Consider the following 42,798-nt stretch of genomic DNA (forward strand, 5'->3'; position numbering starts at 1 on the left):
GTGCCGGGCGCCGCCAGCCGGGCCGCCCCGTCGGTCAGCGCCCCGGCCACCGCCAGGTCGAGCAGGTCGGCGGCGGTGGCCAGCGGCGGCTGCGCCGCGGCGGCGGGGAAGCGGACGGTGCCGTCGACCGTGGGCCGGCGGTGCCCGGCGCGCAGCGCGGGCAGGTCGGCGAGGAGACGGGCCAGTCCGTCCAGGCCGTGGGTCTCGGCGGTGACGACGATGTCCCGGGTGGCGGCCACCGTGCCGAAGGGCAGGGCGGTGGTGAGCAGGACCCGGCCGGTCAGCAGCCGCAGTTCGCGCACGGAGACGGACAGGGGGTGGTCGGTCATGCTCGCTCCTCGCAGGGGGTGGCGGCGGCCGGGCGGGCGGGCAGTTCCCAGTCGGGGCCGGTGGCGTCGGGCAGGGTGTGCCGGGTGGGGGCGCCGTGGAACAGCAGCCCGAGGACGTTGCGGCCGGCCGAGTCGGCGGTCTTGTCCAGGCCGTGCACGGCCGAGTTCAGGAACCGCACGATGTGCACGGGCAGGAAGGCGTCGTCGGCGATGTTCATGTGCGGGCTGTGCAGCGCCGTGCCGGCCAGCCCCTGCACCCGGGTGACGGTGTCCCGGTGCTCGGGGTGGCGGACCCGGAAGGCGCCGACGCTCTCGCGCGGGTCGGCCGCGCGCAGGTCGCGGGCCAGCGCCTGCACCGCCCGGGGGACGTTGAGCTGCCAGTCCAGGCCCTCGGTCACCTCCTCCTTCGGGCCGCGGCGCGGCTCCTCTGCGGCGCGGGACTTGTACCAGACGTGGCGCAGCGCGCCGGGCGCGGTGAGGTCGGTGGCGAGCGCCCAGCCGTAGGCGTCCTCCAGGTGTTCCAGCAGGGCGGCCACGGATGCCTCGGGGCGTGCGGTGAGCGTCTCGTCCACCCGCTGCCGGTCGACCAGCGGGTCGGTCAGGTCGGGCACGCTGTCGATCAGTACGCCGGCCAGCGCCTCGACGGCCGCCTCGTCCAGCTCGGCGTGCCACGCGGTCCACAGCCGGGGCAGCGCGTCGGGCGCCGCCGGGTCGGGCAGGGTGTCCAGCATCTCCACCGCGCGCCGCAGGGAGACGGCGAGGCCGGAGGGTGAGCCGAAGACGCCGTAGCCGGTGGGGTCCTGCTCGTGGAAGCGGACGGTCCGCTCGGTCCGGTCCCGTATCGCGGCCAGGTGGGCGGTGCCCCGCCGGGCGTACAGCGCCTGGGTGAGGGCCTGTTCGCGCAGGGCGAGCCAGCGGTCGACCAGCCGGGGGTGGTTGTTGGTGAAGAACACCAGGCCGAGTGCGGAGGCGTTGCCGAGGCCCAGGCCGCGGCGCAGTTCCGGGTCGAGGCGCACGGCGCCCCGGTCGCGGTGGCGGGCGAGGTGTTCGGCGAGGTCGGCGGCGAACTCCCGCATCAGGTAGGCGGCGAGCATCTGGGCGTGCAGGGGGGCGGCGAGCGGATGGTGGCCGGGCAGCGCGGCGAAGGAGCGGGTGCCGAAGGTGCCGTTGCCGTCCAGGCCGGTGTTGCGCATCAGGTAGCCGACGTCCCACAGGCGGCGCGCGTCGGGCTGCCGGCCGGCCGCGAGGGCCTGAACGACGTGCTCGAACAGCCGCAGGCTGCGGTTGGAGCGGCACCACACCAGGGTGTGCGCGGTGGCCCGGCCGGCGTACAGCTTGGGCAGCTCCCGCCGGGTGTGCGCCAGGTCGGCCTCGTCGGCCACCCCGTCGAACAGGGCGCCGGTCATGTCCCAGTCGGTGCCGACGATCCGGCTGGTACGGCCCGCCAGTTTGGGCGCGAAGGAGAACGCCACGAAGTCGAACGGGCCGGACGGGGTGTGCACGCGGTAGCGGACCCGGCCGCGGGAGCCGGCGTCGACGTCGAACTCCAGGCACTCGACGCGCCAGCGCTGACCGGTCATCCGGTGCACCAGGGCGCGGCTCGCGCTGAGCCGGGTGGGCGGCAGCAGCGCGAGGCGCTCCGGACGCAGCAGCCGGACCGGGGGACGGGTGCGGGTCTCGGTGGGCGGGGCGAGCGGGGGCGCGGGTGTCGTCATGGGTCGGTGGGGGCCTTTCTGGGGCTTTCCAGTGGTACGGGGGAAGGGGCGGCGGGGCCGCTCAGGCACGCAGGCCGAAGGCGGTGCCGTCCAGCCGGAGCAACGGCTCGATGCGGTGGGTCAGCGGCCGCAGGACGGCCAGCGCGCCGGCGGAGGTGATGCGGTCGCGCGGCCCGTGCACGCTGAGCGCGGCGACGGCCCGGCCGTCCTCCCGGCACAGCGGCACCGCGAGGGCGGCGACCCCGTCCTCGGCGTCGTCGGTCGAGGTCGCCCAGCCGGTGGACCGGATGAGCGCGAGGTCGTCGGCCGGCGGCAGCGGTACGCCGTCCCGGGTCAGCCCGGCGACGGTCTCCTCGTCGGCCAGCGCGCACAGCAGCCGGCCGGTGGCGCTGCTGCGCAGTTCGAGGCGGTCGCCCAGGAGCAGGGTGGCGTGCAGCGCCCGGCCGGGCTCGGCGCGCTGCACCACGCGGGCGGTGTCGGCGTCCAGGACGGCGACGCTCACCACCTCGCCGCAGGCCCGGGCGGCCTCGGCGAGCAGCGGGGCGGTGCGTTCGCCGACGCCGGCCTGGCGCAGCGCGGTGTGCCCGAGGTGTGCCGGGCGCAGCGTCAACCGGTAGGAGCCGTCCGGGAGTTGTTCCATCCAGCCACCGGCCTCCAGCGTCACCAGGTGCCGGTGCACCTCGCCGCGCGAGGCACCGACCGCGCGGGCCAGCGAGGAGACCCGGACCGGTTCGTCGAGACCGGCGAGGAAGTCCAGGAGCGCCAGTGCCTTCAGCACGGTGCTCAGCGGGCGGGTCGAGCGGGGCGAGGAGGAGTCCTCACCACCGCTTGTCACTATATGCATGACACTGTCCTTCTCTGAGAGACGCCGGAACTGTAGGTGTCCGTTCCGGGCGCCACAAGAGACCTGTTGTTAATTTCTGGTCTCGTGCGGGGACAGCTGACCGGCTCGTACCGTTCACGGCGGTCCGTGATCGAGTAGGACGTCCGGGTGCGGCGAAGGGGGCGGAGCGTGTTCGCGTGGCTGTTTCTCTGGCTGGTGCTGCTGGGCTGGCTGACCGCCGGGGTGGTGGGGCACGTACGGTGGCGGCGCCTGCGCCGTCCCGCGCGGCACCGCCGCTGGTGGGTGGCGGGGGCGGGTCTGGTCGTCCTGGGGTACGCCCACGCCCTGGCCTACGGCCTCGCGCTGACCCGGCCGGCGGAGATCTGCGGGCAGCGCACCCTGGACGACGACTTTCCGCTCCGGCACGCCCGTGCCGACGTGTTCCCGCCCGATCTGTCCTGCTACTGGTCGGACTCGCTGGGGTACGGGCCGAGCCATCCCACGGCCGCCGGCACATGGGTGATGTGGTGGGGCGCGGCGCTCCTGGTGGCCGGGACGGTGGCCCGGGTGACCGCCCTGCCGTCCCGGGCGCCGCGCTGGGCCAGGGCCGGGCTGGTGCTGACGCCCGCGGTGGCCGCCGTCCTGTGGCTCACCCAGGTGGCGCCGCTGATGCGGATGTCCGCCGTCGATCCCGGCAACGAGTGCTTCCGGTGGCAGGTGGCGCACCTGCACTCGGCGCCGTCCGGTGAGGTCGTGGCGACCGACCGGGGTCTGCTGCCGGTGGCCGTGGACTGCGTCTTCACCGACGGCACGGCGAGTCTCATCCCCCTCACCTCCGTCGGCCTGTGGTCGTGCTGCGCCGCGTTCCTCGGCTGCTGCGCGGCGCTGCGGCCGCTGAGGTCCCCGGTGGCCCCGGGCCGGTGAACCGGGCCCGGGGCCGCGGTGACGCCGATGCCATGCCGTCGAGGGACAGCCGCTGCCCGGCACACACCCTCCCGCCCGGTCCTCCCGGTGCCGCCCCGCCCCGAGCCCCCGGCCAGGACCAGGGCACCGCGACCAGAACGGCACGCCGGTCACACCCGCAGGGGCGTCTTCCCCGCGTCCGGCACCGGGACGTGCTCCAGTGTGGTCAGGCTGGGGTGGCCGGCGAGTTCGGCGTCGGTCAGGAAGCGGGCCAGGACATCGCTGAAGTCCTTGGGCCGCTCCAGGTGGACCACGTGTCCGCTGCCCTTCATGGTGGTGAACACCGCGCCGGGGATGCTCTCGGCGACCGCGCGGGCCCGCTGCGGCGGACACAGCCGGTCGTGCTCCCCGCTCACGCACAGCGCCCGCACCCCGCGGATGCCCTCCGGGTGGTCGAAGGGGTGGCGCAGCAGGCGGTCGTTGGCGGCGGCGTAGCGCTCCACGTCGTGCGGGTCGGCGGCCTCCAGGACCCGGCGCAGCACCTCGGCCGCGCTGTGCGGATGCGCGTCCAGGCACTCCGGGCGCCGGCACACCAGCAGGTCGACCGCGCGCCGCGCGAACTCGGCCATGTCGCCGGTGCGCAGCAGCCGGCTCATCGCCTCCACCGTGGCCCGCGCGTCCCCCGGCAGCGACGGGGTGGCGCCGACCAGCGCCAGCCGGGCCACCCGGTCGGCGTTGCGGTGCGCGTAGCGGTAGGCGATGGCGGTGCCGTAGGACACGGCGATGATGTTGACGCGTTCCAGGGCGAGTTCGTCCAGCAGGTGGCCCAGCGCGTCGCCCATGAAGTCGAAGCCGTACTCGGCGGGCAGGTCGTCCGCCGTGCCCAGTCCGGGCAGTTCCACGTTCACCAGGGTCGCGGCCCGCGCCCACGGCCGCTCGGAGCGGCGGTTGGAATGCATGGTCTGGTACGCGCCGCCCAGCACCACGACCGGTTCCGTCCGGGCGGCCGGCTGTTCCACGACCCGGCAGCCGAAACGGAACCCTTCGAAGACGCTCTGATGGATGAACTCCACAACTACTCCCGCACCTGGTCGTCACGCTTTACCGGCGGTCAACGAGCCGGGCCCGTCCCGGTCACTGCGCGGGAACAGCGGTGCGAACACCTGCGCGGTACGTCCGGCGGGGAGCGGCTCGCGGTCAGCCGCCGTGCACGGTGAGCCGGTAGCCCTCGGGGCCGGTGAAGGTGAACATCGGGCCGAACGGGCTGTCCTGGAGCGGGCCGACGTCCGCCGTGTCCGCCGCCACCAGCCGCTCGCGCAGCGCGCCCGCGTCCGGGGTGCGCAGCCACAGCGCGACGCCCAGGCCGGGGCGGGCGTCGCCGGTGAGGTCGACGCCCGGCAGCGGCTCGCGGACGGCGAACGGGACCGGGCTGGTGGTGAACACGACCGCGCCGGGCGGGGAGGCGGGGGCCCGGCGCAGCCCGAGGCGCTCCTCGAAGAACGCGGCCGCGGCGGGCACGTCGCGCACCTGGAGGGCGATGAAGTCGGGACCTTCGACGGAGACGGACATGATTTCCCCTTGTTGATGTCAGGACTTTGACATCAGTGACTTTAGGCAGCCCGCCGCCCTATGTCAAAATGCTGACATGGAAGAGCGCGTACCCGTCCCCCCGCCCCATCCGGCCCAGGACGTGACCGAACACGTGGGCTACCGCCTCAAGCGCGCCGCCGCCGCCCTGCGCGGCGCCATGGACCGGGCGCTGCGCGAGCACGACCTCACCGTGCCGCAGTACTCCTGCCTGGAACTCCTCGACGAGCAGCCGGGCCTGTCCAACGCCGCGCTGGCCCGCGGCACCTTCGTCACCCGGCAGTCGGCCAACGTCGTGCTGCGCGGCCTGGAGGACGCCGGTCTCATCGTCCGGGCCGCCCACGCCGAACACGGCCGGGCCCTGCCCGTCCACCTCACCCCGGCCGGGCGACAGCGCCTGCACGCCGCCCGCGGCGCCGTCTACGCCATCGAGACCCGCATGATCGAAGCCGTCCCCGCGGAGCGCCTCCCGGCCCTCCTCGCCGACCTCGACACCATGGCGGCGGCGCTCGACGCCTGAGCCGGGTCCGAGGTGCGCCCGGGGCGGACCACCCGGATGCTGGGGGAGTGTCGGCCGCGGTGCTCCCGCCGTGGTCCCCCACCGCCACCGGAACGGACGGGAACGGCTCATGGACAAGGCGCGTCTGGTCGAAGCGGCCTGTGCGGGCACCGCCGGACACGGCGGCGAACGGCCGCTGGCGCCGGAGGAGGTCGGCCGGGTGTTCGACGCCGTCTTCGGCACCGTGGAACGGCCCGGCGCCATCGCCCGAGCCCTGCGCGGCGGCGAGACGGTGTCCCTGGGCAGCTTCGGCGGCTTCCACAGCGAGGACGGCACCGCGGCCTTCCGGCCGGGCACCGCCCTCACCGAGTATCTGCGGGACCGGGTGCGCTGACCCGGCGTGGGCCGGCCGATCCGGCCGTACGCTACGGCCGGTCGGCGTATCCGCCGCCGGCCCCCCGTGCCCGGTCGGCCGGCCGGCGCGTCCCGGTCCCGGCCTCCCACAGGCACCAGGTGGACCACAGCAGCAGCACCAGGAAGGCGGCGAGCAGGGCCAGCAGCAGGACCGTCTGGCGCGCCGACCCGTCGCCGGTGACCATGCCGAGGAGCAGGCAGAAGGACCAGGCGGCCACCCCGCCCGTGTACACGGCCCTGAGCTGTCGCAGCTGCGTCACCGAACCCATCGTCACCCTTTTGGCCGTCCCGTCACCCGTCGCCCACCCGGTACCCCCTGCCGCGCGTTCTACAACGTGCGCTCCAGCCGGTCCGTCATCAGTTTGACGAAGCGGGCGGGCTCCTTGGGCTGGCCGCCCTCGGCGAGCACCGCGAGGCCGTGCAGCAGTTCGGCGGTCTCCACCAGCGCCGTACGGTCCGTACGCTCGGTGTACGCCTCGTTCAGGCCCTTGACGAGCACGTGGTCCGGGTTGAGCTCCAGGATGCGCTTGGTCTCGGGCACCTCCTGGCCCATCGCCCGGTACATCTGCTCCAGCGCCGGGGTCATCTCGTTCGCGTCGGAGACCACGCAGGCCGGGGAGACGGTGAGCCGGGACGACAGGCGAACGTCCTTGACCTCGTCGCCGAGCTGCTCCTTCAGCCAGCCGAGCAGGTCCGCGTAGTCGGCGCTCTGCTGCTCGCGCTCCTGCTCGGACTTGCCGTCCGTGTCCGCGCCCAGGTCGATGTCGCCCTTGGCGACGGACTTCAGCGGCTTGCCCTCGTACTCCCCGACCGCGTCGGCCCACACCTCGTCGACCGGGTCGGTGAGCAGCAGCACCTCGATGCCGCGGTCCCGGAACGCCTCCATGTGCGGGGAGTTCTCGATGCTCTGCCGGGACTCGCCGGTCAGGTAGTAGACCGCGTCCTGGCCGTCCTTCATCCGCTCCACGTACGACTTGAGCGTGACCGGCTCCTCGGCGGAGGCGGTGCTGGCGAAGGAGGCGACGGCGAGGATGGCGTCCCGGTTGTCGGAGTCGGTGACCAGCCCCTCCTTCAGCACCGGCCCGAACTCCCGCCAGAACCTGGCGTACTCGTCCGGCGAGCCGGTCATCAGCTCCTTCACCGAGGAGAGGACCTTCTTGGTCAGCCGGCGCTGCATCAGCTGGATGTGCCGGTCCTGCTGGAGGATCTCGCGGGAGACGTTGAGCGACAGGTCCGCCGCGTCCACCACACCCTTGACAAAGCGCAGGTAGGGCGGCAGCAGCGCCTCGCAGTCGTCCATGATGAAGACGCGCTTGACGTAGAGCTGCACTCCGCGCCGGTAGTTCTGGGTGAACAGGTCGTGCGGGGCGTGGGAGGGGAGGAACAGCAGCGCCTGGTACTCGAAGGTGCCCTCGGCCTGGAGCCGGATGGTCTTCAGCGGTTCGCGCCAGTCGTGGCTGATGTGCTTGTAGAGCTCGTGGTACTCGTCCTCGGACACCTCGTCCCGCGAGCGGGCCCACAGCGCCTTCATCGAGTTCAGCGTCTCCGGCTCGGGCACCGAGCCGTCCTCGCCGGCCTCCGGCACCATCCGCACCGGCCAGGTGATGAAGTCCGAGTAGCGCTTGACGATCTCGCGGATCTTCCAGGCGGAGGTGTAGTCGTGCAGCGCGTCCTCGGAGTCGGCCGGCTTGAGGTGCAGGGTGACCGAGGTGCCCTGCGGCGCGTCGTCGACCGTGTCCAGGGTGTACGTGCCCTCGCCGCGCGAGGACCAGCGGGTGCCCTTGTCCTCGCCGGCCCGCCGGGTCACCAGGGTCATCTCGTCGGCCACCATGAACCCGGAGTAGAAGCCCACCCCGAACCGGCCGATCAGCCCGTCCGCGCTGGTCTCCTCCTTCGCCTCGCGCAGCTCCTGGAGGAACTTGGCGGTGCCCGAGTTGGCGATCGTGCCGATCAGCTCGCCGACCTCGTCGTACGACATCCCGATGCCGTTGTCCCGCACCGTGAGGGTGCGGGCCGCCTTGTCGGTCTCGATCTCGATGTGCAGGTCGGACACGTCGGCGCCGAGTGCATCGTCGCGCAGCGCCTCCAGGCGGAGTTTGTCCAGCGCGTCGGAGGCGTTGGAGACGATCTCGCGCAGGAAGACGTCTTTGTTCGAGTAGACCGAGTGGATCATCAGCTGCAACAGCTGACGGGCTTCTACCTGGAACTCAAACGTTGCGGCCGGCATGGTTGCTGTGCACCTCACAGGTCACTGCTGTCGAAGACTGACGGAGACACTGTAAAACAGCCGGTCATGCCGTACGCACGATTGTCCTCAGGCGGCCATCGGCCGCGGCACCGCGCGTACCGGGGCGGCCGGGGTGCGCGCCGGCGCGGCCGGCAGCCGGGTGGGCCGTGCCGGGGCGCCGGCCGGGCGGACCCGGTACGTCGTCTTGCCGGGGTCCACCAGTGGTCCGTCCAGCGCGATCCGGGCGCCGGCGTACAGCTCCTCGCAGACCGCGGTCGGCAGGGCGACGTAGCAGCCGCCCCGCTTGGTGCGGGAGTCGTACGGCTGCCAGTAGCCGTAGCGGCGGCGGCCGCCGGTGTGCACGGTGACGAAGACCGGGGTGCGCGGGTCGGCGATGACGCGGAGCACCCCGGCGCTGTCCGCCTCGAACGGCACGGCGGGGTAGGGGGCGTCGGGCCGGTAGCTGGGGGTGGCGACCCGCAGGGTGCCCTGGTGCCTGACCGGGAAGCGGCCCGCCGCCCGGCCGCCGCGCACCGGCGCACCGGTATGGTCCGTCGCCGCGCGCGGGGCGGGCTGCGTGACGGTCGGGGCCTGGGCGTGGACGGAAGACATCAGCGGGCGCCTTTCACGGGCAGGAACGCAAGATCACCTGCCCAATCCAATCAGATGTTGATCTCATTTACCCAACTTTCCGTCCGCCGTGTCGCGTTGATCGCGCCGCGGGCCCCGTACCGCTCCCTCGGTGCTCTCGCGCAGCACCAGCCGGTGGGCCACGACCAGGTCCCGGGGCGAGCGGACGCCGGCCGCCGGGGCGTCCTGCGGGGCCGGGTCCGCGGCCTCGTCCATCCGGTCCCGCAGCAGTTCGACGGCGATCCTGGCGACCGCCGCCTTGTCCGGGGAGACGGTGCTCAGTGTCGGCGTGCTGAACCGTCCGCCCTCCACGTCGTCGAAGCCGATCACGGCCACGTCCTCGGGCACCCGCAGCCCGTACTCGTACAGGGTGCGCAACGCGCCCAGCGCCAACTGGTCGTTGAGGCAGAGCAGCGCGTCGGGGCGGGCGCCCGCGTCCAGCGCCCGGGCCACCGCCGCGGCGCCGTCCGGCATCCGGAAGGACGGCACGGGCAGCAGCGCGGCCGGGTCGAACGGGAGGCCCGCCGCGGTGAGGGCGGCGCGGTAGCCGCGGGTGCGGGCCTCGGCGGTGCCCAGGCCCGCGTCGTCCCGGCCGCCGACCGCCCAGATCGCCCGGCGGCCGAGGCCGATGAGGTGCTCGGTCGCCTGCCGGGCGGCCGCCACGTTGTCGATGGCGACGTGGTCCGCGCCCTCCTCCAGCAGTTCGCCGAGCAGCACGGTCGGCGGCGCGCCCGCGCGGTCCCGCAGATCGTCGGCGGTCAGCGCGAGCGGGCTGAGGATGACCCCGTCCACGAAGGTGGAGCCGAATCCGGCCAGCGCCGCCAGTTCGTGGTCGCGGTCCGCGCCGCTCTGGTGGATCAGCACGGTCAGCGAGCGCCGCTCGGCCTCGCGGATGACGTGCCGGGCCAGTTCGGCGAAGTAGGGCACGTCGAGTTCGGGGACGACCAGGGCGATGATGCCGGTGCGGCCCTTGCGCAGATGGCGGCCGGCCAGGTTCACCTTGTAGCCGAGGTGGTCGATGGCCTCCTGGACCACCCGCCGGGTCCGGTCCGAGACATGGACGTAGTCGTTGATCACGTTGGACACCGTCTTCTCGGACACCCCCGCGTGCCGGGCCACGTCCTTGATCCTGGGCCGTACCACCGCGAACCTCCCGTCCCCTCGTGAGCCCCGAGTGTAGATCGCGGCAGGCCGGCGACCGGCGGGCGGTCGCCCGTCCGCTTCTGCGCTCCGGAACGGCTCCCTGGATACCATCCGCCGCAGACTCTTTACAGCCAATGTACATCGATGTAAAAACTAGCCACCGCACCGCGTCAGCCGGTGCGCGCCCCGCCTGCCGGTCCCGGCGGGAGCCACGCGTCCCGTGGTCCCCGCCGGCCGGTACGCGTGTCCGGCCGTCGAAAGGTCAATGATGACTGCGCGATCCCCTGTCCCCGCACCGCCTCCGGCGTCCTTGGCCCCGGCCCACGGCCTGACCCGTCGCCGTCTGCTGGGCGCCGGCCTGGCCGGGGCGGGCACGCTGCTCGCGGCGGGCTCGCTGTCCGGCTGCGCCTCCCCCGCCGCGGCCTCCGGCGCCTTGGCGCTGAGCGTCTGGGACCTGTTCCAGGGCGGTGACGGCCTGCTGATGGACGACATGATCAAGGCCGTGTCCGAGGCGTCCCGGGGCTTCGACGTGGACCGGACGATCCTGGACTGGGGGCCGTCCTACTACACCAAGCTGGCCATGTCGGCCGCCGGCGGCCGGGCCTGTGACGTGGCGGTGCTGCACCTGTCCCGGCTGGCCGGATACGCCCCCGGCGGTCTGCTCGACCCCTTCGACCTGGACGTGCTGGCCGAGTTCGGGGTCACCGAGCGGGACTTCACACCGGCGGTGTGGGCCCGGACCAAGCACGCCGGCACCGTGTACGCGGTACCGCTGGACGTGCACCCCTTCATCGTCTTCTACGACAAGGAGGCCGCGGACAAGGCCGGACTGCTGGACTCCTCGGGCGAACTCGCCCCGATGGGTTCCCCCGAGGCGATGCTGGACGCGGGCAAGGCGCTGGCCGCGGCGACCGGCCAGGCCGGCATCGTGTTCGGGCACGTCAACGACACCGCGCAGAACTGGCGGCTGTTCGCCGCCCTGTACGCCCAGACCGGCGCCGCCTTCACGCTCCCGGACGGCGGCCCGCCGAAGATCGACGTCGACGCCGCGGTCCGGGTCGTGTCGTTCCTCCAGCAGTTGTTCGACGGGCAGACGAACCCCAACGACCTGGACTACTACGCCGGTCTGACCATGTTCACCGGCCGGCGCGGCGGCCTGGCCATGCTCGGCGAGTGGGAGCTGCCGACGCTGAAGCAGGCCGGATTCCCGCTCGGCGCCGCGCCCTTCCCGCAGGTGTTCGACCAGCCGGCCGTCTACACCGACAGCCACAGCTTCGTCCTGCCGCACCAGGACGACCCGGACCCGGCCCGGCGGCGCGAGGCGCACCGGTACGTCGCGGCGATCATCAAGCAGAGCCTGACCTGGGCGAGCGCCGGTCACATCCCCGCGTACCAGCCCGTGCTGGCCGAGCCGGAGTACGCCGCCCTGAAGCCGCAGTCCTCCTACGCGGACGCCGGGAAGGTCGCGGTGCTCGATCCGCCGAACTGGTTCACCGGGGCCGCCTCCAACTTCCAGATCCGGATGTGCCAGCCGCTCCAGTCGGCGCTGCTGGGTGAGCTCACCGCCGAGAAGGCGGTGCGGCAGATGGTCAGCGCGGCGGACGCGCTGCTGAAGCAGCCCGACCCGGTGGCCTGACCGAGCAGAAGGAGTGATCTCCGTGACCACCACCGCACCCCCTGGCACCGACCCACGCACCGGCCTGGACCCCCATGACCCGGCGGGCCCGCGCCGCACCGGCCGCCGGCGCGGCCTCGGCCCGGCCGGCTCCGGCCTGCTCTTCGTCCTGCCGTTCCTGCTGCTGTTCGCGCTCTTCCTGGTCTGGCCGCTGGTCCAGGGCCTGTGGATGAGTTTCACCGACTCCTCGCTGGCGCTGCGCGACACGTCCTTCGTCGGCTTCGACAACTACGCCGAGGCGTTCGGCGACCCGGACATGTGGAGCAGCCTCGGCAACACCGTCTTCTTCACCGTCGTCTCCAGTGTGCCGCTGGTGCTGATCGCGCTGGCGATGGCCCTGCTGGTGCACAGCGGGATCGCCGGCCAGTGGGTGTGGCGGCTGGCGTTCTTCGCCCCCTACCTACTGCCGGTGACCGTGGTGACGCTGATCTGGAGCTGGCTGTACCAGCCGGATCTGGGCTTCGCCAACCAACTGCTGGACACCCTCGGCCTGGAACCGGTCGGCTGGCTGTCCGACGAGTCGGTCGCGATGTGGGCGATCGCCGCCCTCACCGTGTGGTGGACGGTCGGCTTCAACTTCCTGCTCTACCTGTCCGCCCTCCAGTCCCTGCCGACGACCTTCGACGAGGCGGCGGCGCTGGACGGCGCCGGGGCGTGGCGCCGGCTGTGGTCCATCACCCTGCCGCAACTGCGGCGCACCACCGCACTGGTGGCCATGCTCCAGGTGCTGGCCTCGCTGAAGGTGTTCGACCAGATCTACATCATGACCAAGGGCGGGCCCAACGGGTCGACCCGGCCCGTCCTGGAGTACGTGTACGACGTCGGCTTCACCGGCTACCGGCTCGGTTACGCCTCGGCGGTCTCGTACCTCTTCTTCGCGATGGTCGTCGTCGTCTCGCTCGTGCAGCTCCGCCTCTTCCGCCAGGAGGACTGACCGTGTCCGCTACCGCAACGCCCCTTCGTCCGCGGCGCCCCCGGGAGGCGGCCGGTGCGCCGCTGCTGCTCGGCCACGGCCGGCTGCCCCGCGTCCTGGCCTCGACCGCGCTGGTCGTCCTGGCGGCCATCTGGCTGCTGCCGTTCGTCTGGGCGATCGCCACCTCCGTGCAGAGCGAACAGGACGTCTCCCAGCCCGGCCTGTCCCCGTTCAAGGGCGCCTTCACGCTGGACGCGTACCGGCAGATCCTGGAGCGCGGGAACGTGCCGGTGTGGGCGTTCAACAGCTTCCTGATCGCCGGCCTGGTCACCGTCATCACGGTGGCCCTCTCCACGCTCGCCGCCTACGGCTTCTCCCGCGGCCGGTTCCGCGGGCGCCGGGCGCTGCTCGCCGTGACGGTGGCCGCCATCATGATCCCGCCGCAGCTGCTGATCGTGCCGCTGTTCCAGCAGATGCTGCTGTTCAACTTGGTGGACACCTACGCGGCGGTCATCCTGCCGCAGGTGGTGGCGCCCATGATGGTGTTCATCCTCAAGCGGTTCTTCGACGGCATCCCCCGGGAGCTGGAGGAGGCGGCCCGGATCGACGGCGCTTCCGAGTTCCGGGTCTTCTGGTCCGTGGTGCTGCCGCTGTCCCGGCCGATCGTGGCCGCCGTGGCGATCTTCGTCTTCATCGGCGCCTGGAACAACTTCATGTGGCCGTTCATCGTGACCAACGACTCGGACCTGATGACCCTCCCGGTCGGGCTGGCCACCGTGCGCGACTCGCACGGCGTCCAGTACGTGCCGGGCATGGCCTCCGCGCTGCTGGCCGCGCTGCCGCTGATCGTGGTGTTCCTGTTCTTCCAGCGCCGCATCGTCAACTCCGTGGCCACCACCGGCCTCGGCGGTTCCTGACTCCCCTTTCTCCCCCTGCTTTCCCCCTGCTTTCCCCCTGCTTTCTCCTCTGCTTTCTCCTCTGCCCCCTCGATTCACTGGAGCATGTGTGCCCACCCCCTCCGTACCGCGCCCGGAGTACCCGCGACCGCAGTTCACGCGCCGCGACTGGCTCAATCTGAACGGCGCCTGGCAGTTCGAGACCGACCGGGGGGACAGCGGCCTGGAACGCGGTCTGCTCGGGCGGGAGCTGCGGGACGAGATCCTGGTGCCCTTCCCGCCCGAGTCCGAGCTGTCGGGCATCGGTGACACCGACTTCCTGCACGCCGTCTGGTACCGGCGGGCGCTGACCCTGCCGGCGGACTGGGCCGGACGCCGGGTGCTGCTGCACTTCGGCGCGGTGGACCACGACACCACGGTGTGGGCGAACGGCACCGAGGTCGCCCGGCACCGCGGCGGCTTCACGCCGTTCACCGCCGACCTCGGCGACCTCGCCGGCGCGGGCGAGGAGGTCGTGATCACCGTCCGGGCCCGCGACCCCAGGTCCGGGCCACAGGCCCGCGGCAAGCAGGCCGTGCAGTACGCCAACCACGACTGCAACTACACCCGGGTGACCGGCATCTGGCAGACCGTGTGGCTGGAGCCGGTCCCCGAGACGCATCTGCGCCGCCCCCGGATCACCCCCGACCTCGCGGGCAGCGCCTTCCATCTGGAGCTGCCGCTGTCCGGCAACCGGCCCGGCCACCGGGTGCGGGCCGTGCTGAGCGACGGCGACGGCGAGGTGAGCCGCGCCGAGGCCCGCGCCGACCTGGATCTCGCGCCGCGGCTGCACCTGCCGGTGCCGGCGGACCGGCGCCGCGCGTGGGGCCCGGCCGACCCGCACCTGTACGGGCTGCGGCTCGAACTCCTCGACGCCGACGGGGAGGTCGTCGACAGCGCGGAGAGCTACGCCGGTCTGCGCGCCGTCGGGCTGCGCGGCAAGGCCGTCCTGCTCAACGGCCGCCCGGTCTTCCAGCGCCTCGTCCTCGACCAGGGCTGGTATCCGGACGGCCTGATGACCGCGCCGACCGACCAGGCACTGGTCCGGGACATCGAGCTGGCCCTGGCGGCCGGTTTCAACGGGGCCCGGCTGCACCAGAAGGTCTTCGAGGAGCGCTTCCTCTACCACGCCGACCGGCTCGGCTACCTGGTCTGGGGCGAGTTCGGCGACTGGGGCTGCGAAGTCGGCGGTTCCTCGGGCGACAACCAGAAACCCGACGCCTCCTACGTCGCCCAGTGGCTGGAGGCGCTGGAGCGCGACTACTCGCACCCCTCGATCATCGGCTGGTGCCCGCTGAACGAGACGTACCAGAAGCTGCACGACCGCATCACCCAGCTCGACGACGTGACGCGGGCGATGTTCCTGGCCACCAAGGCGATGGACGCCACCCGGCCGGTGATCGACGCGTCCGGTTACGCGCACCGGGTGACCGAGACCGACATCTACGACTCGCACAGCTACGAGCAGGACCCGGCCGCCTTCCGGCAGCAGCTGTCCGGGCTGGCGCAGGACGAGCCGTACGTCAACGCCTATGAGAACGGCGCCGCCTACTCGGTGCCCTACGCGGGTCAGCCGTACTTCGTCAGCGAGTTCGGCGGCATCTGGTGGGACCCCGAGGCGGCGGCCGAACTGTCCGGCGAGGACCGTACCCAGTCCTGGGGTTACGGCGAGCGGGTCCGGGACGAGGACGAGTTCCACGCCCGGTTCAGCGGCCTCACCGAGGTGCTGCTGACCGACCCGAACATGTTCGGCTACTGCTACACCCAGTTGACGGACGTCTTCCAGGAGCAGAACGGCGTCTACCGCTTCGACCGCTCCGCCAAGCTCGACGTGGCCCGGGTGCGGGCCGCGCAGCTGCGGCCGGCCGCCATCGAGGAACAGGGGTAACGAGAGCCAGGCGGGGGTGGGCGGGGGCCGCGGCCGCCGCCCGCCCCCTCACCTCACACCCGCTCCAGCCGCCAGACCTGCGGCTGGAGCCCGTTGCACGTCCACTGCTGGACGTTGGCGCCCGCGGTGCGCGAGCCCTGGGCCACGTCCAGGCACTGCCCGCTGGAGCGGACGGCCAGCCGGTAGTAGCCCCGGCCGACGTTCTCCAGCTTCCAGTCCTGGGCGGCGGCCGCGTTGCAGTACCACTGGCGGACGTTGGCGCCCGCGGTGGCGGAGCCGTTCTCCACGTCCAGGCAGTAGCCGCTGTTGCGGCCGGTGAGCGTGTAGTACCCGGCGGTGCGGGCCGTGACGGTCCAGTTCTGCGGGCCGAGGCCGTTGCAGGTCCACTGCTGGACGTTGCCGCCGGCCGTGCGGGAGTCGGCGGCCACGTCCAGGCACTGCGCGCTGTTCGCGTTGACCAGCCGGTACACCGCCCCGTCGGTCACTCCGGCGGCGTCCCCGGTGCCGGTGACGGAGCCGGTGGCGTAGTACGGCTTGCACACCGTGCCGTCGAAGTCGGTGGCGATCTGGAGGACGGTGCGGCCGTCGGCCGAGGGCAGCAGCGGGGAGCTGTAGTTCTGGCAGTAGTTGATCTGCGGGTCGGGGACGTTGACCGGCGCCTCGATCTCGTACCAGGGGCCGCTGCCGTTCTCGGTGTTGGCGAGGATGGTGCGGCCGCTCTCGGCGGCGACGCTGCCGTCCTTGTTGAGCAGGCGCTGGCCGATCAGCAGCAGCCGGCCGTTGGCGCCGCCGCTGGGGTCCGGGGCCCAGGCGATGGTCGGGGTGGCGCGGAAGTACTTGCCGTCGACCGTCTCGGGGCGGATGCCGAGGTCGGTGACGGTGCCCCAGTTCCAGCCGTCGGCGGAGGTGCGGTAGTGCACCACGCACTGGTACTGGCCGCCGGGGGTGCAGATCTCGTAGCTCATGAAGTAGGTGCCGTTCGGCAGCTTGCGCACCACCGGCATGCCGGGCCGGTCGGTCGCCAGCGAGCTGGCGACGGTGTCGTGCCGGCCCTGCCAGGTGACGCCGTCGTAGCTGCGTACGGCGACGAGCTTCTGGCTGTGCGCGGCGTCCGTCTCGTCGGAGTAGTGGCAGACCAGGGCGCCGTCCGAGGCGATGGAGAACTCCGGTTCCCACAGGCCGCCGGTGCCGGTGGCCACCGCGCAGGAGGACAGGTAGGACCAGGTGCGGCCGACGTCGTCGCTGCGCCAGATCCGCAGGGCCATCCGGCGGTCGGTCTCGTCCTGGCCGGCCGAGGAGGCCCAGAGCAGGGTGCCGGCCGGCAGCGATCCGACCTGCTGGGGCAGTTCGAACAGGGTGGTGCAGCAGAGCCCCTGGCCGGAGGCGGACTCGGCGTCGGCGACCCGGCCGACCTCGCGGAAGGTCGCGCCGTTGTCGGTGCTCTCGTGGATGGCGCCGATGCCGTTGTCGCCGTCGAAGGTGACGACACTGGCGAGGACGCGTCCGTTGGCGGCGCCGTTGTGGGCGAGCCGGACGGCGCGCGGGTACAGGCCCGTGCCGTCGCGCAGCGGGGTGCCGGTGGCCGCGGCGGAGACGGCGTCCGTCGCGGCGGAGGAGGAGGCGGCGGAGGCAGCGGCGGCGGGAGCCGCGTCGGCCGGTGCGGCGAGGGCCAGGCTCAGCAGGGCGGTGAGGGCGAGCAGTACGGCGTGCGGGCGGCCGTTTCTGAGGGCGCGGAACAGGCGGAGCATAGGGGTGTTCTCCTTTCCTGCGAGCTTCCGCAGAGCGTGGGAGGGCGCTGGGGAAGCGGAATCCGCGCCAGGCTAGAGCCGGATGTACATCGATGTAAACAGCCGTGCACGAGCGGGTCCGCCTGCTCGTGCGGGCGGGCCGAAGTGCTCACCTGGCGTCCGCCAGGCGGACCCGGTGGTGCGCGTCGTCGGTCAGGAAGGCGGCCAGTGCCCGGCCCTCTTCGACGACGTCGGCGCGCTCGGCGGGGGTGAGGGATCTGAGCGGGGTGACGACCAGGGTGCCGGGTTCCGCGGTCCAGGTGGCGCCGACCCGGCCGTCGACCAGGACCGCCCGCCCGCCGGCGACCGACAGGCCGCGGTGCGCGTCGTCGATGATCCGGGTGCGGTCGTGGTAGCCGAGGATCGCGTTGTCGAAGGCGGGCAGGAATCTGACGGGCGCGGGGGTGCCGGGGTCGGGGCGGGGCGCGTCGGGGAGGTCGAGCAGTTCGCGTCCGCGTTCGTCGCGGAAGGTGACGAGTTCGTCCCGTACGGCCTTGACGGCGGCGGGCAGCCCGGTCAGCCCGCACCACGAGCGCAGGTCAGCGGAGGAGGCGGGTCCGTACGCGGCGAGGTAGCGGCGGACCAGGGTGCGGCCCACGGGGTCGGAGCCGTCGGCGGGCAGCGGGGCGGGGTGCTGTCCCAGCCAGGTGGCGAGCGGCAGGTTGCGGACGCCCGCCCTGGTCCGCCACAGTCCGCGCGGGGGCAGTTGGACCATGGGGACGAGGGCGGCGACGAGCAGTTCGCCGAGCACCCGGCGGGGCGCGGCGGGGCGGCGGACGTCGAGGGCGTCGACGAGTTCGGCCATGGTGCGGGGCCGGCCGTCGGCCATGACCGCCCGCCCGGCCGCCGCGACCTCTTCCAGGTCGAGGCCGGCGAGTTCGGCGCGATAGGTGGTCACGACCCGTTGTCGCAGCATGGTGTCGTGCCGGGCCCGCCAGGCCAGCGCGTCGGCGGCGGCCATGAGGTGGACGGTGCGGCGCATCAGGTGAGTGCGTACGGCCTGCCGGCCGGTCAGCAGGGCGTCCAGCTCGGCCGGCCGGAAATCCCGGGCCCGGGACCACAGGCCGGTGAAGGGTTCCTGCGGTTCCTGGGCCTGCATGCCGCACAGGTGGGTGATGACGTCGAGGGCCGGGGCGGTGGTGCGGTCGAGGAGGAACTGCCTCGCGAGGGTGGCTCGTCCGAGGGCGCGGGTGTCGAGGACGGTCGTCATGGTGTCAGGCCGCGGCCCGTTCCCCGGCCGGGCGGCGGCGCGGGTCGGGGCGGGTGACGGCGGGCGGGACCCGGGACACGTCGATCGGGCCCGGGTCGGTGCCGGGCGGGACGATCTCGGGAGCCGCCGCCGCGGTTGGGGCCCTCCCCCGTCCGACCGTTGACCTTGGTGGCCAGCACCACGTCGTCGCGCCGGCCCCTGAGCGCCTTGCCGACGATGTCCTCGTTCTCGCTGCAGCCGTGGACGTCGGCGGTGTCGATGAAGTTGATCCCGGCGTCCAGCCCCCGGTGCACTGTCCGGGCGCAGTCCTCGTGGTCGGGGTTGCCCAGCCTGCCGAACATCATGGTGGCCAGACAGTAGGCGCTGACCTGGATGCCGGTCCGGCCCAGCTCACGCATGCGCACAGCGGTGTTCCTTCCGGTTCGCGGTGGGGGGGGGCGGGGCGGGGTGCGGCCGTCGTTTCGGTCCGCACCCCGCCGGTGGAAAGGGGGAGGTCAGCCGTGGTACGGGGCGGCGACGTCCAGCACCCAGACGACGCCGAAGCCGTCCTTGAGCATGCCGTAGAGCGGTGCCCAGGAGGAGGGCGCCAGCGGCTGCACGACGCTCGCGCCGGCGGACAGCTTCTCCCACAGGCCGGTGATCTCCTCGGCGTCGTCGCCGCGCACCGAGACGAAGACCGGGTTCTCACCCGGGTGGTAGGGCAGCGCGGAGGGCACGTCGTACGCCATGACGTGGAAGCCGTTGTCGGCGGTCACCTGGCCCCACATCACCCAGTCGGCCTCGTCCTGGTTCGGCACGGCGCCGGTGTCCTCGTAGGTCACGGCGACCACCTGCCCGCCGAAGACGGAGTGGTAGAAGTCGAGCGCGGCACGGGCCTCGCCCCGGAAGTTCAGGTGGGTGGTGGTCTTGATGGACATGGAGGCTCCTAGCCTGCGGTTGCTTGAGGGGAACACCCGGTCGGCCACGGTCCTGCTGGGACCCCGGCCGGCGTCGGTGACCTCACCCTCGCAGGGGTAGCGGACAGGGAGTGTCCGCTACCCGGGGCAGGATGGGAACCATGCCGAAGACCTCCGCCCGACTGCTCGCGCTGCTCTCGCTGCTTCAGACCCGCCGGGACTGGCCGGGGGCGGAACTGGCCGGCCGGCTCGACGTGAGCGCGCGCACGGTCCGCCGGGACGTGGACCGGCTGCGCGAACTCGGCTACCCCGTCACGGCGGTCAAGGGGCCCGACGGCGGCTACCGGCTCGAGGCCGGTTCGCAGGTGCCGCCGCTGCTGTTCGACGACGAGCAGGCGGTGGCCCTCGCGGTGGCCCTCCAGACGGCCACCGCGACCGGGGCCGGTATCGGTGCGGCCGCGGCCCGCGCCCTGGTCACGCTGCGGCAGGTGCTGCCGGCCCGGCTGCGGCACCGGATCGCCCTGCTCCAGGTGACCGAGGTGGCACCGCCCGGCGCCGGCCCGGTCCAGGCGGACAGCCGGGTGCTGATGGAGATCGGCGCCGCCGTCCACGCCCGTGCGGAGCTGCGCTTCGACTACGCCCCCGCGGGCCCGCCGGCCGGCGCCCCGGCAGGCCGCCGGGTGCAGCCGCACCACCTGGTCACCTGGCGGGGCCGGTGGTACCTGCTCGGCTGGGATCTCGACCGCGACGACTGGCGCACCTTCCGCGCGGACCGGGTCTCGCCGCGCACTCCCACCGGCCCCCGCTTCACCCCGCGCGAGGTGCCGGGCGGCGATGTGGCCGCCTTCGTCGCCGGACGGTTCCGCGGCTTTGACGGTCCGGCCGACTGGCCCTGCCGGGGCGAGGCGGTGCTGGACGTGCCGGCCGCCTCCGTCGCTCCCTACGTGCGGGACGGACTGGTGGAGGAACTCGGCCCCGGCCGCTGCCGGGTGGTGCTCGGCTCCTGGTCGTGGATCGGGCTGGCCTCGGCGCTGGGCCGGTTCGACACCTCGCCGCACGACGTCCGGCCCGCCGAACTCCGGGCCGCGTTCGCCGTGCTGGCCCGGCGCTGCGCCGCCGCGGCCACCGGGGAGGCGGACGCGACGGCCGTGGCCGACCGGTAGCCCGGCCGTCGCCTCGCGGCGATGTCAGTGGTGCCTGCCAGACTCGGTCGGACCTCGGCGGACCGCCGGGGCTTTGGACCGGAAGGCGGACCATGAGCGACCCGGCAGTCCCCCAGCACCACTCGCCCCGTTGGGCCACCGACACCCGCCCCGCGCTGCCCTCCGTCGGCACCGAGCGCGAGACGCTCGGCGCGTTCCTGGACTGGCACCGGGCGACGTTCGAGCAGAAGTGCTCCGGTCTGTCCGCCGAGCAGCTGTCCACCCGGGCGGTGCCCCCGTCCACCATGTCGCTGCACGGTCTGGTGCGGCACCTGGCCGGTGTCGAACGCTGGTGGTTCCGCCAGCAGTTCGCCGGTGAGGACGTCCCCATCCTGAACTACTCCGACGACGACCCCGACCAGGACTTCGAGCGGCTGGACGGCGACCCCGAGGCGGCCTTCGCCGTCTGGCACGCGGAATGTGAGAGAGCCCGAGCGATCGTCGCCGCGGCGGCCACGCTGGACGCGACGGGAACCCGCCGCAGCACCGGCGAGCCGGTGTCGCTGCGACGGATCCTGGTGGACATGATCGCCGAGTACGCCCGGCACAACGGCCACGCCGACCTGCTGCGCGAACGCCTGGACGGGGCGGTCGGGATGTGACGTGGTCAGCAGTACGGGGGCTGGTTGCCGAGCGCCGCCGCGACCCGCATCCACACGCCGAAGAGCCGGTACAGACCGGGCAGCGCGCCCCGTGCCCGGACCGTCCGGTCGTCCACGGAGGTCACCCCGGGGATGCCCAGGAGGGTGGCGGCCACGGCGGTCGACTGCCAGCGGACGGTGAGGGTGGCCGGGTCCGGTACCGGCGGCGTGGTCACCCGCGGCGCGCAGAGGCCGGCCGCGACTGCCTCCTCGATGGCCGCGCGCGCCTCCCGCGGCGGACGCAGTTCGGCCGCGAACCGGCCTCGGGCGTACTTGACGGCCACGGTCGACACGGAGGCGTCCCACTCCGTGGTCTCCGCGCAGGCGCGGTCGTCCCCGGTGAGCACCGCCAGCGGGACGCCGACCGCCGCCGCGGTGGCGTGCGCCAGCCCGATCTCCCCCACGGGCCGGCCGTCGAGCCACATGTCCTCGATCTCATGGCCCATGAAGCTGTGGCTCAGCACACCGGGCGCGCCGGCCTTCGAGTGATAGCCGACGCAGACCATGGCGTCGTGCTCGGCGGTGAGCCCTTCGAGCATCCCCATGGTCTTGGGCTTACCCCGGACCAGCCGGACGGCCGGGTGCAGCGCCTCCGGAAGGAGGTTGCGCATCGGACCGTGCGCGTCGTTGACGAGGACGTCGGTGGCGCCTGCCCGAAGGGCGCCCCGGACAGCGGCGTTGACGTCCTCCGCCATCAGCAGTCGTCCCCGTTCGTAGTCCCGACCGGTGGGCTGGACATCGTCGGCGTCGACCAGCCCCGTGATGCCCTCCATGTCCGCGCTGATGAAGATCTTCATGCCGCGTACGGACGCGGATCGGCCGACCGCGGTTCCCGATGGGGGCTGCGCGAAAGGGCAGTGGGATTTGCCCCGGTGGCGGTTATGGGGAGGCTTCCGGAAGGTGGTCGGGAAGTGGTTCCGTAATTTACTCGGTGTCAAAAAGAACGGTGCTGCGGCACTGTCGGGAGCCTATTTCCGGGCCTCCCGGGCTGCGTCATCACCGGACGGTCATAGTTCGCCGCAAGTCGTTCACACGCAATCATTCGGCGTCCTTGTCGGCCATGTGACGGCTGGTAATGTGCCCGCCGTTCCACCCCCGCAGAACGATGTACCCGATCCTTGGATTTCACTTTATGACTGGTACGCCAGACGAAACCCCCACAAGCACCTTCGCCCCCGGCGGACGCCGCCGGCACCGCAAGGCAAGAGTGAGCCGGGTCGGCGCGCGCCGCGCCCTCGTGCTCGCGATGGCCGTGCCGGTGGCCTCCGCGACGCTGGCCGGCACCTCGGCCTTCGCCGCCGGCGACAGCACCGCGACGGCCACGCAGGGCGTCTCGGTCGACGGTCTCGACGCCGACGACGCGCAGTTGGTCAAGAACCTGACCGCGCGGGTCGCCGACGACCGCCTGGGCTCCGACGTCAGCGGCGTGGTCCTGGACGCCGACTCGGACACCGCCCTGTGGGACCACAACGGCTCCACCGCGCTGATGCCCGCCTCCAACGCCAAGCTGGCCACGGCCACCACCGCCCTGACCCTGCTGGGCGCGAACCACGAGTTCACCACGAAGGTCGTCTACGGCGACGGCACCCTCACCCTCGTCGGCGGCGGCGACCGCACCCTCACCAGCGACGATCTCGCCGAGATGGCGAAGACGGCGGTCGACGGCCTCAAGGCCGCGGGGCTGACCGGTGTCAAGGTCCGGGTGGACGACAGCCTGTTCGCCGAGCCGACCCTCGCCAACGGCTGGAACGAGGGCTACTACCCCACCGAGGTGACGCCGGTGCGTTCCCTGGTGGTCGACGGCGCCGCCGTCCAGGACACGGCGATCGACGCCGGCGAGGTCTTCGCCAAGCAGCTCGCCGCCAACGGCATCACCGTCGACGGCGAGGTCAGCCGCGCGACGGCGAAGCAGTCCGACGTGCCGGTGGCGCAGCACAAGTCGGCGCCGCTGTCGGCCATCGTCAAGCAGATGCTGAAGACCAGCGACAACAACATCGCCGAGACCCTGCTGCGGATGACCGCCGTGGAGCTGGGCAGGCCCGCCACCTTCGAGGGCGGCGTCGAGCTGGTCCGCCAGGTGCTCAGCTCGTACGGCATCTCGCTGGACAACTTCGAGATGTACGACGGCAGCGGCCTCTCCCGGGCCGACCGCATACCGGCCGCCACCCTCGCGCAGCTCCTCGACGCGATCACCGAGTCCCCCGCCCTCGGCTCGATCCTGGACGGTCTGCCGGTGGCCGGCGAGGCCGGCTCCAGCCTCGGCCCGGAGTGGGGCCGCTTCGACGACGCGAACTCCGAGTGCGCCGTCGGCAAGGTACAGGCCAAGACCGGCACCCTCACCGGGGCCATCGCGCTCAGCGGCGTGACCCGGACCGACGACGGCGAGTGGCGGATCTTCTCCTTCATCGAGAACAACTCCACCGCCGACCCGGCCGACATCAAGGACGCGATGGACGGCCTCGCCGCCACCGTGAACGGCTGCTGGGCCTGAGCCGGCCCCCACCGCACGGTCCGTCCGCGCGTCGCCCACCGGCGGCGCGCGGACGCGTGAACCCGAGACCCCCGCCCGCTCGTTGACTCCTGCGACAGCTCTCCACCCACCCGAGTGTCTGAGGAGTTTCGGTGAAGGATCTCGCGGAGTCGACCGAGTCGATGGAGCAGCTCGCCACAGTCTGGCGGGCCATGGTCCTCGACCGCGCCCCGGGGGCAGACGTACGTGACCTGCCGGGCATCGCCGTCCGCTGGGCGGACTGCCGGTTCGCGTTCTGGAACTGCGTCACGCTGACCGAGGCGGGGGCCGGCCCGGCGCTGGCGGCCCGGCGGCTGGCCGGGGCCGCGGAGATCATGCGGTCCAAGCGGCACCCCGGTTTCCTCTGGCTCTTCGAGGACCTGCTGGACGACGGGGCCCGCGGCTGCCTCGACGACGCGGCCGGGCGGGCCGGGCTCCGGCTGGCCTTCCCCGGCACCGGCATGGCCGGGGACCTGCTCCCGGTGCCCGACCCGGTCCATCCCGACCTGACCTTCGTGCGGGTCCGCTCCGACGACCAGCTCACGGCGTACGCGGACCTCAACTCCCGCGCGTACGGCTTCGACCTGGCCGAGGGCCGCGACGGCCTGGCCGGCAGCACGCTGTGGAAGAACGAGGTGTACGCCTATCTCGGCCTGCGCGACGGCGTCCCGGTGTCGTGCGCCGGGACCGTGGCGGCGGACGGCCGGCTCTTCGTCGCGCTGGTCGCCACGGACCCCGGGTGGCAGCGGCGGGGCTACGGCGAGGCCGTCACCCGCAAGGCGCTGCACGAGGGCGCCCGGGCCACCGGACTGACCCGGGCGACCCTGCACGCCACGGAGGCCGGCGCGCCCGTGTACCCGCGCATCGGCTTCCGCCCGAATTCGCGCATCCGCTTCTACGGGCTGGACGGCTGACGGCTCAGCGGGCGGCGGGGGCGACGCGGGTGACGCGGTCCTCGCCGCCCGGTCCGGAGGCCGACTTGTCCAGGACGTAGGCGGTGCCGTCGGGGCGCACCTGGACGTGGTTGGGGAGGGCCCCGGTGGCGATGGTCCGCAGGACCGTTCCCGGCCTCGGGGCGACGACGGAGACGGTGCCGGCCAGCCGGTTGACGACCAGCACCCGGCCGGAACGAGGGTCGGTGGCCACGGACTTGGCGCCCTCGCCGGTGCGGACCGTCCGGGTGACGGCGCCCTCGCGCAGATCGACGGCCGACATGGTGCCCGCGCCCTGGTCGGCGGTGTAGGCGGTGCGGCCGTCGGCGGACAGCACGACGGAGAGCGGGCCGTCGCCGGTGGGGATGAGCCGCGCGATGGCGGAGCCCGGCGCGACGCGGAGGATGCGGTCGTGGGTGAAGTCGGCGGCGTGCACGGCTCCGGTCCGCTCGTCCACCGCCAGCCCGGTCGGGCCGGCCCCGGCCACGGTGACCCGCCGGACCTCCCGGTACGTACGGCTGTCGAAGGCGACGACCGAGCCGGTGCCGTAGGCCGTCGCCCACACCAGGTCGCGCCGCTCGTCCACGACGACCTCGCGGGCGTGCGCGACGCCGGGCACGGTGGCCAGGTGCCGGCCGGTGCGCTGGCTGTAGACGGCGACGCTGTCGTTGCGGGTGTTGGTGACCCACACGGTGTTGTGCTCGTCGTCGACGTCGATGCCGTAGACCGCCTCGATGGTGCCGTCGGCGGCGTCGAGCGGGGCGTCGTAGGCGGCCTGCACCGCCAGGGTGTCCGGGTCGATCCGCAGCAGCCGGGACCGGGTGACCGCCGCCGGGGGCTGGCCCACCGACGCCGTCGCCCACAGCACGTCGTTGCGCTCCGAGTAGGCGGACTGGTAGAGGCCCGGGGCGAGCGGTGCCGAGGTGACGGACGGGGCGGGCGTGGCCGCCGCGGTGACCGGCGGTACGAGAGCGCCGACCACCGCGAGGGCCAGGGCGCTCGCGGTGGTCAGCGGGGCACGGCGGTTGAGGGCAGGCATCGGTGCGGTCTCTCCGGAGGCTGAAGGCAATCCCCAAGTAAAGCTTAGGTAAGCCTAAGCTAATAGGATCTTCAGCGGAGAGGCAAGCTACAGCAGATCGCGGCGGACCGTCTCGTTCCAGGTACGGGAGAACACCCGCCGGTCCGCTTCGTAGCCGTCGAGCGTGGCGTCGACGTGGAAGTCCCGTTCGTCGCAGGTGAGCCGGGTGTGGGTGACGACCCGGACGTCCCAGTCGGCGCGCCGGAACGTCATGGTCCAGGTCGACTCCCCGCTGACGGAGGTGAAGTCGTCGGCGACGGCCGTGTAGCGCTCGTGGGCACGGCGGCCGACGTCCAGGCCGATCTCCTCGAACCGGACCGTGCCGCGGTCCTTCACGATGTCCAGCGCGGCGCGGTAGTCGACCAGGTCGCGCTTGACCTCCCAGCGTTCCTCCGGCGGGGTGAGCGACGTGACGGCGATGGGCTCGGTGCCCTCCGGTTCGCCGAACGGGTCGGCCGGGGTGCCGTCGGGCGCGTGAGCCGGCCGGACCGGCAGGGTGAGCGTGCTGGTGTGCTCGCGGACGCCGAGCCGGGCCGGGTGCGGCGGGGGCCAGGCCAGCGGCCAGTAGGACGTCGACAGGGAGAGCCGGACCCGGTGCCCGGCCGGGAAGGTCTGCGCCACCCCGTTGAGGTGGACGGTGGCGCGGTAGCGGCGGCCGGGCTCCAGGGGTTCGGGGTGCTCGGTGCTGTCGTGCCGGGTGAGGTTGAGCAGGCCGTACGTCACCCGGGTCGCGGCGCCGTCGGGGCGGACGTCGGAGAGCCGGGCGGCCACCATGGCGAGGGGCCGGTCGACGCTCAGGTCGAGGTCCACGGCCGGTGAACCGAGGATCTCCAGCGGCTCGGTGAGCGGCTCGGTCTCGAAGACCAGCGAGCCGCCGTCCTCCTCGCGCTGGTCATAGGGCAGGTCCGGGGGCGCGTTGTAGGAGGCCCACTTGCCGCCGAACTGGCCGACGGACAGCGGCGACTGCACGGTGAGCACGTCACCGTCACCGTCACCGTCACCGGCGGCCAGGGGCTCCCCGGGCGGTGCGATGCGGTGCCGGACCAGGGGGTGGGTGACGGGCTGGACGTTCGGGGAGGGCCAGGTGGGTTCCGCCACCCAGCGGCCGGGCCGTTCCTCGTAGGAGGTGGACGGCGGCACGCTGTCCTGCATCCAGGTGCGCAGCATCGGGCCGTCCATCACACCGTTGTCCGCGCCCTTGAGCCAGTGGTCCCACCAGCGCACCACCTCCTGGAGGTAGCCGATGGCCGGGCCGGGCTCACCGAGGTGCGGGAACTTGTGCGACCAGGGGCCGATCAGCCCCTTGCGGGGCACGTCGAGGTTGGCCAGCAGCCGGGTGACCGCGTTGGAGTACCCGTCCGCCCAGCCGCTGGAGGCGAGCACCGGGCAGCGTACGGCCGCGTAGTCCTCGCCGACCGAGGCGTGCCGCCAGTAGTCGTCGCGGCGCTGGTGGCGCAGCCACTGAAGGACCCAGGGCTCGGTGTGCTCCAGGCGTTCCAGCCACATGTCGCGCCAGGCGTCGCCGACCACGGCCGGGTCGGGCGGGCAGGTGCCGTAGGCGAACATGGTGCCCGCCTCGGCCAGGTTGTCCGACAGCATCGCCCCGCCCATGTAGTGCATGTCGTCGGCGTGCCGGTCGTCGGTGAAGGAGGCGATGACGATCGCCTTGAGGCTCGGCGGCTGCCGGGCGGCCACCTGGAGGGCGGCGAAGGCGCCCCAGGAGATGCCCATCATCCCGGTGTTCCCGTCGCACCAGGGCTGTTCGGCGAGCCAGGCCAGCACCTCCTCCGCGTCCTGCTGCTCGCGCTCCAGGTACTCGTCCTTCAGGACACCCTCCGACTCGCCGGTGCCGCGCAGGTCGACGCGGACGCAGGCGTAGCCGTGCCCGGCCAGATAGGGGTGGTGGACGGAGTCGCGGACCGCGGTGAGGTCGCGTTTGCGGTAGGGGATGTACTCCAGGACGGCCGGCACGGGGTCGTGGTCGGAGGAGGTGGGACGCCAGATCCGGGCCGACAGGCGGATGCCGTCGGACATGGGGACGACGACGTGTTCCTCTTCCTTCGTCGCGTACGGCAGATGGGTCACATGACGCATGCGGCGGCCTCCTTACTGGCGCGGTCCTTCCCCGGGCTCGTCGATCCGCAGCCCGAGGGCGGCCACGCAACTGTCGAACTTGCGGCGCAGGTCTTCCTCGTCGGCGCCGCCGGTGAAGATGTGCGCCACCTCGTAGCTGTAGCTGTCCTGCTGGGGCAGGTCCGACAGCAGTTGCCCTTCCTCCGGTATGACGTGCACGCGCACCCCCGGTAGCTCGCGCTCGATCCGGGCGATGTCCTCGGCCGAGGGCACGTCGCGCACCACGCCGTCGGTGAACCAGCGGTAGTACCACTTGGCCGCCATGGCGTAGTCGCCCCGGCCGTGCGGCATGGCGGGGTCGGTGCCGAGGGCGAGGGCGAGCATGGCGTGGTGGTTGGGCACCCCGTCGACGTACTGGAACAGCTCGGCGTGCGACTGGGAGTGGCGCGGGTTGATCTCCAGCAGGCTGACCTGCTGGGTCTTCGGGTCGTAGAAGTACTCCACGCTGAAGGTCGCCGCCTCGAAGCCGATCCGGGTCATCACCCGCCGGGTGACGTCGTGCAGTTGCGCGATCATCTCGGGCGGCAGCGTCGAGGGGTACTGGTGGCGCAGGAAGCACGGCGAGTCGGGGTAGTCGATGGAGTCCAGGGTGCCGTACACGGTCACCTCGCCCTGGTGGACGTAGCCCTCCACCGCGACCTGGATGCCCGTCAGCGCCTCTTCCGCCAGGCACACCCGGCCGCCGACGCCGTCCATCTCGGGCGGCAGGTCGACCTGGTCGAGGATGTGCTCGAAGGGGCGGCCGACCCGGGCGATGCCCTCGCGGATCTCGGCGGCGGCCTTGCGGAACTCCTCCTCGTCCTTGACCCCGAAGGCGAGTTCGGAGGAATAGGACAGGGCGGGCTTGAGCCACATCGGGAAGCGCAGGCCGTCCGGGACCGGCGGCGGATCGGCCGCCAGGTCGACCCGGCCGAAGCGCGGCAGGGCGTCGGTCACCTTGCGCTGTTCCACCCGGCTCCAGTACTTGTGCTCGCACTTGACGATGGAGGCGAGGCTGGTGGTGCGGGTGCCGTAGCGTTCGCCCAGGATCGGTACCAGGGTGCTGACCGGGAAGTCCCAGTAGCCGACGATCGCGTCGACGCTTCCGTCGAAGGCGTCGAGAACGCGCTCCGCTTTCTTGATCACTTCCGGTAGCGACACCTCTCCGTCCTGGAGTTCCCCGACCGTCAACAGGCCGTGGAACTCCAGTGATTCGGCGCCCGGTACCGCCTGGAGCGTGGGCAGGTTGGCCTCGTCCAGGCCGACCACGAAAATGTTCTTCTTTTCCTCAGCAGACAACGGCTCTCCCTTCCAGAATGGGCCAAGTACCCGGCCTCGTTCCGGCCAACCTCGCCACACCGGAGGGGAATCAGCGATGGGAACCACGTCCCGGCACGCCAGGCCGAAGAAACCGCGCCTCTTACGGATCGGCACTCTCGTCGCCGCCGGCGCGGTCACCGCGTCGGCCCTTTCTCTCGCCACCGCGGCGAACGGAGATCCGTCGGGCTGGAGATCGCCGCCGAGCGGTGCGTGACCGCGTCCCGGGTCACGGTCGCGGTGCGCGACGCCGAGGGCCGCCGTCACGACTTCCCGGGCGCGGAGTCCGGCGTACGGCTGTGTCCGTCGGGGCACACCTTCACCTCGGGGGCGCGGGAGTTCGCCGCCGGCTCGTACACGATGTTCGGCTCGTGGCGGGACGCGGACGGGGGGTGGCATCCGTTGCCGTCGATCACGCTGAAGGTCGGGGCGGCCGCTCCCGTGCCGGAGAGCGCCGACGGGCCGTCGTGGGACGCGTCCGGCGGGTGGCGGCGGCGGTTCTCCGACGAGTTCGAGGGGACCTCGCTGGACACCTCGAAGTGGCACACCGGCTGGTTCGGCACCGGCGTCACCGGCCCGGTGAACGACGCCGAGGACGCCTGTTACGACGCGCGGAACGTCAGCGTGTCCGGCGGCGCGCTGCACCTGCGGCTGACCGGTGCCGACGCCTCGTGCAAGGGGGAGACCCGGCGGCACACCGGGGCGCACGTGAACACGATGGGCACCTTCTCCTACAGCTACGGCGCCGTCGAGTACCGGGCCCGGGTCCCGGCGACGGGCGGCGCGGTCGCGAACTGGCCGGCGCTGTGGGACACCGGCGACTTCTGGCCCCGGGACGGCGAGATCGACACGATGGAGGGACTGTCCGGCGAGAGCTGCTCGTACTGGCACGCCACCGGCACCGACCGGGGGCACTGCCCGTCCGGCGCCCGCACCGGCTGGCACACCTTCGGGCACCGGTGGGAGCCCGGGAGGATCACCTGGTACTACGACGGGCAGCCGGTGCACACCGAGACCTCCGGTGTCGTCGGCTCGCCGCACTACCTGGTCATGCAGAACACCCAGGGTTCCTTCGGCGGTCCGACGCTGACCCCGGCCGACCTCCAGGTCGACTACGTGCGGGTCTGGGCCAAGTGACACTCACGCGGCAGGACCAAGACATGTGGCGGCCCCTCGGGGGGCACCCGAGACTGGAAGAGGACGAGCGCTCGGAGACAGGCGGGTCATGGGCACCATCGAAGAGACGGTCGAGATCGCGGTGCCGGTGCGCACCGCCTACAACCAGTGGACCCAGTTCAAGGTCTTCCCGCGGTTCGTGTCCGCGGTGCGCGGTGTCGAGCAGATCAAGCCGACCCTCACCCGCTGGGAGATCGGGCTCGGTCCGGTCAGCCGGGAGTTCCTGACGGAGGTCGTGGAACAGCGGCCGGACACGGTGGTGCGCTGGCGGGTCCTCGGTACCCGCGTGCACGGCGCGGCGGAATTCACCCCCCTCGCGCCGGACCGGACGTCGCTCACCGTACGGATCGGCCCCGGCGACCCGCTCGGGATCACGCGGCGCGTGCTCGGCGCGGAACTCGGGCACTTCAAGGAGTTCATCGAAGGGCTCGGGGAAGAGTCGGGGGGCTGGCGGGGCACCGTCCGCGACGGTCATGTCCTGCCGGCCGAGGACCGGCCGGACCGGAGCCTGGTCCCGCACTGGCCGCACGGCTGACCCGACCCTTCACCAGAACGAGAGAGCCGCCTGATGCAGAAGTCACCGAGCGAAGAGCCGGCCGAGAACCTCACCGTGCAGCCGCCCAAGACCTGGGCCACCGGCGCCCCCGCGGTGGCGCACGCGCTCCAGTACTCGCTGGAGGAGACGTCGGTGCGGCGCACCGGCACGACGCTGCTGACCATGAACCAGGTGGGCGGCATCGACTGCCCCGGCTGTGCCTGGGCCGACCCCACCCCGGGGCACCGGCACGTCAACGAGTACTGCGAGAACGGCGCCAAGCACATCAACGACGAGGCGACCTCCCGCCGGATCACCGCCGACTTCTTCCGCCGGCACTCCGTCACGGAACTGGCCGGACGCTCCGACCAGTGGCTCAACCAGCAGGGCCGGCTCACCGAGCCGGTGGTCAAGCGGCCGGGCTCGGACCACTACGAGCCGATCAGCTGGCAGGACGCCCTCGGGCTGCTCGCCGGGGAACTCAGGTCACTGGCCTCGCCCGACGAGGCGGTGTTCTACACCTCGGGCCGGGTCAGCAACGAGGCCGCGTTCGTCCTCCAGCTCTTCGCCCGGGCCTTCGGCACCAACAACCTGCCCGACTGCAGCAACATGTGCCACGAGTCCAGCGGCTTCGCCCTGCACGAGACGCTGGGCACCGGCAAGGGCACGGTGAGCCTGGAGGACCTGCACCACACCGACCTGATCTTCGTGGTGGGGCAGAACCCGGGGTCCAACCATCCGCGCCAGCTCAGCGCCCTGGAGGCGGCCAAGCGGGGCGGCGCCCGGATCATCGCGGTCAATCCGCTGCCGGAGGCGGGGCTGCTGCGGTTCAAGAACCCGCAGAAGCCACGCGGGGTGATCGGACGCGGAGTCGAGATCGCCGACCGGTTCCTGCACATCCGCGTCGGCGGCGACCTCGCGCTGTTCCAGGGGCTGAACCGGCTGCTGCTGGAGGCGGAGGACGCCCGTCCGGGCACCGTGCTCGACCACGACTTCATCGGTGCCAGTACGGCCGGCTTCGAGGAGTTCTCCCGGCACGCCCGCTCGGTGGCGTGGGAGGACATCCTGCGCGCCACCGGCCTGACCCGGGTGGAGATCGAGAAGGTCCGCGACGACGTGCTGGCCAGCGAGCGGGTCATCGTCTGCTGGGCCATGGGCGTCACCCAGCACAAGCACGGCGTACCCACCATCAGGGAGATCGTCAACTTCCTGCTGCTGCGCGGGAACATCGGCCGGGCCGGGGCCGGCGCCTGTCCGGTGCGCGGGCACAGCAATGTGCAGGGCGACCGCACGGTGGGCATCTGGGAGCAGATGCCCGACTCGTTCCTCGACGCGCTGCGCGACGAGTTCGGCTTCGAGCCGCCCCGGCAGCACGGCCTGGACGCGGTGAACTCGATCAAGGCGATGCGGGAGGGCCGGATCAAGGTGTTCCTCGGGGTGGCGGGCAACTTCGTACGGGCCGCCCCCGACAGCAAGGTCACCGAGGAGGCCATGCGGCGCTGCCGGCTCACCGCGCACATCTCCACCAAGCTCAACCGGTCGCACACGGTCTGCGGCGAGACGGCGCTGATCCTGCCGACGCTGGGCCGCACCGAGCGGGACGTCCAGGCCACCGGCGAGCAGTTCGTCACGGTGGAGGACTCCATGAGCGAGGTGCACGCCTCGCGCGGCCGGCTGGAACCCGCCTCCCGGCTGCTGCTCAGCGAGGTCGCGATCCTGTGCCGGCTGGCCCGGCGCACCCTGGACGGCACCGCGGAGATCCCCTGGGAGCGGTTCGAGGCCGACTACGGCACGATCCGCGACCGCGTCTCCCGCGTCGTGCCGGGGCTGCACGACTACAACCGGCGGGTCGACCGCCCCGGCGGCATCCGGCTGCCCAACCCGGTCAACGAAGGGGTCTTCGGCACGGAGTCCGGCAAGGCCCAGTTCAGCCGCAACGACTGGCAGATGCCCGAGGTGCCCGAGGGCCACCTGCTGCTCCAGACGCTGCGTTCGCACGACCAGTGGAACACCGTCCCGTACACGACGAACGACCGGTACCGGGGCATCCACGGCAGCCGCCGGGTGGTGATGGTCAACCCGGACGACCTCACGGCGCTCGGGCTGGCCGACGGCGCGCGGGTGGACCTGGTGGGCGTGTGGTCCGACGGCACGGAGCGCCGCGCCGCCGACTTCACCGTGGTCGGCTACCCGAGCGCCCGCGGCTGCGCCGCCGCGTACTACCCCGAGACCAACGTCCTGGTGCCGCTGGACCACGTGGCGGACGTCAGCAACCAGCCGGCGTCCAAGGGGGTGGTGGTGCGCCTGGAGGCGCCCACCACCCCGGTGTGACATGCGGTTTCGGCGTCCATTAGGTTTCTGTGCGACATGCGCAGCCACCTTTTCCGCAGCCGTCCGTCCACCGCCGTCCTGGCGCTGACCACCGCCCTGACCGCACTGCTCGCCACGGCGTGTGCGAACGGCGGCGGCGCGGACGGTACGACGGTGACGCCACCGCCCGCGCACACCGGGTTCGACTACCAGCTCGGCGGCCCGTACACCCCGCCCGACGGTGTGCGGGTCGTCGTACGCGACCACACGGTGAAACCGGCGTCCGGCCGCTACAACATCTGCTACGTCAACGCCTTCCAGGCCCAGCCGGACGCCGAGGGCGACTGGGACGCCGACCTGCTGCTGCGCGACGCGGACGGCGCGGTCGTGATGGACGATGACTGGGGCGAGGCCATGCTGGACATCAGCACCGGCGCGAAGCGGAAGCGGATCGCCGAGAGGGTGAACGGCTGGATCGACGGGTGCGCGGCCAAGGGCTACGACGCGGTCGAGCCGGACAACTACGACAGTTACACCCGGGCGCCCAAGGGCCTGCTGAGCGCCGGTGCCGCCGAGGCGTTCCTCACGCTGCTCGCCGGCCACGCCCATGCCGAGGGGCTGGCCATCGGCCAGAAGAACACTCCGCAGCTCGCCCGGGACCGGGAGCGGGTGGGGCTGGACTTCGCGGTGGCGGAGGAGTGCGGCAAGTACGCGGAGTGCGGGGACTACGTCGACGCGTTCGGTGCCGCGGTCCTGGTGATCGAGTACGACGAGAAGGGCCTGAAAGCGGCTTGTGACGGCTGGGGCGACGAGATCAGCATCGTCCGGCGTGACCTCGAGGTCCTGCCCGGCGGCCGCCCGGGTCACGTCCGGGAGACCTGCGACGACGTGTGAGGGCACGACGGCCGCCGCAGGGAGCTGTGCGGCTGACCGGTCAGCGCACCAGGCAGGGCCGCTTGGCGTCGAACGTCCAGTCGGGGACCAGGTAGCGCATCCCGGCCGCGTCGTCCCGGGCGCCCAGCGCCTTGGCCCGGTACAGCTCGTGGGCGGCCAGCAGCCGGTCCAGGTCGAGCCGGACCCCGAGGCCGGGGGCGTCCGGCACGGCTATCTCGCCGTCGACGATGCGCGGCGGCTCGACGGTGAGGCGCTCCAGGCCCTCCTGCCAGATCCAGTGCGTGTCCAGGGCGTTGTACTCCCCCGGCGCGGCGGCCCCGCAGTGCGTGACCATCGCCAGCGAGATGTCGAAGTGGTTGTTGGAGTGGCAGCCCCAGGTCAGTCCCATCGCGTTGCACAGCTGCGCCACCCGTACCGAGCCCTGCATGGTCCAGAAGTGCGGGTCGGCGAGCGGGATGGACACCGACTGGAGGGCGAGGGCGTGGGTGAGCTGCCGCCAGTCGGTGGCGATCATGTTGGTGGCGGTGGGCAGGCCGGTGGCCCGGCGGAACTCGGCGAGCACCTCCCGGCCGGAGTAGCCGCCCTCGGCGCCGCACGGGTCCTCGGCGTAGGCCAGGGTGCCGACCAGGGGCTTGCACAGGTCGACGGCCTCGCGCAGGGACCAGGCGCCGTTCGGGTCGAGGGTGATCCGCGCCTCGGGGAAGCGTTCCTTGAGCGCGCGGACGGCCTCGACCTCCTCCGCGCCGGGCAGGACGCCGCCCTTGAGTTTGAAGTCGCGGAACCCGTAGCGGCCGTGGGCGGCCTCCGCCTGGCGGACGATGGCCGCGGGGGTGAGGGCCTCTTCGTGCCGGATCCGGTGCCAGGCGTCGTCGGCGTCGGGTTCGCGGACGTACTCCAGGTCGGTGCGGTCGGGGTCACCGACGTAGAAGAGGTAGCCGAGCACCCGGACCGAGGCGCGCTGCTGTCCGTCGCCGAGGAGGGCCGCGACCGGCACCTCCAGGTGCTGTCCGAGCAGGTCGAGCAGGGCGGACTCGACGGCGGTGACCGCGTGCACGGTGGTGCGCAGGTCGAAGGTCTGCGCGCCGCGCCCGCCGGAGTCCCGGTGGGCGAACCGGTCGCCGATCTCGCGCAGCACCCGCTTGTACTCGCCGACCCGCGCGCCGACCACCAGGGACTCGGCGTCCTGGAGGGTGCGCGTGATCTGCTCGCCGCCCGGGACCTCACCGAGCCCGGTGCGTCCCTCGGAGTCGGTGAGGACGACGATGTTGCGGGTGAAGTAGGGGCCGTGGGCGCCGGAGAGGTTCAGCTCCATGCTGTCCCGGCCGGCCACCGGGTAGACGGCGAACGCGGTGACGGTCGGCTGGCTCTTGCTCATGCTGGGGATCCTTGACGTAGGGGGGTGGTCACAGGCTCAGGACGTCGAGGGCCCACTCGACGGCCAGGACGCCGCCCAGGCCCAGGACCGACAGCACCGTGGTGTAGCTGGTGCGGACCTTGATGGCCTGGATGACGGAGAGGTTGAAGTACTCCTTGAACAGCCAGAAGCCGGGGTCGTTGACGTGGGAGAAGGCGATGGAGCCGCAGGAGACGGCGAGCACCATCATCTCCGCGTGCGTACCGCTGCCGGCCAGCAGGGGCAGCACCACCCCGGAGGCGGTGACCACGGCGACCGTCGCCGAGCCGAGGGCGACGCGCAATATGACCGCGATGAGCCAGGCCAGGACGAGCGGGGAGATGGACCAGCTGTCGGTGGCGTCCTGGATGTAGTCGGAGATGCCGCCTTCGACGAGGACGTTCTTGAACGCGCCGCCCGCGCCGATCACCAGCAGGATCATCGCCATCGCCTGCGCCGCCGAGCCGCACGAGGCGCCGACGTCCGCGAGGCTGCGGCCGATCCGCGGGCCGAACGCCCAGATGGCCAGGCACAGGGTCAGCAGCAGGGCGATCGGCGCGGAGCCGATGAACGCGACGGTGTGCAGCAGCGGGGTCTCGGCGGAGGTGGCCATGTCGGTCACCGCGGCGCCGGCGATCAGGACGACCGGGAAGAGCGCCACGAACAGCGACCAGCCGAGTCCGGGCATCTCCTCGTCGGTGAACTCGCGCTCGGAGACCAGGCCCTTGGGGATGCTGGGGTTCATCGCCCTGACGAACGGCAGCCGCGGCCAGAGCAGCGCGATGAAGGCGCCGACCGGGACCGCGATGAACAGCCCGTAGAACAGGGTCAGTCCGACCGAGGCGTGGAAGGTGGCGGCGACCGCGGTGGGGCCGGGGTGCGGGGGCAGGAAGCTGTGCATGGTGGACAGCGCGATCGACATCGGCAGGCCGACCCAGAGCAGGTTCGCCCGGGTGACCCTGACCAGGGTGAAGGCGATCGGCACGATGATGATGAACGCGACCTCGTAGAACATGGTCACGCCGATGAGCATCGAGGTGACGACCATGGCGATCTGGACCCCGCGGGGTCCGAACGCGTCGAGGAGCTTGCCGGCGATGCGCTGGGCGGCACCGGAGTCCCCCAGCACCCGGCCGACCATCGCGCCGAGCCCGATGGTGAGCATGGTGTCACCGATCTGGCCTCCGATGCCCTCGGAGAGGATGTCGGGTATGTCCGTCACCGGTATGCCCTGCACCAGGGCGACGCCGACCGCCACCAGCAGGAGGGCCGCGAAGCCGTTCAGCTTCAGTCTGGTCATGAGCAGCAGCAGGACCAGAACGCTGATGCCGACTACGACAAGTGGCACGTCAGTTCCCCTTTGAACTGTGGGACAAGTGACCGCCGAACGGCACCGAACTGCGGTTACCGGCTGACCGTAGAGATCGTTCCGATTCCCGTCCATGTCGAATTTTGTTGGTTGCGATACCTTGCGCGCATGACTGGCCTGTGTCACAGGTGTTGCAGCAGTGCTTCGAGGGCCGGGTTGTCGTTGTTCCGGCGCCACACCAGGTGGAGTTCGACCGGCTGCGGTTCCGGCAACGTCACCTGCCGGAAGACGATCCCGCCGTAGCGCATGTGCGCGGCGGTCTCCGGGACGAGGGCGATGCCCCAGCCGCCGTTGACCAGCGCCAGGATGCTGTGCACCTGGGTGAGGTACTGGGTGAACACCGGCCGCACCCGGGCGGCCCGGAAGATGCTGATGAGCAGTTCGTGGAAGTACCGGGCCTCGATGGGCGAGTACATGAGCAGCTCCTGGCCGGCGAAGTCCTCGATCGGCATGGGTCCGTCCGGGACGGCCAGCGGGTGCCCCTGCGGCAGCGCGGCCACCAGCGCCTCCTTGACGGCGGCGCGGGAGCGCAGGTCGGCTCCGGTGGCCGAGGGCCGGATCAGCCCGAGGTCCAGGGAGCCGGCGCTGAGCGCCTCCAGCTGGCGGCGGGTGACCAGTTCCTGCAACAGGATCTCCACGCCGGGCAGGGCCGCCCGGGCGGTGTCCAGCAGGCCGCCGAGGGCGGAGTAGGCGCTGGCGGCGGTGAATCCGACGGCGATCGTGCCCGCCTCGCCGCTGGAGACCCGGCGCACCGCGAGGGCGGCGTGCTCGGACTGGCGCAGGATGCGGCGGGCCTCGGCCAGGAAGGCCCGGCCCGCCGGGGTGAGCCGCACGGTGCGGTTGGTGCGGTCCAGCAACTGGACGCGCAGCTCGTTCTCCAGCAGCTGGATCTGCCGACTGAGCGGCGGCTGGGTCATGCTGAGCCGCTCCGCGGCCCGGGTGAAGTGCAGTTCTTCGGCGACGGCCACGAAGCTCGTCAGCTGGGCCAGGGTGAACATCGATGCGCTCCAGGTATCAGTACATCCAATATCTATGTTGGACGTGAATCAAAGCCGACCGTACCGTCGGGCCCATGACGACCATGAACGAGGCCGCGCAGGACCGGATCGCCTGGGTGCGGCTGTCCTCGGTGACCCTTCCGCTGGCCACGCCGATCAGTGACGCGAAGGTGTTCACCGGTCGGCAGAAACCGATGACGGAAGTGGCACTGCTGTTCGCGGAGATCTCAACTGAGCAGGGTCACGAGGGCATCGGCTTCGGCTACGCGAAGCGGGCCGGCGGGCCCGGCCAGTTCGCGCACGCCAAGGAGATCGCCGGGGAGCTGCTCGGCGAGGACCCCAGTGACATCGGCCGGCTCTGGACCAAGCTGGTGTGGGCCGGGGCGTCGGTCGGCCGCAGCGGGCTGGCCACCCAGGCCGTCGCCGCCTTCGACATCGCCCTGTGGGACCTCAAGGCCAAGCGGGCCGGGCTGCCGCTGGCCAAGCTGCTTGGCGCACACCGCGACTCGGTGCGCTGTTACAACACCTCCGGCGGGTTCCTGCACACCCCCATCGAGCAGGTGCTGGAGAACGCCAGCGCGTCGCTGGAGGGCGGCATCGGCGGCATCAAGCTCAAGGTCGGCCACCCCGACGGGAAGCACGACCTGGCCCGCCTCACCGCCGTCCGCGAGCACATCGGTGCCGACGTGCCGCTGATGGTCGACGCGAACCAGCAGTGGGACCGGCCCACCGCCCAGCGCATGGGCCGGGCGATGGAGGAGTTCGGCCTGGGCTGGATCGAGGAGCCGCTCGACGCCTACGACGCGGCCGGGCACGCCGCGCTCGCCGCCTCCCTGGACACCCCCGTGGCCACCGGCGAGATGCTCGCCAGTGTCGCCGAACACGTCGAACTGATCCGGCACGGCGGCTGCGACATCATCCAGCCGGACGCGCCCCGCATCGGCGGCATCACCCAGTTCCTGAAGCTCGCCACGCTCGCCGAGCACCATCAGCTCCAGCTGGCCCCGCACTTCGCGATGGAGATCCACCTCCACCTGGCCGCCGCCTATCCGATCGAGCCGTGGGTGGAGCACTTCGACTGGCTGGAGCCGCTGTTCAACGAGCGCCTCCGGACCCGCGACGGCCGCATGCTCGTCCCCGCCCGTCCCGGTCTCGGCATCACCCTCAGCGACCGGGCCCGGGCCTGGACGGTCGCCGCGCACGAAGCGGGCTCGCGGCCCTGACCCCGGTTCTGTCTCTCTTCCCGACTCTCACAGGAGCCTTCCCATGACGTCCTTCACCCCGGCAGAACTCGGCCGCCGTATCGGCTCGGGGCTGCTGTCCTTCCCGGTGACCCACTTCCGCGCCGACCTGTCCTTCGACGAGGACGCCTACCGGGAGAACATCGTCCGGCTCGCCGAGTACGACGTGGGCGGTCTGTTCGCCGCGGGCGGCACCGGCGAGTTCTTCTCTCTCACGCCGCTCGAGGTGGAGCAGGTGGTCACGGCCGCCGCCGAAAGCGTCTTCGACGGCACGCCGATCCTGGCCCCGGCCGGCTACGGCACCGCGACCGCCGTCGAGTTCGCCGCCGCCGCCGAACGGGCGGGCGCCGACGGGATCCTGCTCTTCCCGCCCTACCTCACCGAAGCCTCGCAGGACGGGCTGGCCCGGCATGTGGAGGCGGTCTGCCGCGCCACCTCCCTCGGCGTGATCGTCTACAGCCGGGCCAACGCGGTGTACTCGGCCGACACCGTGGCCCGGCTCGCCGAAAGCTGCCCCAACCTCATCGGGTACAAGGACGGCGTCGGCGACATCGACACGGTGACCCGGATCGTCGCCCGGCTCGGTGACCGCCTCACCTACATCGGCGGCCTGCCCACCGCCGAGACGTACGCCCTGCCCTACCTCCAGCTGGGCGTGACGACGTACTCCTCGGCCATCTTCAACTTCCTGCCCGAGTTCGCCCTCGCCTTCTACGCCGCCGTGCGCGACCTGCGGCAGGCCGATGTCACGCGGATGCTGTCGCAGTTCGTGCTGCCGTACACCGAGATCCGCAACCGGCGGGCCGGTTACGCGGTCAGCATCGTCAAGGCCGGGATGACCGCGACCGGTCACTCCGCGGGCCCGGTCCGCCCGCCGCTCACCGACCTGACGGCGCCGGAGTCCGACGACCTGTCGGCCCTGATCGCCAAGGTGTCCGGCGCCTGACCGGCCGGCCGCGGCAGGCCGAGGAGGACGGTGCGCTCGCCCTGGGAGAAGTCCGCGAAGGACTGCTCCCAGTGTGCGCCGGGCCAGTGGTAGGTGACGCGGCCCTCGGCGGGACGGTAGTGGGCGGTGTACACCGTACCGAGCCACTGGTCGTACGCCTCCTGGTAGAGGGGCGGCCGCAGCATCGCCGCCACGTCCGGCCCGGCCGCGCGTACGGCGGCCAGCCGCTCCGCGGTCCGGGTGAACCGCTCCTGTTCGTCCGGCACCGGCTGCCGCTGGTGGTTGGCGGCGCAGGCGTCCGGTGCCTCGGTCAGCGGAATGTCGGGGCCGACGTAGACGGTCACGGCGCGGTCGTGGTCGACGAGGGTGACGTTCTGGGGGATGGCGACGGGCAGGGTCCGCAGTCGGCCGACCGCCTCCTCGACACTTCGGCAGGTCTCCAGCAGGTAGCGCAGGATGAGGGGCATGGCGAAACCGGGGCCGTGCACCTGGCGTCCGCCGAAGGTCAGCGACACGGCGAGGCCCGCGTCGTTCATCCCGTCCAGCAGGCCCCAGCCCGCTTCCTGCATGCCGATCACCGGCCGCAGGAAGCGGGAGGAGACGATGACCGCCTCGCAGTGGTCGGGGGCGAAGTCGTAGTTCCGCAGCAGAGTGCCGGCGGCGCCGGTCTGGGTGCAGGCGGAGAAGAACGGCCGTACCGCGGCCAGGGTGAGCAGCGTCCCGGCCCGGGGTGTGGGCAGTTGTCCGGCGAGCCGGTCGAGCGCCGGGACCAGCTCGGGCAGGTGCGTCTCGAACAGTTCCCGGGCCCGGGCCGCCCCTTCGGGGGTACGGCCCTCCTCGGTCAGCCAGTCCTCGGCTCCCGCCACGGTCGGCCCGGTCCGCGCGGCCCAGCGCCCGTCGCTCCCGTCACCGATCTCGATCGCCCGGAACGTCATTCCGCGCCGCTCCATACGGTTTCCCCGTCCCCTCGGTGCGCGGGCGAGCCCCCGGCCGCCCTCCGTGACCGCTTCCTACCTCTTTTCCGCGGCTCGGCGCCACATTTCGTCCGGGTGAGCGCCCTCCGCGCGGGCAGCGGGGTGCCCCTCGTCACACCTCCGTCAGCCCAGCGCGACCCGGGCGGCGACCGGCAGATGGTCGCTGCCGGTGGCGGGCAGGGTGCGGATGGGGCCGACGGCGGCCGTCGCCATGATCTGGTCGATCCGGGCCAGCGGGAACCCGGCCGGGAAGCTGAAGGCGAAGCCGCTGTCGGGTATGTCCAGGCGCGAGGTGAGCGGGGCGAGGCCGCGGTCGTCGACCGTGCCGTTGAGGTCGCCCAGCAGCAGCACCCGGTCCAGGGCGTCGGCGGCGATGGCCGCGCCCAGCAGACCGGCGCTCTCGTCGCGCCAGGAGGAGGCGAGGCCGCGCGCGCCGACCCGGACGGAGGGCAGGTGGGCGACGTACGCCGCCAGGTCGCCGTGCGGCGTGTGCACCACGGTCCGCAGGCCGCGGTGCCAGGACTCGGTGATCCCCGCGGGTTTGATGGCGACCTCCCGGGCGCCGGTGAGCGGGTGCTTCGACCAGATGCCGACGGTGCCCCGGACGACGTGGTACGGGAAGTCGGGGGCGAGGGTCTCCTCGTAGTCGCGCAGCGCCGGGGCGACCAGCTCCTCCAGGGCTATCAGGTCCGGGTCCGCGGCGGCCAGGGCACGGGCGGTGCCCGCCGGATCGGCGTTCTCGTCGCTCGCGTTGTGCTGCACCACCAGCAGGTCGCGGGCGCCGGACTCCGCTCCGGGCCGCAGCAGCCCGCCGAACTGGGTCCCCCAGGCCAGCACCGGCAGCAGTACGGCGATCGACGCGGTGGCCGACCGGCGCAGCAGGGCCAGGGCGAGCAGGACGACGGCCGCCAGGCCGAGCCAGGGCAGGAAGCTCTCCAGCAGACTCCCGAGCCGGCCCACGGAGTTGGGCACGGCCCGGTGGAACAGCAGGAGCGCCGCGGTCAGCACCGCGAGTGCGGCGAGCAGCCGCCCCCGGCTCCAGACCGAGCCGCGCCGCCGGTCGCCCCGCGCACGGCCGCCCGGCGGCCGCCGGGACAGCACGGCCCGCGTCCTCTCCCCCGTCGTCCCCACTGTGCGGTTCCCCTCCTCGCCTTCCGGGGCAGTCCCCGATGGCAGTCCCGGTTCCCGTTCAACGCCCGGCCCGGTCGGAAGAGTTCCTGGTCACCGACACCGTATGAACGCGCCCGCGCTCACCGGCGCCGGGTCAGCGCAGGGCCACTGACCGGCCGGCCGGCCGCCGCGCACCGGTCAGGTCGCGGCGGGTACGCCGGTAGGTGACGAACGCGTACACGGACAGACCGGCCCAGAGGAAGGCGCTCAGCAAGGGCCACCAGCGGTCCGCGCCCTGCGCGCCCGTGATCAGGCTGTTCACCCAGGACAGCGCCCAACTGACGGTGAGCAGCGAGGCGACCCACCGGAACCAGCGCATGAGACTCATCGTCCCTTTCGCCCGTGCCACGGCCGTGTCCCGGCCGGCGGTGCGGGCTCGTTTCTTCTCCATGCCACTTCGCGTACCCCGTTTCGCCGGGCCCGCGCC

The 42,798-nt window shown here is 72.5% G+C and carries 39 protein-coding genes and 1 pseudogene; 17 read left to right on the top strand and 23 right to left on the bottom strand.

Going from position 1 to position 42,798, the window contains the following annotated elements:
* The 3 genes from ACTT8P_RS25310 to ACTT8P_RS25320 all read right to left on the bottom strand — a co-directional run.
* On the bottom strand, positions 1-329 hold a 329-nt coding region (locus ACTT8P_RS25310), incomplete at its 3' end, for a hypothetical protein (protein WP_442834040.1).
* Entirely contained in the window at positions 326-2,044 is a 1,719-nt protein-coding gene (locus tag ACTT8P_RS25315) for a hypothetical protein (RefSeq protein ID WP_442834041.1), read from the bottom strand. The genes ACTT8P_RS25315 and ACTT8P_RS25310, both read right to left, overlap by 4 nt.
* Before the next feature lie 61 nt (positions 2,045-2,105).
* Positions 2,106-2,888 carry an IclR family transcriptional regulator gene (locus ACTT8P_RS25320; RefSeq protein ID WP_442834042.1) on the bottom strand — a complete coding sequence of 261 codons (783 nt, stop codon included), beginning with the start codon at positions 2,886-2,888 and terminating at the stop codon, positions 2,106-2,108.
* A 168-nt stretch (positions 2,889-3,056) separates the two neighbouring features.
* On the opposite strand from ACTT8P_RS25320, the gene ACTT8P_RS25325 reads away from it, so the two are divergent.
* On the top strand, positions 3,057-3,791 hold the full coding sequence (locus ACTT8P_RS25325) for a hypothetical protein (protein ID WP_442834043.1): 735 nt from the start codon (positions 3,057-3,059) through the stop codon (positions 3,789-3,791).
* Between the two features lie 149 nt (positions 3,792-3,940).
* Here the strand turns inward: ACTT8P_RS25325 and ACTT8P_RS25330 are convergent, their stop codons facing one another.
* Complete coding sequence (locus ACTT8P_RS25330; protein WP_442834044.1) at positions 3,941-4,843, bottom strand: alpha/beta fold hydrolase; 903 nt, start codon at positions 4,841-4,843, stop codon at positions 3,941-3,943.
* Positions 4,844-4,967: 124 nt separating this feature from the next.
* The gene (locus tag ACTT8P_RS25335; RefSeq protein WP_442834045.1) at positions 4,968-5,339 is read right to left on the bottom strand and encodes a VOC family protein; all 372 of its coding nucleotides are present in this window, start codon (positions 5,337-5,339) and stop codon (positions 4,968-4,970) included.
* Positions 5,340-5,415: 76 nt separating this feature from the next.
* Here ACTT8P_RS25335 and ACTT8P_RS25340 point away from each other — a divergent pair, with 76 nt between their 5' ends.
* Positions 5,416-5,877: a MarR family winged helix-turn-helix transcriptional regulator gene (locus tag ACTT8P_RS25340; RefSeq protein WP_442834046.1), complete on the top strand. Its 462-nt coding sequence runs from the start codon at positions 5,416-5,418 to the stop codon at positions 5,875-5,877.
* A gap of 109 nt (positions 5,878-5,986) precedes the next feature.
* Positions 5,987-6,250, top strand: coding sequence for an HU family DNA-binding protein (locus ACTT8P_RS25345; RefSeq protein WP_442834047.1), 264 nt, complete (start codon positions 5,987-5,989; stop codon positions 6,248-6,250).
* A gap of 31 nt (positions 6,251-6,281) precedes the next feature.
* On the opposite strand, the gene ACTT8P_RS25350 is transcribed toward ACTT8P_RS25345, so the two are convergent.
* From ACTT8P_RS25350 to ACTT8P_RS25365, 4 genes are all read right to left on the bottom strand, one after another.
* The gene (locus ACTT8P_RS25350) at positions 6,282-6,530 is read right to left on the bottom strand and encodes a hypothetical protein (RefSeq protein WP_442834048.1); all 249 of its coding nucleotides are present in this window, start codon (positions 6,528-6,530) and stop codon (positions 6,282-6,284) included.
* 68 nt (positions 6,531-6,598) lie between these two features.
* A complete protein-coding gene (htpG, locus tag ACTT8P_RS25355) occupies positions 6,599-8,497 on the bottom strand; it encodes a molecular chaperone HtpG (RefSeq protein ID WP_442834049.1) in 1,899 nt (632 codons plus the stop codon).
* Between the two features lie 87 nt (positions 8,498-8,584).
* A complete protein-coding gene (locus ACTT8P_RS25360) occupies positions 8,585-9,109 on the bottom strand; it encodes a hypothetical protein (RefSeq protein ID WP_442834050.1) in 525 nt (174 codons plus the stop codon).
* Between the two features lie 63 nt (positions 9,110-9,172).
* Positions 9,173-10,270 (bottom strand): LacI family DNA-binding transcriptional regulator, encoded by a 1,098-nt coding sequence (locus tag ACTT8P_RS25365; protein WP_442834051.1) that lies wholly within the window; start codon positions 10,268-10,270, stop codon positions 9,173-9,175.
* Positions 10,271-10,538: 268 nt separating this feature from the next.
* On the opposite strand from ACTT8P_RS25365, the gene ACTT8P_RS25370 reads away from it, so the two are divergent.
* The 4 genes from ACTT8P_RS25370 (at position 10,539) to ACTT8P_RS25385 (ending at position 15,681) form a co-directional block, all read left to right on the top strand.
* Positions 10,539-11,906 carry an extracellular solute-binding protein gene (locus tag ACTT8P_RS25370; protein ID WP_442834052.1) on the top strand — a complete coding sequence of 456 codons (1,368 nt, stop codon included), beginning with the start codon at positions 10,539-10,541 and terminating at the stop codon, positions 11,904-11,906.
* A gap of 22 nt (positions 11,907-11,928) precedes the next feature.
* Entirely contained in the window at positions 11,929-12,879 is a 951-nt protein-coding gene (locus ACTT8P_RS25375) for a carbohydrate ABC transporter permease (RefSeq protein WP_442834053.1), read from the top strand.
* 2 nt (positions 12,880-12,881) lie between these two features.
* Positions 12,882-13,775, top strand: coding sequence for a carbohydrate ABC transporter permease (locus tag ACTT8P_RS25380; RefSeq protein WP_442834054.1), 894 nt, complete (start codon positions 12,882-12,884; stop codon positions 13,773-13,775).
* 88 nt (positions 13,776-13,863) lie between these two features.
* Entirely contained in the window at positions 13,864-15,681 is a 1,818-nt protein-coding gene (locus ACTT8P_RS25385) for a glycoside hydrolase family 2 protein (protein WP_442834055.1), read from the top strand.
* 53 nt (positions 15,682-15,734) lie between these two features.
* On the opposite strand, the gene ACTT8P_RS25390 is transcribed toward ACTT8P_RS25385, so the two are convergent.
* The 4 genes and pseudogenes from ACTT8P_RS25390 to ACTT8P_RS25405 all read right to left on the bottom strand — a co-directional run bounded on the left by ACTT8P_RS25390 (position 15,735) and on the right by ACTT8P_RS25405 (position 19,595).
* The gene (locus tag ACTT8P_RS25390; RefSeq protein ID WP_442834056.1) at positions 15,735-17,429 is read right to left on the bottom strand and encodes an RICIN domain-containing protein; all 1,695 of its coding nucleotides are present in this window, start codon (positions 17,427-17,429) and stop codon (positions 15,735-15,737) included.
* A 148-nt stretch (positions 17,430-17,577) separates the two neighbouring features.
* Positions 17,578-18,678: a winged helix DNA-binding domain-containing protein gene (locus ACTT8P_RS25395; protein ID WP_442834057.1), complete on the bottom strand. Its 1,101-nt coding sequence runs from the start codon at positions 18,676-18,678 to the stop codon at positions 17,578-17,580.
* 116 nt (positions 18,679-18,794) lie between these two features.
* Positions 18,795-19,082 (bottom strand): annotated as a pseudogene (locus tag ACTT8P_RS25400) (aldo/keto reductase); the annotation flags it as partial.
* A 90-nt stretch (positions 19,083-19,172) separates the two neighbouring features.
* Positions 19,173-19,595, bottom strand: coding sequence for a VOC family protein (locus ACTT8P_RS25405; protein WP_442834058.1), 423 nt, complete (start codon positions 19,593-19,595; stop codon positions 19,173-19,175).
* Between the two features lie 140 nt (positions 19,596-19,735).
* Here ACTT8P_RS25405 and ACTT8P_RS25410 point away from each other — a divergent pair, with 140 nt between their 5' ends.
* Together ACTT8P_RS25410 and ACTT8P_RS25415 are read left to right on the top strand one after the other, a co-directional pair.
* Positions 19,736-20,737 carry a helix-turn-helix transcriptional regulator gene (locus tag ACTT8P_RS25410; RefSeq protein WP_442834059.1) on the top strand — a complete coding sequence of 334 codons (1,002 nt, stop codon included), beginning with the start codon at positions 19,736-19,738 and terminating at the stop codon, positions 20,735-20,737.
* 92 nt (positions 20,738-20,829) lie between these two features.
* Complete coding sequence (locus ACTT8P_RS25415) at positions 20,830-21,378, top strand: DinB family protein (RefSeq protein ID WP_442834060.1); 549 nt, start codon at positions 20,830-20,832, stop codon at positions 21,376-21,378.
* A 5-nt stretch (positions 21,379-21,383) separates the two neighbouring features.
* Here ACTT8P_RS25415 and ACTT8P_RS25420 read toward each other — a convergent pair whose 3' ends face one another.
* Complete coding sequence (locus ACTT8P_RS25420; RefSeq protein ID WP_442834061.1) at positions 21,384-22,214, bottom strand: M55 family metallopeptidase; 831 nt, start codon at positions 22,212-22,214, stop codon at positions 21,384-21,386.
* Between the two features lie 335 nt (positions 22,215-22,549).
* Here ACTT8P_RS25420 and dacB point away from each other — a divergent pair, with 335 nt between their 5' ends.
* A complete protein-coding gene (gene dacB / locus ACTT8P_RS25425; RefSeq protein WP_442834062.1) occupies positions 22,550-23,908 on the top strand; it encodes a D-alanyl-D-alanine carboxypeptidase/D-alanyl-D-alanine endopeptidase in 1,359 nt (452 codons plus the stop codon).
* Positions 23,909-24,039: 131 nt separating this feature from the next.
* On the top strand, positions 24,040-24,840 hold the full coding sequence (locus ACTT8P_RS25430; protein ID WP_442834063.1) for a GNAT family N-acetyltransferase: 801 nt from the start codon (positions 24,040-24,042) through the stop codon (positions 24,838-24,840).
* Between the two features lie 4 nt (positions 24,841-24,844).
* On the opposite strand, the gene ACTT8P_RS25435 is transcribed toward ACTT8P_RS25430, so the two are convergent.
* The 3 genes from ACTT8P_RS25435 to ACTT8P_RS25445 all read right to left on the bottom strand — a co-directional run bounded on the left by ACTT8P_RS25435 (position 24,845) and on the right by ACTT8P_RS25445 (position 29,347).
* Positions 24,845-25,897 (bottom strand): YncE family protein, encoded by a 1,053-nt coding sequence (locus ACTT8P_RS25435; protein WP_442834064.1) that lies wholly within the window; start codon positions 25,895-25,897, stop codon positions 24,845-24,847.
* Between the two features lie 87 nt (positions 25,898-25,984).
* Complete coding sequence (locus tag ACTT8P_RS25440) at positions 25,985-28,030, bottom strand: CocE/NonD family hydrolase (protein ID WP_442834065.1); 2,046 nt, start codon at positions 28,028-28,030, stop codon at positions 25,985-25,987.
* 12 nt (positions 28,031-28,042) lie between these two features.
* Positions 28,043-29,347 (bottom strand): ATP-grasp domain-containing protein, encoded by a 1,305-nt coding sequence (locus tag ACTT8P_RS25445; RefSeq protein ID WP_442834066.1) that lies wholly within the window; start codon positions 29,345-29,347, stop codon positions 28,043-28,045.
* Positions 29,348-29,578: 231 nt separating this feature from the next.
* On the opposite strand from ACTT8P_RS25445, the gene ACTT8P_RS25450 reads away from it, so the two are divergent.
* The 4 genes from ACTT8P_RS25450 to ACTT8P_RS25465 all read left to right on the top strand — a co-directional run bounded on the left by ACTT8P_RS25450 (position 29,579) and on the right by ACTT8P_RS25465 (position 34,280).
* Positions 29,579-30,502 (top strand): glycoside hydrolase family 16 protein, encoded by a 924-nt coding sequence (locus ACTT8P_RS25450; RefSeq protein ID WP_442834067.1) that lies wholly within the window; start codon positions 29,579-29,581, stop codon positions 30,500-30,502.
* A gap of 88 nt (positions 30,503-30,590) precedes the next feature.
* On the top strand, positions 30,591-31,076 hold the full coding sequence (locus ACTT8P_RS25455) for an SRPBCC family protein (protein ID WP_442834068.1): 486 nt from the start codon (positions 30,591-30,593) through the stop codon (positions 31,074-31,076).
* Between the two features lie 33 nt (positions 31,077-31,109).
* Positions 31,110-33,407: an FdhF/YdeP family oxidoreductase gene (locus tag ACTT8P_RS25460; RefSeq protein WP_442834069.1), complete on the top strand. Its 2,298-nt coding sequence runs from the start codon at positions 31,110-31,112 to the stop codon at positions 33,405-33,407.
* A 36-nt stretch (positions 33,408-33,443) separates the two neighbouring features.
* Positions 33,444-34,280 carry an endo alpha-1,4 polygalactosaminidase gene (locus tag ACTT8P_RS25465; RefSeq protein ID WP_442834070.1) on the top strand — a complete coding sequence of 279 codons (837 nt, stop codon included), beginning with the start codon at positions 33,444-33,446 and terminating at the stop codon, positions 34,278-34,280.
* Positions 34,281-34,320: 40 nt separating this feature from the next.
* Here the strand turns inward: ACTT8P_RS25465 and ACTT8P_RS25470 are convergent, their stop codons facing one another.
* The 3 genes from ACTT8P_RS25470 to ACTT8P_RS25480 form a co-directional block, all read right to left on the bottom strand.
* Positions 34,321-35,655: an enolase C-terminal domain-like protein gene (locus tag ACTT8P_RS25470; RefSeq protein WP_442834071.1), complete on the bottom strand. Its 1,335-nt coding sequence runs from the start codon at positions 35,653-35,655 to the stop codon at positions 34,321-34,323.
* Positions 35,656-35,683: 28 nt separating this feature from the next.
* Positions 35,684-37,021 (bottom strand): gluconate:H+ symporter, encoded by a 1,338-nt coding sequence (locus tag ACTT8P_RS25475; RefSeq protein WP_442834072.1) that lies wholly within the window; start codon positions 37,019-37,021, stop codon positions 35,684-35,686.
* Positions 37,022-37,164: 143 nt separating this feature from the next.
* Positions 37,165-38,040: a LysR substrate-binding domain-containing protein gene (locus tag ACTT8P_RS25480; protein WP_442834073.1), complete on the bottom strand. Its 876-nt coding sequence runs from the start codon at positions 38,038-38,040 to the stop codon at positions 37,165-37,167.
* Between the two features lie 74 nt (positions 38,041-38,114).
* Here ACTT8P_RS25480 and ACTT8P_RS25485 point away from each other — a divergent pair, with 74 nt between their 5' ends.
* Both ACTT8P_RS25485 and kdgD read left to right on the top strand, forming a co-directional pair.
* Positions 38,115-39,263, top strand: coding sequence for an L-talarate/galactarate dehydratase (locus ACTT8P_RS25485; RefSeq protein ID WP_442834074.1), 1,149 nt, complete (start codon positions 38,115-38,117; stop codon positions 39,261-39,263).
* Positions 39,264-39,306: 43 nt separating this feature from the next.
* Positions 39,307-40,227, top strand: a complete 921-nt coding sequence (gene kdgD / locus ACTT8P_RS25490) for a 5-dehydro-4-deoxyglucarate dehydratase (protein ID WP_442834075.1) — start codon at positions 39,307-39,309, stop codon at positions 40,225-40,227.
* Here kdgD and ACTT8P_RS25495 read toward each other — a convergent pair.
* The 3 genes from ACTT8P_RS25495 to ACTT8P_RS25505 all read right to left on the bottom strand — a co-directional run bounded on the left by ACTT8P_RS25495 (position 40,131) and on the right by ACTT8P_RS25505 (position 42,762).
* On the bottom strand, positions 40,131-41,162 hold the full coding sequence (locus ACTT8P_RS25495; protein WP_442834076.1) for a C45 family autoproteolytic acyltransferase/hydolase: 1,032 nt from the start codon (positions 41,160-41,162) through the stop codon (positions 40,131-40,133). The genes kdgD and ACTT8P_RS25495 overlap by 97 nt on opposite strands.
* A 162-nt stretch (positions 41,163-41,324) precedes the next feature.
* Positions 41,325-42,299: an endonuclease/exonuclease/phosphatase family protein gene (locus ACTT8P_RS25500; RefSeq protein WP_442834078.1), complete on the bottom strand. Its 975-nt coding sequence runs from the start codon at positions 42,297-42,299 to the stop codon at positions 41,325-41,327.
* Positions 42,300-42,465: 166 nt separating this feature from the next.
* A complete protein-coding gene (locus tag ACTT8P_RS25505; RefSeq protein ID WP_442834077.1) occupies positions 42,466-42,762 on the bottom strand; it encodes a hypothetical protein in 297 nt (98 codons plus the stop codon).
* Positions 42,763-42,798: the final 36 nt, after the last annotated feature.

Origin of the sequence: Streptomyces sp. JW3, from assembly GCF_052216785.1 — a bacterium.
Lineage (GTDB): Bacteria > Actinomycetota > Actinomycetes > Streptomycetales > Streptomycetaceae > Streptomyces.

What these genes read in the sequence shown, in the direction of transcription:
- ACTT8P_RS25360 (WP_442834050.1), bottom strand. Translation starts at nt 9,109, where the DNA reads ATGTCTTCCGTCCACGCCCAGGCCCCGACCGTCACGCAGCCCGCCCCG.
- ACTT8P_RS25320 (WP_442834042.1), bottom strand. Translation starts at nt 2,888, where the DNA reads ATGCATATAGTGACAAGCGGTGGTGAGGACTCCTCCTCGCCCCGCTCG.
- ACTT8P_RS25495 (WP_442834076.1), bottom strand. Translation starts at nt 41,162, where the DNA reads ATGACGTTCCGGGCGATCGAGATCGGTGACGGGAGCGACGGGCGCTGG.
- ACTT8P_RS25505 (WP_442834077.1), bottom strand. Translation starts at nt 42,762, where the DNA reads ATGGAGAAGAAACGAGCCCGCACCGCCGGCCGGGACACGGCCGTGGCA.
- kdgD (WP_442834075.1), top strand. Translation starts at nt 39,307, where the DNA reads ATGACGTCCTTCACCCCGGCAGAACTCGGCCGCCGTATCGGCTCGGGG.
- ACTT8P_RS25470 (WP_442834071.1), bottom strand. Translation starts at nt 35,655, where the DNA reads ATGAGCAAGAGCCAGCCGACCGTCACCGCGTTCGCCGTCTACCCGGTG.
- dacB (WP_442834062.1), top strand. Translation starts at nt 22,550, where the DNA reads ATGACTGGTACGCCAGACGAAACCCCCACAAGCACCTTCGCCCCCGGC.
- ACTT8P_RS25345 (WP_442834047.1), top strand. Translation starts at nt 5,987, where the DNA reads ATGGACAAGGCGCGTCTGGTCGAAGCGGCCTGTGCGGGCACCGCCGGA.
- ACTT8P_RS25420 (WP_442834061.1), bottom strand. Translation starts at nt 22,214, where the DNA reads ATGAAGATCTTCATCAGCGCGGACATGGAGGGCATCACGGGGCTGGTC.
- ACTT8P_RS25340 (WP_442834046.1), top strand. Translation starts at nt 5,416, where the DNA reads ATGGAAGAGCGCGTACCCGTCCCCCCGCCCCATCCGGCCCAGGACGTG.
- ACTT8P_RS25410 (WP_442834059.1), top strand. Translation starts at nt 19,736, where the DNA reads ATGCCGAAGACCTCCGCCCGACTGCTCGCGCTGCTCTCGCTGCTTCAG.
- ACTT8P_RS25370 (WP_442834052.1), top strand. Translation starts at nt 10,539, where the DNA reads ATGACTGCGCGATCCCCTGTCCCCGCACCGCCTCCGGCGTCCTTGGCC.
- ACTT8P_RS25480 (WP_442834073.1), bottom strand. Translation starts at nt 38,040, where the DNA reads ATGTTCACCCTGGCCCAGCTGACGAGCTTCGTGGCCGTCGCCGAAGAA.
- ACTT8P_RS25315 (WP_442834041.1), bottom strand. Translation starts at nt 2,044, where the DNA reads ATGACGACACCCGCGCCCCCGCTCGCCCCGCCCACCGAGACCCGCACC.
- ACTT8P_RS25405 (WP_442834058.1), bottom strand. Translation starts at nt 19,595, where the DNA reads ATGTCCATCAAGACCACCACCCACCTGAACTTCCGGGGCGAGGCCCGT.
- ACTT8P_RS25415 (WP_442834060.1), top strand. Translation starts at nt 20,830, where the DNA reads ATGAGCGACCCGGCAGTCCCCCAGCACCACTCGCCCCGTTGGGCCACC.
- htpG (WP_442834049.1), bottom strand. Translation starts at nt 8,497, where the DNA reads ATGCCGGCCGCAACGTTTGAGTTCCAGGTAGAAGCCCGTCAGCTGTTG.
- ACTT8P_RS25465 (WP_442834070.1), top strand. Translation starts at nt 33,444, where the DNA reads ATGCGCAGCCACCTTTTCCGCAGCCGTCCGTCCACCGCCGTCCTGGCG.
- ACTT8P_RS25440 (WP_442834065.1), bottom strand. Translation starts at nt 28,030, where the DNA reads ATGCGTCATGTGACCCATCTGCCGTACGCGACGAAGGAAGAGGAACAC.
- ACTT8P_RS25335 (WP_442834045.1), bottom strand. Translation starts at nt 5,339, where the DNA reads ATGTCCGTCTCCGTCGAAGGTCCCGACTTCATCGCCCTCCAGGTGCGC.
- ACTT8P_RS25390 (WP_442834056.1), bottom strand. Translation starts at nt 17,429, where the DNA reads ATGCTCCGCCTGTTCCGCGCCCTCAGAAACGGCCGCCCGCACGCCGTA.
- ACTT8P_RS25395 (WP_442834057.1), bottom strand. Translation starts at nt 18,678, where the DNA reads ATGACGACCGTCCTCGACACCCGCGCCCTCGGACGAGCCACCCTCGCG.
- ACTT8P_RS25485 (WP_442834074.1), top strand. Translation starts at nt 38,115, where the DNA reads ATGACGACCATGAACGAGGCCGCGCAGGACCGGATCGCCTGGGTGCGG.
- ACTT8P_RS25460 (WP_442834069.1), top strand. Translation starts at nt 31,110, where the DNA reads ATGCAGAAGTCACCGAGCGAAGAGCCGGCCGAGAACCTCACCGTGCAG.
- ACTT8P_RS25455 (WP_442834068.1), top strand. Translation starts at nt 30,591, where the DNA reads ATGGGCACCATCGAAGAGACGGTCGAGATCGCGGTGCCGGTGCGCACC.
- ACTT8P_RS25435 (WP_442834064.1), bottom strand. Translation starts at nt 25,897, where the DNA reads ATGCCTGCCCTCAACCGCCGTGCCCCGCTGACCACCGCGAGCGCCCTG.